Origin of the sequence: Kribbella qitaiheensis (assembly GCF_042657745.1) — a bacterium.
Taxonomy (GTDB): domain Bacteria; phylum Actinomycetota; class Actinomycetes; order Propionibacteriales; family Kribbellaceae; genus Kribbella; species Kribbella qitaiheensis.
Genome location: NZ_JBHSKE010000033.1, coordinates 1 through 53171 on the forward strand (window position 1 = coordinate 1; position 53171 = coordinate 53171).

47 protein-coding genes are annotated in these 53171 nt (G+C 68.4%); 18 read left to right on the forward strand and 29 right to left on the reverse strand.

Annotation, left to right across the window (positions count from 1 at the left end; translation table 11 throughout):
- Positions 1–595: 595 nt before the first annotated feature.
- Positions 596–1927 carry a serine hydrolase domain-containing protein gene (locus ACFPJ1_RS22275; RefSeq protein WP_380106635.1) on the reverse strand — a complete coding sequence of 444 codons (1332 nt, stop codon included), beginning with the start codon at positions 1925–1927 and terminating at the stop codon, positions 596–598.
- 105 nt (positions 1928–2032) lie between these two features.
- Positions 2033–2260: a hypothetical protein gene (locus ACFPJ1_RS22280; RefSeq protein ID WP_132191582.1), complete on the reverse strand. Its 228-nt coding sequence runs from the start codon at positions 2258–2260 to the stop codon at positions 2033–2035.
- A gap of 180 nt (positions 2261–2440) precedes the next feature.
- Between ACFPJ1_RS22280 and ACFPJ1_RS22285 the strand changes: the two genes are divergently transcribed.
- A complete protein-coding gene (locus ACFPJ1_RS22285) occupies positions 2441–2764 on the forward strand; it encodes a YciI family protein (RefSeq protein WP_380106637.1) in 324 nt (107 codons plus the stop codon).
- A 21-nt stretch (positions 2765–2785) separates the two neighbouring features.
- Here the strand turns inward: ACFPJ1_RS22285 and ACFPJ1_RS22290 are convergent, their stop codons facing one another.
- Positions 2786–2995: a KTSC domain-containing protein gene (locus ACFPJ1_RS22290; protein ID WP_380106640.1), complete on the reverse strand. Its 210-nt coding sequence runs from the start codon at positions 2993–2995 to the stop codon at positions 2786–2788.
- Between the two features lie 81 nt (positions 2996–3076).
- The gene (locus ACFPJ1_RS22295; RefSeq protein ID WP_380106642.1) at positions 3077–3466 is read right to left on the reverse strand and encodes a helix-turn-helix domain-containing protein; all 390 of its coding nucleotides are present in this window, start codon (positions 3464–3466) and stop codon (positions 3077–3079) included.
- A 137-nt stretch (positions 3467–3603) separates the two neighbouring features.
- On the opposite strand from ACFPJ1_RS22295, the gene ACFPJ1_RS22300 reads away from it, so the two are divergent.
- Entirely contained in the window at positions 3604–3891 is a 288-nt protein-coding gene (locus ACFPJ1_RS22300; RefSeq protein ID WP_199234926.1) for a hypothetical protein, read from the forward strand.
- Between the two features lie 53 nt (positions 3892–3944).
- On the opposite strand, the gene ACFPJ1_RS22305 is transcribed toward ACFPJ1_RS22300, so the two are convergent.
- Both ACFPJ1_RS22305 and ACFPJ1_RS22310 read right to left on the reverse strand, forming a co-directional pair.
- Positions 3945–4109, reverse strand: a complete 165-nt coding sequence (locus ACFPJ1_RS22305; protein ID WP_380106644.1) for a hypothetical protein — start codon at positions 4107–4109, stop codon at positions 3945–3947.
- Positions 4110–4145: 36 nt separating this feature from the next.
- Positions 4146–4775, reverse strand: coding sequence for a hypothetical protein (locus tag ACFPJ1_RS22310; protein WP_380106646.1), 630 nt, complete (start codon positions 4773–4775; stop codon positions 4146–4148).
- 130 nt (positions 4776–4905) lie between these two features.
- Between ACFPJ1_RS22310 and ACFPJ1_RS22315 the strand changes: the two genes are divergently transcribed.
- The gene (locus ACFPJ1_RS22315; RefSeq protein WP_380106647.1) at positions 4906–5739 is read left to right on the forward strand and encodes an aldo/keto reductase; all 834 of its coding nucleotides are present in this window, start codon (positions 4906–4908) and stop codon (positions 5737–5739) included.
- 18 nt (positions 5740–5757) lie between these two features.
- On the opposite strand, the gene ACFPJ1_RS22320 is transcribed toward ACFPJ1_RS22315, so the two are convergent.
- The 6 genes from ACFPJ1_RS22320 to ACFPJ1_RS22345 form a co-directional block, all read right to left on the reverse strand.
- Positions 5758–6864, reverse strand: a complete 1107-nt coding sequence (locus tag ACFPJ1_RS22320) for a class I SAM-dependent methyltransferase (protein ID WP_380106648.1) — start codon at positions 6862–6864, stop codon at positions 5758–5760.
- A gap of 79 nt (positions 6865–6943) precedes the next feature.
- Positions 6944–8617 (reverse strand): LuxR C-terminal-related transcriptional regulator, encoded by a 1674-nt coding sequence (locus ACFPJ1_RS22325; RefSeq protein ID WP_380106650.1) that lies wholly within the window; start codon positions 8615–8617, stop codon positions 6944–6946.
- A 156-nt stretch (positions 8618–8773) separates the two neighbouring features.
- Complete coding sequence (locus ACFPJ1_RS22330) at positions 8774–10798, reverse strand: glycoside hydrolase family 3 protein (RefSeq protein ID WP_380106652.1); 2025 nt, start codon at positions 10796–10798, stop codon at positions 8774–8776.
- A 268-nt stretch (positions 10799–11066) separates the two neighbouring features.
- A complete protein-coding gene (locus ACFPJ1_RS22335) occupies positions 11067–13958 on the reverse strand; it encodes a vitamin B12-dependent ribonucleotide reductase (RefSeq protein ID WP_380106654.1) in 2892 nt (963 codons plus the stop codon).
- 73 nt (positions 13959–14031) lie between these two features.
- Positions 14032–14529 carry a transcriptional regulator NrdR gene (gene nrdR / locus ACFPJ1_RS22340; protein WP_132191570.1) on the reverse strand — a complete coding sequence of 166 codons (498 nt, stop codon included), beginning with the start codon at positions 14527–14529 and terminating at the stop codon, positions 14032–14034.
- A 281-nt stretch (positions 14530–14810) separates the two neighbouring features.
- Positions 14811–16511, reverse strand: coding sequence for a dihydroxy-acid dehydratase (locus ACFPJ1_RS22345; RefSeq protein ID WP_380106656.1), 1701 nt, complete (start codon positions 16509–16511; stop codon positions 14811–14813).
- Positions 16512–16602: 91 nt separating this feature from the next.
- Between ACFPJ1_RS22345 and ACFPJ1_RS22350 the strand changes: the two genes are divergently transcribed.
- Both ACFPJ1_RS22350 and ACFPJ1_RS22355 read left to right on the forward strand, forming a co-directional pair.
- Complete coding sequence (locus ACFPJ1_RS22350; protein WP_380106658.1) at positions 16603–17553, forward strand: nucleoside hydrolase; 951 nt, start codon at positions 16603–16605, stop codon at positions 17551–17553.
- Positions 17554–17675: 122 nt separating this feature from the next.
- Entirely contained in the window at positions 17676–19001 is a 1326-nt protein-coding gene (locus ACFPJ1_RS22355; protein ID WP_380106659.1) for a Gfo/Idh/MocA family protein, read from the forward strand.
- Positions 19002–19028: 27 nt separating this feature from the next.
- On the opposite strand, the gene ACFPJ1_RS22360 is transcribed toward ACFPJ1_RS22355, so the two are convergent.
- The gene (locus ACFPJ1_RS22360; RefSeq protein ID WP_380106661.1) at positions 19029–19565 is read right to left on the reverse strand and encodes a LysM peptidoglycan-binding domain-containing protein; all 537 of its coding nucleotides are present in this window, start codon (positions 19563–19565) and stop codon (positions 19029–19031) included.
- A gap of 398 nt (positions 19566–19963) precedes the next feature.
- Here ACFPJ1_RS22360 and lexA point away from each other — a divergent pair, with 398 nt between their 5' ends.
- Positions 19964–20737: a transcriptional repressor LexA gene (lexA, locus tag ACFPJ1_RS22365; protein ID WP_380106663.1), complete on the forward strand. Its 774-nt coding sequence runs from the start codon at positions 19964–19966 to the stop codon at positions 20735–20737.
- Positions 20738–20785: 48 nt separating this feature from the next.
- Entirely contained in the window at positions 20786–21298 is a 513-nt protein-coding gene (locus ACFPJ1_RS22370; RefSeq protein WP_380106665.1) for a glutathione peroxidase, read from the forward strand.
- Positions 21299–21455: 157 nt separating this feature from the next.
- Here the strand turns inward: ACFPJ1_RS22370 and ligD are convergent, their stop codons facing one another.
- The 3 genes from ligD to secD all read right to left on the reverse strand — a co-directional run bounded on the left by ligD (position 21456) and on the right by secD (position 26825).
- A complete protein-coding gene (gene ligD, locus ACFPJ1_RS22375; protein ID WP_380106667.1) occupies positions 21456–22427 on the reverse strand; it encodes a non-homologous end-joining DNA ligase in 972 nt (323 codons plus the stop codon).
- A complete protein-coding gene (locus ACFPJ1_RS22380) occupies positions 22424–24403 on the reverse strand; it encodes an ATP-dependent DNA helicase (RefSeq protein WP_380106709.1) in 1980 nt (659 codons plus the stop codon). The genes ligD and ACFPJ1_RS22380 overlap by 4 nt, the downstream gene beginning before the upstream one ends.
- Positions 24404–24524: 121 nt before the next feature.
- A complete protein-coding gene (gene secD, locus ACFPJ1_RS22385) occupies positions 24525–26825 on the reverse strand; it encodes a protein translocase subunit SecD (protein ID WP_380106669.1) in 2301 nt (766 codons plus the stop codon).
- A 77-nt stretch (positions 26826–26902) separates the two neighbouring features.
- Here secD and ACFPJ1_RS22390 point away from each other — a divergent pair, with 77 nt between their 5' ends.
- Complete coding sequence (locus ACFPJ1_RS22390; protein WP_380106670.1) at positions 26903–27064, forward strand: hypothetical protein; 162 nt, start codon at positions 26903–26905, stop codon at positions 27062–27064.
- Here the strand turns inward: ACFPJ1_RS22390 and ACFPJ1_RS22395 are convergent, their stop codons facing one another.
- Positions 27065–27706, reverse strand: coding sequence for a response regulator (locus ACFPJ1_RS22395; protein WP_132298844.1), 642 nt, complete (start codon positions 27704–27706; stop codon positions 27065–27067).
- The gene (gene macS / locus ACFPJ1_RS22400) at positions 27703–28857 is read right to left on the reverse strand and encodes a MacS family sensor histidine kinase (RefSeq protein ID WP_380106672.1); all 1155 of its coding nucleotides are present in this window, start codon (positions 28855–28857) and stop codon (positions 27703–27705) included. Before macS ends, ACFPJ1_RS22395 begins: the two co-directional genes overlap by 4 nt.
- 240 nt (positions 28858–29097) lie before the next feature.
- Between macS and ACFPJ1_RS22405 the strand changes: the two genes are divergently transcribed.
- From ACFPJ1_RS22405 to ACFPJ1_RS22415, 3 genes are all read left to right on the forward strand, one after another.
- On the forward strand, positions 29098–31473 hold the full coding sequence (locus ACFPJ1_RS22405) for an immune inhibitor A domain-containing protein (RefSeq protein ID WP_380106674.1): 2376 nt from the start codon (positions 29098–29100) through the stop codon (positions 31471–31473).
- Positions 31474–31675: 202 nt separating this feature from the next.
- Positions 31676–33094: an MFS transporter gene (locus tag ACFPJ1_RS22410; RefSeq protein ID WP_380106676.1), complete on the forward strand. Its 1419-nt coding sequence runs from the start codon at positions 31676–31678 to the stop codon at positions 33092–33094.
- Positions 33095–33155: 61 nt separating this feature from the next.
- On the forward strand, positions 33156–34010 hold the full coding sequence (locus tag ACFPJ1_RS22415; protein ID WP_465261081.1) for a helix-turn-helix transcriptional regulator: 855 nt from the start codon (positions 33156–33158) through the stop codon (positions 34008–34010).
- Between the two features lie 66 nt (positions 34011–34076).
- Here ACFPJ1_RS22415 and hflX read toward each other — a convergent pair whose 3' ends face one another.
- Both hflX and dapF read right to left on the reverse strand, forming a co-directional pair.
- Positions 34077–35576 carry a GTPase HflX gene (gene hflX / locus ACFPJ1_RS22420; RefSeq protein ID WP_380106679.1) on the reverse strand — a complete coding sequence of 500 codons (1500 nt, stop codon included), beginning with the start codon at positions 35574–35576 and terminating at the stop codon, positions 34077–34079.
- An 82-nt stretch (positions 35577–35658) separates the two neighbouring features.
- Complete coding sequence (dapF, locus tag ACFPJ1_RS22425; protein WP_380106680.1) at positions 35659–36507, reverse strand: diaminopimelate epimerase; 849 nt, start codon at positions 36505–36507, stop codon at positions 35659–35661.
- Between the two features lie 23 nt (positions 36508–36530).
- Between dapF and ACFPJ1_RS22430 the strand changes: the two genes are divergently transcribed.
- Positions 36531–36800 (forward strand): hypothetical protein, encoded by a 270-nt coding sequence (locus tag ACFPJ1_RS22430; protein WP_380106682.1) that lies wholly within the window; start codon positions 36531–36533, stop codon positions 36798–36800.
- Position 36801: 1 nt separating this feature from the next.
- Here the strand turns inward: ACFPJ1_RS22430 and ACFPJ1_RS22435 are convergent, their stop codons facing one another.
- The 5 genes from ACFPJ1_RS22435 to ACFPJ1_RS22455 are packed head-to-tail and all read right to left on the reverse strand — an operon-like array spanning position 36802 to position 42472.
- Positions 36802–38370, reverse strand: a complete 1569-nt coding sequence (locus tag ACFPJ1_RS22435; protein ID WP_380106683.1) for an N-acyl-D-amino-acid deacylase family protein — start codon at positions 38368–38370, stop codon at positions 36802–36804.
- The gene (locus ACFPJ1_RS22440) at positions 38367–39851 is read right to left on the reverse strand and encodes a Na+/H+ antiporter NhaC family protein (RefSeq protein WP_380106686.1); all 1485 of its coding nucleotides are present in this window, start codon (positions 39849–39851) and stop codon (positions 38367–38369) included. The genes ACFPJ1_RS22435 and ACFPJ1_RS22440 overlap by 4 nt, the downstream gene beginning before the upstream one ends.
- A 51-nt stretch (positions 39852–39902) precedes the next feature.
- On the reverse strand, positions 39903–41024 hold the full coding sequence (gene menC / locus ACFPJ1_RS22445) for an o-succinylbenzoate synthase (protein WP_380106687.1): 1122 nt from the start codon (positions 41022–41024) through the stop codon (positions 39903–39905).
- A gap of 16 nt (positions 41025–41040) precedes the next feature.
- The gene (locus tag ACFPJ1_RS22450; RefSeq protein WP_380106689.1) at positions 41041–41700 is read right to left on the reverse strand and encodes a MurR/RpiR family transcriptional regulator; all 660 of its coding nucleotides are present in this window, start codon (positions 41698–41700) and stop codon (positions 41041–41043) included.
- Positions 41693–42472: a hypothetical protein gene (locus tag ACFPJ1_RS22455; protein WP_380106691.1), complete on the reverse strand. Its 780-nt coding sequence runs from the start codon at positions 42470–42472 to the stop codon at positions 41693–41695. Before ACFPJ1_RS22455 ends, ACFPJ1_RS22450 begins: the two co-directional genes overlap by 8 nt.
- Positions 42473–42613: 141 nt before the next feature.
- Between ACFPJ1_RS22455 and ACFPJ1_RS22460 the strand changes: the two genes are divergently transcribed.
- Complete coding sequence (locus ACFPJ1_RS22460) at positions 42614–43756, forward strand: M20/M25/M40 family metallo-hydrolase (RefSeq protein ID WP_380106693.1); 1143 nt, start codon at positions 42614–42616, stop codon at positions 43754–43756.
- Between the two features lie 54 nt (positions 43757–43810).
- On the opposite strand, the gene ggt is transcribed toward ACFPJ1_RS22460, so the two are convergent.
- The 4 genes from ggt to miaA all read right to left on the reverse strand — a co-directional run bounded on the left by ggt (position 43811) and on the right by miaA (position 47985).
- Positions 43811–45667 carry a gamma-glutamyltransferase gene (gene ggt, locus ACFPJ1_RS22465; protein WP_380106695.1) on the reverse strand — a complete coding sequence of 619 codons (1857 nt, stop codon included), beginning with the start codon at positions 45665–45667 and terminating at the stop codon, positions 43811–43813.
- 96 nt (positions 45668–45763) lie between these two features.
- Positions 45764–46465 (reverse strand): hypothetical protein, encoded by a 702-nt coding sequence (locus ACFPJ1_RS22470; protein WP_380106697.1) that lies wholly within the window; start codon positions 46463–46465, stop codon positions 45764–45766.
- Position 46466: 1 nt separating this feature from the next.
- Entirely contained in the window at positions 46467–46994 is a 528-nt protein-coding gene (locus ACFPJ1_RS22475; RefSeq protein WP_380106698.1) for a SigE family RNA polymerase sigma factor, read from the reverse strand.
- Positions 46981–47985, reverse strand: coding sequence for a tRNA (adenosine(37)-N6)-dimethylallyltransferase MiaA (miaA, locus tag ACFPJ1_RS22480; RefSeq protein WP_380106699.1), 1005 nt, complete (start codon positions 47983–47985; stop codon positions 46981–46983). Before miaA ends, ACFPJ1_RS22475 begins: the two co-directional genes overlap by 14 nt.
- Positions 47986–48189: 204 nt before the next feature.
- Between miaA and ACFPJ1_RS22485 the strand changes: the two genes are divergently transcribed.
- From ACFPJ1_RS22485 to ACFPJ1_RS22505, 5 genes are all read left to right on the forward strand, one after another.
- On the forward strand, positions 48190–48411 hold the full coding sequence (locus tag ACFPJ1_RS22485) for a hypothetical protein (protein WP_380106701.1): 222 nt from the start codon (positions 48190–48192) through the stop codon (positions 48409–48411).
- 89 nt (positions 48412–48500) lie between these two features.
- Positions 48501–48746, forward strand: coding sequence for an antitoxin (locus ACFPJ1_RS22490; RefSeq protein ID WP_380106702.1), 246 nt, complete (start codon positions 48501–48503; stop codon positions 48744–48746).
- Between the two features lie 97 nt (positions 48747–48843).
- Positions 48844–49296, forward strand: a complete 453-nt coding sequence (locus ACFPJ1_RS22495) for an NUDIX hydrolase (RefSeq protein WP_380106704.1) — start codon at positions 48844–48846, stop codon at positions 49294–49296.
- Positions 49297–49422: 126 nt separating this feature from the next.
- Entirely contained in the window at positions 49423–51285 is a 1863-nt protein-coding gene (locus ACFPJ1_RS22500; protein ID WP_380106706.1) for a laminin G domain-containing metallophosphoesterase family protein, read from the forward strand.
- A gap of 597 nt (positions 51286–51882) precedes the next feature.
- Positions 51883–53171, forward strand: a 1289-nt coding sequence (locus ACFPJ1_RS22505; protein ID WP_380106707.1) for a transposase, incomplete at its 3' end; no start/stop codon positions are given.

Here is a 53171-nt window from a genome sequence, read left to right on the forward strand (position 1 = left end):
GCGGAGAGTCAACACATCGAGTAGATCCTCTGGATATCTCAGAAACAATCAAACTGACTTGAATCATTTGTTATTCAAAGGAATCCGCCACAAACAAAAGACAACCCAACACCCAAAATCCCAGACAGGACCAGGGTGGACAAGATCATCCAATGCCGTGAACGGGGTTAATACTGTATTTCGGCATTGACTTTCGGCACGCTGTTGAGTTCTCAAGAATCGGACGCACACCGCATCCCCAGCCTTTCGGCCTGGACTCCGGGGCAACCCGCCAAACTTTACTATTTCGTCCGGGGCCGGTCAAATCGGCCTCTTTCGTCCTAGTCCCCTGCAAGACTCAGTGACCGAAACCCGCTCAGGGCGTGTTTCGGTAGTCAGGACCTTCAGGGAGTTCGGAGCGTCCGGCCGCTTTCGCGTCCCGCACTCGCTCCGACAAGGGGGAACATTACTGACGTTCGCGGCGAAGATGCAAATCGGGGTCTGGACCTTGTCCGAACCCTTGCAGAGCACCTCTCCGCGAGCTCACCGACCATGGTCCACCACAGCACAAGTCCCGCGTGATCGCGGCAGCGAGACCGAGCCCCGGAACCAGGATCTAGCTGAGCTTCGGGCAGCTGATCTCCTCGTCGTTCTGGACGAAGACGAGTGCCTTGCCCGACTCATCCGCACGCAGCACGGTGTCCGCCGTACGGCAGCCGAACGACCCGTGCGACCGCGGCGCGAACGTCATCGGCTCCTGCCCCGGGAAGGTCACCGACAGCCGGCCTTGGTCACGCACCACGGTGAACGTCGCGCCAGGACGCAACTCGTACGTGCCCTCGAGCGCCGCGAGCTCGTCGATCCCGGGCCACTCCGGCTCGTCCAGGTCCGCGGGATAGTCCTTCCACCCGTACGACGAGGCGATCGTGGCGAAGGCCCTCTGCACGACATACGAACCGTTGTCGCCATTGGTCATCACCGCGGCGCCTTGTCCCGTATCCCGGTAGGCCAGCAGGTGGCACTTGAAGCCGTGGTTGCCTCCACTGTGGCCGAAGGTGGTCCCATCGTTCCCCAAGAACAGCCCGAGTCCGAGCGCATCCAGCCCGCCGATCCGATCGGACGATGGCACCTGCTGAGTGAGCATCTCCCTCGCCAGCTCCGGAGACAGCAGCGCTCCGTCGGCGCCGGCGTACGCGCTTTGGACGGCTATAGCGAAGGTGCAGAGGTCGCTAGGGGTGGTCCAGAGGCCGGCGGCGGCCAACTCGGGGTACGTGTGCCAGCGGCCTTCGACCGCGCGTCCGAACTCGTCGTGCGCCGTGGCAGCACGCGCCTGCGATTCCTCGGGAAGAGGCTGTGAGTAGTCACTCGACGACATCCCGAGCGGATCCAGGACCAATTCGCGCAGGAGCTCGCGGAACGGCGTACCGGTGACGTCTTCCAGGAGCTGCTGCATAACCACGGTTCCGCCACCGGAGTACCGGAACTGGGTGCCGGGGACTGTGTCGACCCGTACTCCGAAGGTGTTCGTCGGGCGGACACCGTCGAGGACCTGCAGTGGTGTCGGTACTTCGGCATCGTGCGCGTAGCCGGGGAACCCGTGCACGGTCAGACCCGCACTGTGGCTCGCCAGGTGGCGCAAGGTGACCACAGGCTGCCAGTCGCCGGTGGGTGGTAGCTGCCAGGAGGTGAGCCGGCGGTTCACGTCCTCGTCGAGGTCGAGCAGACCTCTGTCGACCAGGCGGAGCATGGCGAAGACCGCGATCGGCTTGCTGATCGAGCAGGCCTGGAACAACGTGCCCGGCGCGACCGGATCCGTCCGGCCCGCGTCGACGACTCCCGCGCTCCCCCGGTCGACGATCTCGCCGCCCTCGATCAGCGCCCAACTGACCCCCGGCACCTTGAACTTCTCGAGCTCCGCCGCGATCCCGTCCCGCAGTACGTCGGTCAACTCCGTCGCCTCCCCAGGCTCAGTTGGTTCGGAGCCTAGTTGCGCCGCGGGGCAAGGAACGGCCGCGGGCGCCCGGGGTGCCGGGCGCCCGCGGCCGTCGACTCGTCACCGCGACGGCTGGGGTGCCTCGCAGTCGATCTTCGGGTTGGCGCCGATGTAGTTCAACGGCCCGGCGATGATGGTCACGAGGATCGTGCCCACCTTGGCGCAGGTGGCGTCCGAACCGGAGAAGTACTCCCGCTGCCCTGCGGCGGCGACACCGATCAACAACCACACGACGACGACGATCGTGACGATGCGAGAACCTGTCGTAGAAGCTCTACGAGTGCGCATGGCTACCTTTCTGACACTGGTCCACCCCCGTGGATCCACAATCTGGTGCCCGCCGAACACGCAGCGAAAACGTCGGGACCTCGCTGTCGATTCGCGGCCGGGTCGTTCGTCAGCTCTGTGAGCGCCCACCAGGGGCGATCCGCGGGCGTTTCGGCGGTCGCGGGACGGAAGGGAATCACCATGAGCAAGTACCTGTACCTGTACCGCGGGCCGGCCACCCCGATGGAGGACTTCACCCCCGAGCAGGGTGAGGCGCAGATGAAGGCCTGGACCGAGTGGATGGGCAAGGCCGCGTCCGCGATCGTGGACCAGGGGAACCCGTTGGTTCCGAAGGCGTCGGTGCGCGACGACGGATCGGCGACCAAGCCGAGTGACCAGAACGGCTACACCATCGTCGAGGCGACGGACCTCGAGGCCGCCCAGGCGTTGCTGGCCGGCCACCCGTTCCTGTCCGAGGGCAAGGGCCGCTTCGCGGTGGAGATCTTCGAGATCCAGCCGATGTAGGAACGCCCAGAGGTAGTGCGCTCAGACCTCGGCGAACTCGAAGTACGGCTTGATCTCGGCGTTGACAAAGGCGCCGATGCTCGGAGCCGCGAGGAGGCCGGCGTACGTCGGCTGGGGGACGTCGTAGTACTGGTAGACGCTGCCGTTGACGTATTCCAGCTCCAGCGTCCGCCTGGCGACGTCGTACCCGACCGACCTGACACTCGCCGACTCCACCAGCCGCCGCCTCATCGCGCGTCTCCTCACCGACATCACGTCCTCGACCTCGGACATGATGCCCGGCCCGGCGGGCCGAAACCTTCTCGACCGCGGTCATGTCTGTACTTCGTCGAGACGGGTTGCGGTGTCCGCCTGGGCCGGGGCCTTCGGGGGTTGCAGGGCGGCGAGCACGCGGGCCAGCTCGCCGATGACGGCGTGGAGCTGGCTGACCACAGAGGTGTCCAGGGTGATCGGGTCGTCGTCAGGCGGCGGGAGGTTGAGGTTCGAGGCGAAGCGGGTGCGGGTGTCCTCGGAGGCGAGGGTGAGGGACGTGTCCAGCGCCTCCTGGAGCTGGGGGCTGGGCACCATGCCGGGGCGCTCGCGCCACTTCGCGACCGTGCGTGGGGAGACGCCGAGGTGCTCGGCGAATGCCTCGTTGGTCAGGCGCATCGCCGCCTGCAGGGCGCGCGCATGCCTGCCGGTCCACTGATCGATGACTGTCATCGGCTCACTCCCCAGCTCGACTACTCTATGCAATCAGATTACGACGATCGGGTGAGCGTTTGGGTGCTTGATCAGTGCCCTGTGGATACAGCGCCGGTTCGTGGTTCCGCGCCTCCGGCGGGCGTTGACTGTCGGCCATGGACGAGACCAGCGGAAGACCCGCGACGATGCTCCGGCCGCGGCGGCGTCACCTGAAGATCGCCGTACCGACGGGCCCACGGCGGTTCCAGCTCGTGCGGCACGTCGACATCTCCGGAGTCAGCGGTACTGGGGTGGTCGCGGAGGGCGTCGAGTGGACCGACGGCTCGGTCACCCTGCACTGGGGCGGCCGTTACCCGACGACAACCGTCTGGCAGGACGGGGTCGACGCACTGCTGTCGGTGCACGGCCACAACGGCGCGACCACGATCCAATGGCTCGACTGAACTCGGTAGGGCCGGCGCGGCAACCCCCTGCAAAAGGTCGCCGGCCCTACCGACTACTCCGAGAGCATCAGCTGAGCGTGTCCGTTGTCGTCGGCTCGGCCGTCCTCGATCGCCTCGACAGGCAGATCGTTGGCGGCCGCCGACAGCCGGGTGAGCGTGCCGAGCAGGTCGACGCACTTCGCAACCTCACCCGGATTGTTGGCAAGCCACCAGACCATGCCCCGTACTGCGACGGCCGGCCGCCGCGTCAGCGGTCAGCCGGCCAGGGAGCGAAGGGCCCTACGGGAGGGAGCCAGCAGGACCGGCTTGTACGGGCAGCGGGAGTCGGTGAGCGTCTCGTAGGCGCGGATCGCCCGGTCCGCGGCGTCCCAGCCTTGCTCGGCAGGGCTCTTCCCGAGGCCGCGGTTGCGGACCAGTGCGCCGTAGAAGGCCGAGCAGAAGACGGTCGCCTCGTACCAGCCGATCACCGTGCTGGTCCCGATATAGGTGATCTCGTCCTGCAGGCAGTCGCGGATCGCCCGCTGCCACTTGCCGATTCCGGTCTTGCAGCCGTCGGCGATCACCACGCCGCTGGCGATACCCCACGACCGGTCCAGAAACCAGTCCGCGAGAGCGGTGAGGGACACCTGGGTCTGCCCGTCCGTGGACAGGAACGACGGCTCCTCGCTGTGGTCACCGTGCGCCATCACGTGCAGCACGGTCGAGGGCGTGGTCAGCGCGGAGAAGGCCGTTTCGTGGTCGCGGGTGCGGACGAAGTTCACGTCGATCACCGGGCTGTTCCAGCCGGCGTTGATGTTGCTGGTGATCCCCTGGACGAAGGTCATCGAGGCGTCGAAGGAACTGTCCAGGCCGAGGTCCACCAGCGTGATCAATCGGTTCTTCATCGCCCACCCCTCGAACGAGTCCCGGTCCCCGCCTCTGAGGTCCCGACCCATCATGACCCAGGCCGCCGACAGTTTCGCGTCGGCGTCCACGGATACGGTGACGGGAGCGGCTACCACTGGAGGATGTCCGATGAGCGAACTCGCACCGACCGTCACGCTGAGCAACGGAGCCGGTCTGCCCCGGCTCGGCCTCGGTACCTCGCCGATGAACGACGAGGAGGTCGAGCGCGCCGTAGTACAGGCGCTGGAGGTCGGGTACCGCCTGGTCGACACCGCGGAGGCCTACCGGAACGAGGTGGGCGTCGGGCGGGCGTTGAAGGCGTCCGGAGTACCGCGGGACGAGGTGTTCGTGACCTCGAAGTTCAACAAGCACCGGCACAGCGTCGAGGGAGCGCGGGCGGCGTTCGAGGTGAGCGCCGAGAAGCTCGGCGTCGAGTACCTGGACCTACTGCTGATCCATTGGCCGAACCCGGACCACGGCCAGTACGTCGAGGCGTGGCGCGGCCTGATCGAGCTCCGCGAAGCGGGCCTGGTCCGGGCGATCGGCACCTCCAACTTCAAGCCGTCGCACCTGCAGAAGCTGATCGACGAGACCGGCGTCGCGCCCGAGGTCAACCAGATCCAGCTGAGCCCAATCTGGACCAAGCAGGCCGAACGCGACTTCAACACCGCCCACGGCATCGTCACCGAGTCCTGGAGCCCTCTCGGCAAGGGCAGCGACCTCCTGGACCACCCCACCGTCACAGCAGCCGCCAAGGCCCACGACAAGACCCCAGGCCAGGTCGTACTCCGCTGGCACATCCAGCAGGACCTGGTGCCGATCCCCAAGTCCTCCAACCGCGAGCGCCTCGAGCAGAACCTCGCGGTCTTTGACTTCGAGCTGACAGCCGACGAGCTCGCCGCGCTGTCAGCCCTGAACGGGACCGGTCGAGCCCCAGCCGACTCGGACAAGACCGGCCACTGAGTACCGCGGTACGGGCTTCTAGCCCTTGGTGGCGATGTAGTAGGCGTTGAAGACGTCCTCGTCGACATGGGCGACCTCCACCGTGGAGAATCCCGCGTCGGCGAGCATCTGCTCTGCCTTCTGCTGTCCCCAAACGGTCCCGAGACCGTCGCCGTCGAGGGACAACGACACGGTCATGCAGTGCATCGTGGAGACGCCGTAGAGGAAGGTGGCAAAGGGGTTGTCGAGATTGTCCTCGAGATTGCTCGACGCCTGGACGTCCACCATCAAGAACACGCCGCCCGGTCGGAGCGACGCCGCGATACCGGCGAGCACCTGGGCGGGGTGGGCCTGGTCGTGGATGGCGTCGAACGCCGTGACCAGATCGAACCGTGCTGTCTCCCCCAGGTCGGACACATCGCGTACTACGAACTCGGCGTTCGGCAGGCCGAGCCTGGCTGCCTCCTCGCGTCCGGCGGCGATTCCCTCGTCGGAGAAGTCGTAGCCGACGCAGTTGGAGCTGGGATAGGCCTGGGCGATCAGGTTGATGGCGTGCCCACTGCCGCAGCCGATGTCGGCGACGTCGATCCCGGCGCGGAGACGCTCCGGAAGGCCTGGGAGAAGTGGAAGGATGCCGTCGATCAGCGCGACGTCGAAGACAGCGCCGCTGTCCTCGGCCATCAGGCGATGAAACTCCGCGTACTCCGAATACGGCACGCCGCCGCCGTTGCGGAAGCACTCCGCAAGGTGCGACTCGACTCCCGCGAGGAGTGAGATGAACTGGGTCGTGCTTGCGAGGTTGCCCGGGCCGGCGGCTCGGGTGAGCGACGCGGCGTGCTCGGGAGGTAGCCGATAGGTGCGGTCGGCCGGCTCGTATTCGACTATTCGCGCGGTGGTCATCGCCCCCAGCCACTCGCGGACGTAGCGCTCCTGGAGGTCGGCCGCACCAGCGATCTCGTGGCTGGTCGCGGGCGGGAGGTCGGCCAGCGCCTCGTAGAGACCCACCTGGTGGCCGATGCTGACGAGCAGCGCGAGCGTGGCGTTGTTGAGTACGCCGACCATCTGCTCGCCGAAGGCCTCGGCGCGACCCTGGTCGAAGGCTGGAGAGGTTGGGGCGTCGGAGGCTGGGGTGAGTGTGTCGGTCATGGTGCGCTCCTTCGGTCGGTGCTTCGAGCATCGACCGGTGGATGGACACCGAGCATCGGTGAACTCGCCTAGTTCTCGCCTACTCCCGGCCTAGCTCCTGCATGGCGAAGGCCGCGGCCTCTGTGCGGTTCCGGAGGCCGAGCTTCGACAGGAGGCTGGCTACGTGGTGCTCTACCGTCCGGCGGCTGATGTAGAGGCGAGCGGCGATCTCTGGGTTCGGCAGACCTTCAGCAAGCAGGTCGAGGACGTCTCGCTCGCGTTTCGTCAGTACGCCAAGGCCTCTGGGGCCTATGCGCGCCGCAGCAGCACCGGCCGAGCGCAACCAGGCGGCGGCTGCATCAGCGTCCCTGGCCGCGCCCAAATCCTCGAAGATCGCCAAAGCCATCCGTGCCTCCGCTACTGCCGGCCCCGACGGTCGGAGCTGCCCTGCCTCTGTCACCGGCTCTGCCCGATCTTGCTGCTCCCCTGCGAGGGCGGTTGCCAGGGCCATTCGGGTGCGCGCCGATTCGAGCGGCATCTCCAGACGGCTGAACCTGGCCTGTGCCGAGGTCAGGAGTCCGACAGCCTCGTCCGGCAGCGCTCGTCCCAGGAGGCGTTCACTCCGCGCTGTGATGAGTACGCTCCCTGCGCTCTCACCCAGTGCTGCCAGCCGCCTACCTTCGATTACCGCTGCCTCGCGATCACCCGTGGCGAGACAGGCCTCGCCGAGTACCTCACGAAGCCGAGCTTCCTCCAGGTGACGACCCGCGGTGGTGTCGAGCTGCCGTCGTACATAGGAGACCGCAGTCGCCGGCTCCTCGCCTGCCAGGTAAGCGGCAGCCAGTACAGGCCGCACTGCGAGGTGGTCCTCGTACCCCTCCAGTAGTTGCCTGGCCTCCCTAACTCTCCCCTGCCCCAATCGCAGGTCAGCCAGGTAGGCGGCGGCCTCGGCCTGGACCGCAGGCAACGACTCCTTCGCCAATTCCGCTGCGGCGGCCAGTTCCACCTCGGCTCTGGTCCAATCACCAGTCGACACCAGTACTGCGCCGTACGACGCACGGCAGACCGCGTTTAGGTACGGGCATCCGTAGCGCGCGATGAAGCCGTCGAGCGAGCGGGTCCACTGCACGACCCGGCTGAAGTCGGCTCCTCGAACACAGCACCGCATCAACAGGCAACTGGTGAACACCACCGTGTCCAGGCTCGAACCCTCGCCGCCCAGCGCTCCCGCCAGAGCCTCGTCGAGCAGCGCAGTACCGGCGTCGACCCGGCCGAGATCTATCAGAACCGAACCACGCATGCTGAGCGCGCAGAGTTCCAGATCGTGGTCCTTGGTCTCGAGGGCGATCCGGTGTGCCTCCTCCGCGGCGAGGGCAGCGCGAGCCGAATCGTCGTCAGTGTCGGCCTTCGCCAACAAAGCCCAAGCCGTCAGAACCGGCACATCCAAAGGCTCAGCAAATCGAACTGCCCGTGCGGCCCAACCCCTTGCCACAGCAAGGTTTCCGGCGTTCGCGACGTAGAGGAGGCTCAACCCCACAGCCAGTTGAACTGCCTCCGCCGGATCGGTGCGGCTGAACTCGGCATACGCCCGCTCCCAGCAGGTAAAGGCCTCCCGGATGTCGCCCAGCCACCAGTGCGCGGTACCCAGGCCGGCAAGGCCCTCGGCGGTCTCGCCCCTCCCGACCAACTCGCCGAACGCATCCCGCGCCGCCACCCAGTCCCCCGCCGCCAGCGCAACTCCGCCAGCCACCAGGAGACCCCCAGCCTCCACCACCCTCCCGACGGTACTGGACCCGCGCCCTCACACGGGACCGGCCCTGACTGCCCGTAACACTCGGGAACAGTCAGGTACGGGTGAGGTGACGACCATTGATCCCGGCGTACAGGCGGTATGCGCGGGTACGCCGGGATCAACTGGGTCAGAACCCTGTCAGTGTGTGCGGGTTCGGAGTCCCCAGCCGAAGGGGTAGAGCGGGTGGTAGTTGCGGTCGCCGATGTTGATGGGCTCCTGGTCGGCGCTCCGGGGCCAGGTGTGTGACAGCTTGCCCGTGAAGGGCTTCTTGCCGAACAGCACGTCCGCCACACCTTCGCCCTGGGAGCCGGGCAGCCACGACGCCACCAAGGCATCGATCTTGCCCAACTGCTCGGCGGGGATCACCTGTGGGCGTCCGGATACGACCAGTACTGCGCACTTCGCGACCGCGCCGCAGACCTTGTCCACAACGGCCTTGTCCCCCGGCTGCAAGTCGAGGCTCTTCGGTTCGCGCAGTACTCCGCCGTCCTCCGGGTCGAAGCCCCACCTGGGACCGCCGACGTCGCCGAAGCCCTCGGAGTACGGGGTCTCGCCGATCACGACCACGGCGACGTCGCTGCCTGTCGTCGGTGCCGAGCCGTCTTTGCTGTAGGTGACCTGCGCACCAGGTGCGACCTGCCGGATGCCGTCGAGGATCGTGTTGCCGGGGATCCGGTGCTGACCGGACGCGCCCTGCCAGCTGAGGGTCCAGCCGCCGGCCTGGTTGCCGATGTCATCCGCGTTGCGACCCGCGACGTACACCTTCGCGTTCTTCTTCAACGGCAGCAGGCCGCCCGCGTTCTTCAACAGCACCTGCGACTTGGCGACTGCCTCGCGGGCCAGCGCCCGGTGCTGCGGTGATCCCACCTGAGCAAGGTGCGTGCGGTCGGTGTACGGCTTCTCGAACAGCCCGAGCTCGAACTTCTTGGTCAGGATCCGCCGGACGGCGTCGTCGATCCGCGCCTGCGAGACCCGGCCGGCCCGTACCTCGGCGAGCAACGTGGTCTCGAAAGCCTGGTAGGAGAACGGCTCCATGAACATGTCGGTACCTGCGTTGACACCGGTCCGAACCTGATTCGCATAATCGCCGGGGAGCTGGTGGATGCCTTCCCAGTCGGAGATCACGAAACCGTCGAAGCCGAGCTTGCCCTTGAGCACGCCGGTGATGAGCTCACGGTTCGCGTGCATCTTGATCGGATTGCCGATCCCGTCCTCGGTCCAGTCGATGCTGGAGAAGGAAGGCATCACGGTGCCGGCGTCATACCGACGTACCGCGTCAAGGTACGGCGCGAGGTCGAACCGCGCGAAGTCGCGGCGGTTCGTGATGGTCACGCCCTGGTCGATCGTGTAGTCACCGGCGGCGGAACCGAACTCGGTGTCACCGTCACCCGCGTAGTGCTTGGCACTCGCCAGCACCCGGTCGGCGGACTTCAGGTCCCGGGTGTTTTTGCCCTGGAACCCTTCGATGGCGGAGGCGAACCGAGTGACCAGCTCGGGGCTTTCCGAGAAGCTCTCGTAGGTCCGTCCCCACCTGGTGTCGCGGGCCACGCAGATACACGGCGCGAACGCCCATTGGGGCCCGGTCGCACGAGTCTCCTCGGCGACCACGTGCTCGATTCGCTCGACCAGCTTCGGATCCCAGGTCGAACCGAGCCCGATGTTGTGCGGGAAAACCGTTGCCCCTAGCAAGTTCCCGTGGCCGTGCACCGAGTCGACGCCGTACAGGATCGGGATCTGCAGCCGGGTCTGAAGCGCCTGCGCTTGGAAGGCGTCGACCATGTCCGCCCAGGCCTGCGGCGTGTTGGGTGTCGGGACCGAACCACCTCCCGACAGGACGGACCCCAGTCTCGAGGTCGTGACGAGCAACGGGTCGTTGGCCGCAGCGCCACGTTCGGCCTGCGTCATCTGCCCGACCTTCTCCTCGAGCGTCATCCGGCCGAGCAGGTCTTTGACCCGCTTCCAGAACGGCTGCTTCGCATCGAGGTAGGCCTGACCGTGGTTGCGGATCTGTGGCCGGGCTGACTGATCAGCCGCGTACGACGTGGTCGTGGGCGCGACGCCGACGGACGAGGTCGGCGCAAGCGCCAGGACAAGGGCGATCGGCACGACGGCGAAGGTCGTACGGCGCACCCAGCTGCGACGAGGTGATTCGCTCAAACGCATGACTTGCTCCTCGGCGGGTAGGAGATAGAGCGCTCTCCTCGCCACACTCTGGCGATCCCCCGCCCGGGTCAACCTCTCGCACCCCCTCATGCGCCCAACGGCAGTCGCTGCGGCCGCCGAGTCGTGGATCGCGGTGGCGGGCAAACGATTGCCGGCAACCGGAATCCACGAATGAGCGCCGACTCAGCTCCACGGCCGGACGTGGGCGCGCTGCGGCCCCCGGGGGATGTGGGAAGTTCCCGGGGGCCGTGGCGCTATCAACTAGGGGTCAGCTGCAGCCTGAGGTGCTGCCGCAGCCTTCGCAGACGTAGCAGGAACCGGAGGGGCGCATCTTGGTGCCGCAGGTGAAGCAGAGCGGCGCGTCCACCGAGGTGCCGGTGATGAGTTCGAACATCTCGGCGGTGGTGCGGACCTCGGCGGAGGTGATCGGCTTGGCTGCCGCGGCGTCGACCGAGGCGTCCTCGATCTCGACCTTCTCCGCGACCGGCTCGATCGACTTCAGCGACTCGGCCTCGGACACCTCGACCGGGGCCGGCTCGTAGGAGCCGGTGTCGAGCTGCCGGGAACGCTCGTCCGCCGAGTAGATGCCCAGGGCGGACCGCTCGTCGAAGGACAAGTGGTCCAGCGCCAGGCGGCGGAAGATGTAGTCCATGATCGACTGCGCCATCCGGACGTCCGGGTCGTCGGTCAGACCGGCCGGCTCGAACTTCAGGTTGGTGAACTTCTGGACGTAGGTCTCCAGCGGCACACCGTGCTGCAGCGCGATCGAGATCGCGATCGAGAAGGCGTCCATCACCCCGGCCAGGGTCGAACCCTGCTTGCCCATCTTCAGAAAGACCTCGCCCAGCCCGTCATCGGGGTAGGAGCCGGCTGTCATGTAGCCCTCGGCGCCACCGACGCTGAACGAGGTGGTGCGGGACGGACGCGACTTCGGCAGGCGCTTGCGGGTCGGCCGGTACTCGATGATCTTCTCGACGACCGGCTCGGCCTCCGTCGCGGCCGCGCTGGCCTTCGCGGACTTGGAGTCCGACAGCGGCTGGCCGACCTTGCAGTTGTCGCGGTAGACGGCGAGCGCCTTCAGGCCGAGCTTCCAGCCCTGGAAGTAGACGTCGGCGATCTCCTCGACCGTCGCGGTCTCCGGCAGGTTGACCGTCTTCGAGATGGCGCCGGACAGGAACGGCTGGGCCGCCGCCATCATCCGGACGTGGCCCATCGGCTTGATGGCCCGCTCGCCCATCGCGGTGTCGAAGATCTCGTAGTGCTCGGTCTTCAGGCCCGGGGCGTCGACCACGTGGCCGTGCTCCGCGATGTACTCGACGATCGCCTCGATCGTCTCCTCGGTGTAGCCGTACTGACGCAGTGCCCGCGGCACCGTCTGGTTGACGATCTGCATCGAGCCGCCGCCGACCAGCTTCTTGAACTTGACCAGCGAGAAGTCCGGCTCGATGCCGGTCGTGTCGCAGTCCATCATGAAGCCGATGGTGCCGGTCGGCGCGAGCACCGAGGCCTGCGCGTTGCGCCAGCCGTTCTTGGCGCCGATCTTCAGCACGCCGTCCCAGGCGGCCGTGGCGTGCTTCTGCACGTCCTTGTCGATCGCGTGCACGGTCCGGATCGCGTCGTTGGCCGCGGCGTGCTTGCGCATCACCCGGGTGTGCGCGTCCTTGTTCCGCTCGAAGCCGTCGTACGCGCCGACGATGCCGGCCAGCTCAGCGGACCGCTTGTACGACGTACCGGTCATCAGGGAGGTGATAGCGCCCGCCAGTGCGCGACCACCGTCCGAGTCGTACGCGTGTCCGGTCGCCATCAGCAGCGCGCCGAGGTTGGCGTAGCCGATCCCCAGCTGCCGGTAGGCCCGGGTGGTGTCGCCGATCGCCTCGGTCGGGAAGTCGGCGAAGCAGATCGAGATGTCCATCGCGGTGATGATCAGCTCGACGGCCTTGACGAAGTTCTCCGAGTCGAAGGAGTCGTCGTCGGTCAGGAACTTCATCAGGTTCAGCGAGGCGAGGTTGCAGGACGAGTTGTCCAGGTGCATGTACTCCGAGCACGGGTTGGACGCGGTGATCCGGCCCGTCTCCGGGGTGGTGTGCCAGTCGTTGATGGTGTCGTCGTACTGGATGCCCGGGTCGGCGCAGGCCCACGCCGCGTGGCTGATCTTGTCGAACAGCTCACGGGCGTCGACGGTCTCGATGATCGAGTTGTCGATCCGCGCCCGCAGGCCGAACTCGCCCTTCTCCTCGACCGCGCGCATGAACTCGTCGGTGACCCGCACCGAGTTGTTCGCGTTCTGGTACTGCACCGAGGTGATGTCGCGGCCGCCGAGGTCCATGTCGTACCCGGCGTCGCGCAGGACGCGGATCTTGTCCTCCTCGCGCATCTTGGTCTCGACGAACTCCTCGATGTCCGGGTGGTCGACGTCCAGCACGACCATCTTGGCCGCGCGCCGGGTGGCGCCACCGGACTTGATCGTGCCGGCCGAGGCGTCGGCACCGCGCATGAAGCTGACCGGGCCGGACGCGGTACCGCCGGAGGACTGCAGCAGTTCCTTGGAGGAACGGATCCGGGACAGGTTCAGACCGGCACCGGAGCCGCCCTTGAAGATCAGGCCCTCCTCCTTGTACCAGTTCAGGATCGAGTCCATCGAGTCGTCGACGGCGAGGATGAAGCAGGCCGACACCTGCTGCGGGGACGAGGTCCCGACGTTGAACCAGACCGGCGAGTTGAAGCTGAAGTACTGGTGCAGCAGCATCCAGGTGAGCTCGTGCTCGAACACCTCGGCGTCGGCCGGGGCGGCGAAGTAGCCGTAGTCCTCACCGGCCTTGCGGTAGGTCTTCACGACCCGGTCCAGCAACTGCTTGAGGCTCCACTCGCGGTTGTCGTGACCGACCGCGCCGCGGAAGTACTTGGTGGTGACGATGGTAGAGGCGTTCACGCTCCAGTAGTCGGGGAACTCGACCCCGCGCTGCTCGAAGACGGTCTCACCCGTCTTCCAGTTCTGCTGCACGACGTCGCGACGCTCCCACGTCACCTCGTCGTAGGGGTGAACACCCTCGGTGGTGAAGATGCGCTCGATGGTGAGTCCCGCGGGGGCGTTCTTCCGCCCACGGAACCCGGCCGCCGACCTCTTGGTCGACCCCGAGTGGCCGGTCACCGTCTCTGTCATAGTTGCTCCTCGCCCTGTGTCTGCGGTCTGTCGGGACCGCCCCGTTGAGTTGCTGCTGGTAACGCCGGTACTGCTATTTCCCCGTTGATGTCTGTGTCGGTACTGCGGGCTCGGTGCCGACCGGCTCCTTCTCGGCCCGCAGCAGCGCGATCTCGGTCTCGAAGTCGTCGGCCGACTCGAACTGCCGGTAGACGCTCGCGAACCGCAGGTACGCGACCTCGTCGAGCTCGCGCAGCGGTCCGAGGATCGCCAGGCCCACCTCGTGCGCGGGCACCTCCGGCGAGCCGCCGCCCTTCAGCGCGTCCTCGACCTGCTGGCCCAGCCGGGCCAGGGCGTCCACGTCGACGGGCCGGCCCTTGCAGGCCTTGCCGACTCCGCTGATGACCTTCTCCCGGCTGAACGGCTCGGTGGCGCCGGAGCGCTTCACGACCGTGAGCTGCATCTGCTCGACGGTGGTGAACCGCTTCTCGCAGACCGGGCACTGCCGCCGGCGGCGGATCGCTCCGCCGTCCTCGGCGACCCGGCTGTCGACGACCCGGGAGTCCACGTGCCTGCAGTAAGGACAGTGCATGGCAAACCACTCCTCCCGTGAGCGACCGCCCCCTGCCTGGGGACGAATCTGTGGATCAGCTGGGGACAACCTGTGCATGACCTGTGAGTAACTAACCACTACCTGTGGATGACTTACAGGCTTGTAACTACTACATCTAGGGATGCTACGTCCGGCCTCCGACAGTTTGCAAGAACGGCCGAATCTCGCGCGCGTCTCTTTGTTCCAACACCCGCGCGGCCCCGCGTACTCCCGCGTGGCGCCCGCCGAACGACCCTTTCGAGGAGCAGAATGCGCCCCGGTCAGTCCCCCGCGAGCGGCACGCAGAAGTCGAGATCGCAGCCCCGGTCGGCACCCAGCACGTGCTCGTGGAAAAGCCGCCGGTACCCCGTCGCCGGGGCCGGCGCGGGTGCCGGAAGAGCCGCCCGGCGGACCTCCAGCTCCTCGTCGGGCACCAGCAGATCCAGCGTCCCCGAAGCCACCGAAAGCCGGATCGGATCATCCGTCCGCACCAGCGCGAGCGGTCCGCCCAGCGCCGCCTCCGGAGTCACGTGCAGCACGATCGTCCCGTACGCCGTACCGCTCATCCGGGCGTCGGAGATCCGGACCATGTCCCGTACTCCGGCCCGGGCCAGCTTCCCCGGGATCGGCAGATAGCCGGCCTCGGGCATCCCGGCACCCAGTGGACCCGCGTTCTGCAGTACCAGGACGTCAGACGCCTCCACGTCCAGCTCCGGGTCGTCGATCCGCGCCGAGAGGTCTTCCAGCGAACTGAACACCACAGCTCGCCCAGTGGTCTCGAAGAGCGCCGGGTCCGCCGCAGACCGCTTGATGAGAGCACCGGACGGCGCCAGCGAGCCCCGCAACCACACCAGCCCGCCCTTCTCCCGGCTGGGCGAGGTCAGCGACCGGACCACTTCGCGGTCGACCCACACCGGCCCGGCGCCCAACCTCTCCCCCAGGGTCTCGCCAGTCACTGTGAGTACCGAAAGGTCCAGCAGATCGCGGAGCTCATGCAGTACTGCGGGAAGTCCGCCCGAGGCATGGAGATCCTCCATGTAGTGCTCCCCGGTCGGCTTGAGCTCCACCAGCACCGGCGTCGTCTCGCTCAGCTCGTTCAGCTCGTCGGGGTCGATCCGGAGCCCGAGCCGGCCCGCGATCGCGGTGAGGTGGATCAAGGCGTTGGTGGAGCCGCCGATCGCCAGTAGCACGCGCAAGGCGTTCCGCACGGAGGCAGCCGTCACCACCTGATCCGGAGTACGGCCGGCAGCGGCGATCTCGACAGCCGCCGCGCCGGTCGCTTCGCCGATCCTCAACCGGTCGGCGTGAACCGCGGGGGCGGCCGCGCTGTCGGGCAGCGCCATCCCCAGCGCCTCCACCAGGCAGGCCATCGTGCTGGCCGTGCCCATCACGGCGCAGGTGCCTGTCGTGGTCGCGAGGTTGCGCTCGACCCGGCCGATCTCGGCGGCGTCCACTTCACCGGCGCGGTACCGGGCCCAGAAGCGGCGGCAGTCGGTGCACGCGCCGAGCCGCTCGCCCTGGTAGCGGCCGGTCGACATCGGACCGGTGACGAGCTGGATCGCGGGCCGCCCGGCCGAGAACGCGCCCATCAGCTGGGCCGGGACGGTCTTGTCGCAGCCGCCGACCAGAACCACTGCGTCCATCGGCTGCGCCCGGACCAGTTCCTCGACGTCCATCGCCATCAGGTTGCGGTAGACCATCGCGGTCGGCTCCAGGAAGCTCTCCCCCAGCGAGATGGTCGGGAACTCCATCGGCAGCCCGCCGGCCGCGAGGACGCCGCGGACGACGGACTTCACCAGTTCCGGCTGTTGCCGGTGACAGGGGTTGAAGTCGCTGGCGGACGTAGCGATGCCGATCACCGGCCGGTCCAGCGACTCTGGCGACCGCCCGCTGGCATGCAGGAAGGTCCTGCGCAGGTAGCGGGAGAAATCCTTGTCGCCGTAACTGACCAGACCGCGGTAGATCCCTGCCTCGTCGCTCATCCGGCCAGCACATCATCCGCGAGCACCACGCCGGGCGTCCGTCTCAGATGCTCGGCCAGGGTGGCTCCCCCGATAGGTGAGGATGTGGGGCATGAAGCCGGTCATCCTGGACGTCGACACCGGGCTCGACGACGCCTGCGCCCTGTTGCTAGCCGCCCGCCACCCCGAACTCGACCTCCGGGCGGTGACCTGTGTGGGCGGCAACGTCGGCATCGACCAGGTCGTCCTCAACACCCTCACCGTGCTCGAGGCAGCCGGACGTCCGGACGTCCCCGTCGCGCGCGGCGCCGCCCTGCCGCTGCTGCAGCCGGTGCGAACCGCCCCGCACGTGCACGGCGCGGACGGCCTCGGCGACCTGGACTGGCCTCGCTCCAACCGCATCGCGGACGAGCGGCACGCCGTCGAACTGCTCCGCGATGTGCTGCTGGAGGCGGCCGGCAAGGGCGAGCGGGTCACGCTGATCCCGCTGGCGCCGATGACAAACATCGCCCTGTTGCTGCGGACGTACCCCGAAGCCGCGGACGGACTTCGCGAGATCGTCTTCATGGGCGGCGCGGCCGGGATCGGCAACGCGACCGCCTCGGCAGAGTTCAACATCTGGACCGACCCGGAGGCCGCCGCGATCGTGCTCAGCGCGGCGGGCGCCCTCGGGGTACCGCTGACCATGTACGGGCTGGACGTGTTCTACGACGTGGTGATCTCACTCGAGGAAGCGCGGGCGCTGGGTGGTTCACCGTCGGCGGACCTGGCTCGGGCGTTGATCGAGAAGCGGAGCCTGCTCTACAAGTCGGACGGCGCGAGCATCGGTGACGGTGGCGCGGTGTGTGCCGTGATCGACCCGGACGGGCTGACCACGTCGCCCTCCCCGCTGCGGGTCGAGCTGTCCGGCAGTTGGTCGCGCGGGCGCACGATCGTGGACACCCGCAACTGGTCGAGCGACCTGTCCAGCGACCCGTACGGACCGGCGCCGACCGTCGTCCAGGTGTCCACCGCGGTCGACGGACGCCGGTACGCCGATCTTTGGCTGAACACCGTCAGCTGAGGCCTCTGGAGGGACACGGTCGGCTGAGGCGACCGGATCCGGACAGCACCTTGTTCGCACAAGACGGCTCGTGATTGCATTGCAAACGTTTGCAGTCTTCCGCCCGAGCTAGGAGCCACGCCTTGTCCGGTACTCCCATCAGTCGTCGCCGCTATGCCGTGGTCGGGCTCGGAGCCCGCGCAGAGACCTTCGTCGGCGCCCTTGCCTGCCCGTACTCCGATCGCGCCGAGCTGGTCGGGTTCTGCGACACCAACCCGACCCGGATGAGCGTGCACAACCGTTGGCTGGCCGAACGTCACGGGTACCCGGCGGTTCCGCAGTACGCCGCGGCCGACTTCGCCAAGATGCTCCACGAGCAGCGGCCGGACGTGCTGGTGGTGACGTCGATGGACCGCACCCACGACGACTACATCGTGGCCGCGCTCGAGGCTGGGCTCGACGTGATCACCGAGAAGCCGATGACGATGGACCCGGTGCGCTGCCGGCGGATCCTGGACGCCGCGGAGAAGGCGTCGGGATCAGTCCGGGTCGCCTTCAACTACCGCTACAACCCGGTGCACGAGAAGGTCCGCGAGGTGCTCGCCTCGGGCGCGATCGGCGAGATCGGCTCGGTGCACTTCGAGTGGCTGCTCGACGTCCGGCACGGCGCCGACTACTTCCGCCGCTGGCACCGGGACAAGGCGAACGCCGGCGGGCTGATGGTGCACAAGGCGACCCACCACTTCGATCTGGTCAACTGGTGGATCGCGGCGGAGCCGGAGACCGTGTTCGCCGACGGGAAGCTCTTCTTCTACGGCGATGAGAACGGCAAGCGCCGCGGACTCGCCCGCGCCTACGACCGGGCCGACAGTTCGCCGGAGGCTGCGGACGACCCGTTCGCGATCAAGCTCGCCGCGAACGACAAGTTGCGCGAGCTCTACCTGGAGGCCGAGCAGGACGACGGCTACCACCGGGACCAGAACGTGTTCGGCCCAGGCATCACCATCGAGGACGACATGGCCGTGCTCGTGCGCTACTCCTCGGGCGCCTCGCTGAGCTACCACCTCACGGCGTACTCGCCCTGGGAGGGCTACCGGATCGGCTTCAACGGCAGCGCCGGGCGGCTCGAACTGCTCGTCCGGGAGAACACCTTCGCGACTCCGCCCGCGGACCAGCAGCACGCGACCGCGGTACAGCACGGTGATGCGAAGCCGGGTGAGACCGAGGCGCTGCTGACGCTTCACCCGCTCTGGGAGCCGCCGCAGACGCTGCTGCACGGCGAGCTCGGCCAGGGCCACGGTGGCGGCGACGCGCGGCTGCTCGAGTCGCTGTTCGGCGACCCGGGCGACGACCCGCTCGGCCGCAGCGCGAACCACGAGGACGGCGCCCGCTCCCTCCTGATCGGCCTCGCCGCCAACCAGTCCTTCGAGACAGGCCAGGTCGTCAAGGTCTCTTCTCTGCTGAGCTAGTCGTCAGCTGAAGGCAGGCAAGCCGGGCTAGCGGACCGGGACCTCGAGGGTGCGGCCGGGGATGACGTCGGCGGCGTTGCGGAGGTTGTTGAGGTCCGCGATCTGCTCGACGACGACGGCGGGGTTCTCGTCGGGGCTGGTTTCCTGGGCGATGGACCAGAGGGTCTGGCCGGCGCCGACCTCCACCTGGATCGTGTGGTCGAACTGGGGCTGGCCGTCGAGCACCCCGGCGATCCGCAGGCCCAGGACGGCGATCGCGGCGCCGAAGACGAGCACCGAGACCGCGGTGAGGACCATCCGGCCCCGGCGGGTCAGCTGCAGTGCCGACGGCTCGATCTCGGCGGTGCTCCGACGGCTCGCGGCGCTCCGGGTCTGGACGTGGCGCCCGAGCTCGGCACCGGAGCACGCCCGCACCGGGAGCGGCTCGGTCGTCGTCCCGGCGATCCTCGGCCGGCGGCGTTGACGCGTGCCGTCGACGTCGGGCGACGGGGCCGCCTTCGCCGACGCACCTGATGTCAGAGCCCCTGACGCCAGAGCCGCTGTGCTCAGAGCCGCTGTGCTCATCGGATCCTCCAGACCCTCGTTCAGACCTCGTCCTGCGCTGTCGTTCGCTGTCGATCTCTGTCTACCGGCCGCCTCCGACAGTTTCCGGCGAGCACCACCGGGCACCTCGCCGGGACTTCCGGACGGCCGGCCGTTCGACCGGCCCGAACACCTGTTCGATCGAACGCCTGTACGAATGATTAACCGACAGGCGCCCGCGATGCAACCATTTCCAACCAGGACACGCCGTGGAAATTCCCGGTCGGCGGGGCTCTATAACCTGACACGCGAACAAACGTGCGAACCGACACGCCTTCGAACAGATGTTTGAAGAATCTCAGGATTCGGTCTACGGTCTTCTCAGTCGACAAAGCAAGGCCGGTGCCCGACCGCCGGCCCGACCCGAGGAGTTGCCACCGATGGCCAGGACGCCGAGCGGTTCCAGCAAGGACGATCGCACCACTGCGAAGGTCTCCGACAAGACCGTGTCCGAGCTACCCGACGGCCCGGCTGACGCGACCGGCCTGACGCCTCGCCAGCGGCGCGTCCTCGACGTCATCCGCGATTCGGTCGACAGCCGCGGCTACCCGCCCTCGATGCGGGAGATCGGCGAGCGGGTCGGCCTGACGAGTTCCTCCTCGGTGTCGCACCAGTTGCGCGTGCTCGAGCAGAAGGGCCTGCTGCGCCGCGACCCGAACCGCCCGCGCGCCATCGAGGTCCGCTACCCCAGCGAGGTCGCGGACGCGGCCCGGCGCAGTTCCCTCGGCGCCGTCCGGCAGACGTCGTACGACGAGACGGGTGCGGGTGACGCGCACCCTGCCGCGGCCTACGTTCCGGTTGTCGGCCGGATCGCCGCCGGTGGCCCGATCCTTGCGGAGCAGGACATCGAGGAGGTCTTCCCGTTGCCCAGGGCAATGGTTGGCGAAGGCACCTTGTTCATGCTGAAGGTCAAGGGCGAGTCGATGATCGAGGCCGCGATCTGCGACGGCGACTGGGTCGTGGTGCGCCAGCAGCAGACGGCGGACAACGGTGACATCGTCGCTGCCATGATCGACGGTGAGGCCACCGTGAAGACGTTCAAGAAGACCTCGAACCAGATTCTGCTGCTGCCGCACAACCCCGCTTTCGAGCCGATCGACGGCAAGGACGCGACAATTCTCGGGAAGGTCGTAACAGTTCTGCGGCGTGTCTGACATCGCAGACAGCGAGCAGACTCGGGCGTGTCATGTCAGGATTGAGATATGACGACTGTCTATGACTTCAGCGCCACCCGGATCGAAGGCAATGAACAGTCTCTTGCCGACTTCCGCGACCAGGTGCTCCTGGTGGTGAACACGGCCTCGCAGTGCAGCCAGACACCGCAGTACACCGGGCTCCAGAAGCTGCACAAGACGTACCGCAAACAGGGCTTCGCGGTGCTCGGCTTTCCCTGCGACCAGTTCGGCCACCAGGAGCCAGGCGACGAGAACGAGATCGCGAACTTCTGTTCGACGATCTACCACGTGACGTTCCCGATGTTCGCCAAGATCGACGTCAACGGCTCCAGGACGCTTCCGCTGTTCAACTGGCTGAAGCGGGAGCAGGGCGGCCTTCTCGGCGGGCGGATCAAGTGGAACTTCACCAAGTTCCTGATCGCTCGCGACGGCAGTGTGATCGCGCGGTATGCGCCGACACACACGCCGGAGAAACTCGCGGACAAGATCGAGGCTGCTCTCGCGGTTCCAGCGCCCAGCCGGCGGGAATCGAACGATTGACCCTTCTGCCCACGGCAGGTGGAATCGTTGCCCGATTTACTGAGACACACCGTGAATCACTGTCTCAGTCAGCCAGCAGTAGATCTCGTCATGGGCACATGAGTAAGAATTTCTCTCTGGGTTGGTCTTTGCCGTTTGGTCGTGACTGAGGTGCAGCTCAGAGAACTACTGATTCCGGGTCGATGTCCAGGCGGAGTCCTCGCCAGACCGGGTGGCGGAGGCGGCCGTCGCCGGCCCAACCGGAGAAGGCGACTTCGGCGACCAGGAGTGGGTCGAGCCAGTGAGCGGCGCGACGGTCCGGGGTGGGGACCGAGGAAGCGTCGAAGGGTGGCCGGTCGATCTCGAGGGCGGCCAGTTCCGCGCTGAGCACCTCGAGCATCGCGAAGTCCAGACCCGAGCCGACCTTGCCGATCAGAATGAGCTCGCCGCCGGGCTCGGCGTAGGCGCCGCAGTACAGCGAACCGATCCGTCCGGCCCGGTTCCCCTCCCCCGGATGCCAGCCACACAGAATCACGTCACGCGTCTGGATGGGCTTCACCTTCACCCAGTCGTGGCTACGTTTCCCTGGCAGATAGCGGGATCTGCGTCGCTTCGCCACCACGCCTTCGAGACCGGTCGCCGCCGACAGTTCGAGCGCCTCGTCGCCGTCCGCGTACGCCGGTGGCACCTCCCAGAACGGATCCCCGATGTCGAGCGAGTCCAGCAGTCCCCGCCGATCGTCGTACGTTGCGTCCAGCAACGACTTCCCGTCGAAGGTGAGCACGTCGAAGACCCGCACAGACACAGGCACCTGACTGATCAACTGCGCGAGATGTCGCGGATCGCGCACGTGCATCCGCCGCTGCAGCAGCCCGAACGACGGTGCCCCGTTCTCGCCCAGCGTGACGATCTCCCCGTCCAGTACCGCGGGCAGGGTCAGCCCCGGCTCGTTCGCCAGCCCGAGCAGTTCGGGATAACCGCCGGACACGTCGCGGCTGTTCCTCGACCAGAGCCGGCAGACGCCTTCCTCCACCTCGGCGATCACCCGGATGCCGTCCCACTTCATCTCGTACGACCAGTCCGCCCCGGACGGCATCGGTCCGACCGCCGCCATCATCGGCAGGACCGGGGGGCCGGACGCGGGGCTCACGAGTCCTGGAGTCTCTTCAGGGCGCCGAGCACCTTCTCACGATCGGCCGTCGGCCACATGGGTGGCAAGGAGGCGCGCAAGTAGCCGCCGTACCGGGCGGTGACGATGCGCGGGTCGAGGATCGCCACCACGCCGCGATCGGTGGTCCGGCGGATCAGCCGGCCGGTCCCCTGCGCGAGCAGCAACGCCGCGTGGGTCGCGGCGACGGCCATGAAGCCGTTCCCGCCCGCCTCGTCCACGGCTCGTTGCCGGGCGGCCATCAGCGGCTCGTCCGGCCGCGGGAACGGAACCCGGTCGATGATCACCAGATTGCAGGTCGAACCCGGTACGTCGATGCCCTGCCAGAGCGACAGCGTCCCGAACAGCGAGGTCTCCGGGTCCTCCACGAACTCGCGCGACAACTCCCCCAGTTGCGCGTCGCCCTGGCACAGCACTTTCAGGTCGGTCGCCTCGCGGACGGCAGCCGTCGCCGCCTCGGCCGCCCGGCGGGACGAGAACAACCCGAGTGTGCGGCCACCCGCGGCCGTGATCAGGTCGACGATCTCCTCGAACTGCTTCTTGCCGAGCCCGTCGCGATGCGGCGGCGGCAGGTGCTTCGCGACGTACAGGATGCCTTGTTTCTCGTACTCGAAGGGCGAGCCGACGTCGAGCCCGCGCCACGGCAGCGGGCCGGTCTCGGACTCGTCGTCCACCTCGGGCATCTCGTCGTCGCCGTCGAGCTTGTCCGCTGGGCGCAGGCCGACCTGCCGTGCGATCGCGTCGAAGTCGCCGCCGAGCGTGAGCGTCGCCGAGGTGAGCACGACGGTCCGGTCCTTCAGCACCAGTTCGCGGAGCAGGCCGGCGACGGTGAGCGGCGCGATCCGCAGTTCGCGGCCGAACCGGTCCCGGTCGACCATCCAGACCACGTCGAGGTCGCTCAGCGCGGCCACCCGCTCGGCGACGTCGAAGATCTCCTTGACCGCGCCCTTCGACTGCCGCTTGGCGCCGTCCGGGTCGTCGTCCTTGTCGTCGGACTTCTTGTTCAGGTCGGAGTAGATCCCGCGGGCGGCGTCCCGGACCAGGGCGGCCGCCTCGAGCACGACGCCGTTGGACGCCTCGATCCGGCCCTCGCGGGTCTCGTCCAGAGCGGCGCGCAACGCGTCGGAGGCGTCGATCAGGTCGTCGGCCTTGTCGTCGTCGACGAACCGGCGGGCCCGCTTGGCGGCGCGTTCGACCATCTGCGGCGAGAGCTCGTCGCCGGCCGCGCCGGTGACGCGGGCCGGGAGCTCGTGCGCCTCGTCGACGATGACCACGTCGTGCTCGGGCAGCACCGTGCGGTTCTCGAAGGCGTCGATCGACAGCAGCGCGTGGTTGGTGATGACGATGTCGGCCTTGCGCGCCTGCTCCTTGGCCTTCTCGGCGAAGCACTCCTCGCCGTACGGGCACTTCTGCGCGCCGAGGCACTCCCGCGCGGCGATCGCCACCTGCTGCCAGGCCTGGTACTGGTGGGTCGGCGCGTGGTCACGGTCGCCCGCCTCGCCGTCGAGCAGTTGCTGCTCGGCCCAGTCGCGCAGCTCGAGCACCTGCTGGCCGATCGGGCCGGCCGGCGGCACGTCGATGAGCATGCCGTCGTCGTCCGGCGCGCCCTCGCGGATCCGGTGCAGGCAGGCGTAGTTGTTCCGGCCCTTCTGGATCGCGTACGACGGACGCCGGGGCAGCAGCTTCTCCGTGGCGTCGAGCAGGGCCGGTACGTCGCGGTCGACCAACTGCGACTGCAGCGTCAACGTGGCGGTGGAGACGATGACCCGGCGCTCCTCGACCGCGTGGATCAACGCCGGCACCAGGTAGGCGAGCGACTTCCCCGTGCCGGTGCCGGCCTGGACCAGGAGGTGGGATCCGTCGTGCATGGACCCGTTCACCGCCTCGGCCATCTCGACCTGACCCGGACGCGTCTGACCACCGATCCCGGAGACCGCGGCCTCCAGCAGTTCCCGCACCTCGACACCCACCGCATCACCCTAGCCGGATCCGCGGACAGTTTCCGGCCACCGCCCCCGACCCTGTGGACAAGCCGCTTCTGGTACTACGCGCGCCCCTGCCGGACGCCGGCGAGGCGGGTCAGACGACGGCGCCACGGTCGGGTTCGGCGTCCCGGTCTCGTTGCTTGACTTTCGGGCGCGGCGGCGGGGCCGGGTAGCGCTTCTCCAGCTCGACCAGCAGCGGGGCCGCGGTCAGGTTGGAGGAGTAGGTGCCGACCAGGATGCCGAGCAGCAGCGCCAGGGCGAAGTCGCCCAGCGAGTCACCGCCGAGCAACAGCAGCGCGGCGAGGATGAAGAGCGTGCTGATACCGGTGTTGATGGTCCGAGGCAGCACGTTCACGATCGCGGTGTCGACCACCGGCCCGAGCGCCTCGGTGGACCGGGCGTTCCGGGTCTCGCGGATCCGGTCGAACACCACCACCGAGTCGTTCACCGTGTAACCGATGATCGTCAGCAACGCCGCGAGGAAGATGCCGTCGATCGGTTTGCCGGTCCAGGCGAACACGCCGACCACGACCGCGACGTTCTGCAGCAGCGCCAGCACGGCGCCCGCGCCGAAGGTCCAGCGGAAGCGCACCGCGAGGTACGCCAACTGAGCCAGCAGCGCGACTCCGAGCGCGATCAGCGCCTTGTCGCGCAGTTCGCTGCCGAGCGACGGGCCGATGCTCTCGTTGCGGACCAGTTCGGTGCCGCCGCCGATCCGGGAGATCGACTCGCGGATCTTCTCGGCCTCGTCGTCGCTGATCGTGCCGGTCCGGACGGTGATGTCGTCGGTCCCGGACGCCTGCACGACCGCGTTCGGGTACCCCGCCTCGGCGACCGCCGCGCGGGCCTGGTCCGGGGTGATCTGCTGCGCCGTGCTCACCTCGAGCAGCCGCCCGCCGGTGAACTCGATGCCGAGGTTGAGACCGCGGATCCCGACCCCGGCGAGGCTGACGACGATCGCGACGGCGGTGATGATCAGCCAGCGTCGGCTGTGCTTCATCAACGCCGGCCGCTTGGCCTCCAGCCAGGTCCGGACCCGGCCGTGACCGGCGATCCCGCTGATGCCCGGATGGTTCAGCACGAACTTCCGGGAGACGGCGAACTCGGCCAGTACCCGGGTGACGACCAGCGCCGACAGCATCGAGGCGAGCACACCGATGCTCAACGTGACGCCGAAGCCCCGGACCGGACCGGCCGCCAGGAAGAACAGGAGTCCGGCCGCGAGGAGGGTGGTCACGTTGGAGTCGGCGATCGCGGACAGCGCGTTCTGGAACCCGCTGCGCAGGGAACGGCGCAATCCGTCGGTCCGGCCGCCGATGTAGTCCTCACGTGCTCGTTCGAAGACCAGCACATTGGCGTCCACCGCCATACCGATCGCGAGCACGAAACCGGCCAGGCCCGGCAGGGTCAGGGTGGCCCCGAGCGCGGTCAGCGCGGCGTACGACAGACCCGCGTAGGCGATCAGGCCGAAGACAGCCATCAGGCCGACGAGGCGGTACACGATGGTGATGAACAGGGCGGTCAGCGCGACGCCGATGATGCCGGCCAGCGCGCTCGCCTGGATCGCGTCCTTGCCCAGCGACGGCCCGACCACCCGCTGGTCGATGACCTGGACCGGGACCGGCAGCGAGCCGCCCTCGATCAGCGCGGCCAGATCCTTGGCCTCCTCCTCGGTGAAGGAGCCGGTGATCGTGCTGGTGCCGCCGCCGATGCCGACGTTGCAGAGCTGGCTGCCGCCGTTCGGGTCGACCTGCGGTGCGGTGATCACCTCGTTGTCGAGCACGATCGCGACCCGCCGCTGCGGCGACCCGACCGGCTCACACGCGGCCTTGCCGGTGATGTCCGCCCAGATCTTGCCGCCGTCGTCCTTGAAGTCCATCTGGACGAACCAGCCCTGCGCGGCCTGCGCGGGGTCGATCAGCCCGTCGGCACCGCTGACCTTCTCACCGGTCATCGCGGGCTTGGCCAGCCGCAGCAGGCCGGCGCCGTCGTCGCTGGGCAGGTACAGCTCCCCCGCGGCCGGCTTGGCGGGCTTCTGCGCGACCTGGTCGAGCACCTGGTGGAAGGTCAGCTGGGCGGTCTTGCCGATCACTTTCGCCGCCTCGCGCGGGTCCTGCACGCCCGGCAGCTCGACGATGATCCGGCGCTCGCCCTGACGGGTCACGCTCGGCTCGCTGACCCCGAGCGCGTCGATCCGGCGGCGCAGTACCTCGAGCGCCTTGTCGGTGGTCTCCTGGTTCGCCTTCACGGTCGGCGAGTCGCTCGCCTCGAGCACGATCTGGGTGCCACCGCGCAGGTCCAGGCCCAGCTCGGGCTTGGCGGTCAGCACGGTGTACGTCGACGCTGCGAGGATCAGGAACGCGAACAACGCGCGGACCAAGGACGACCGGTTCACTGACTTCCTCCGGAAGGTGGGCACCCGCTGTGCGGATGTCGTGACACAGAGCAGGCCACTGGAAGTGGAAAGGCTCAGTGTACGAACGAACACAAGCCCCGGATCATCCCCGCGAGCAGCAGCAGCGGACCCGTCACACGGGCCCGCCGCGCATCGAGACCAACGCGACCCCGAACGTGGTCAGCGGCGGCACCACCGGCGGCACGGTGAACCGCCTGCTCTTCAGCAACGGCCTCTGACTACTGCTCGCTCGTATCGATCCCGTGCTCGATGGCGTAGCGGACGAGTTCCGCACGGTTGTGGAGCTGTAGTTTCCGCAGCGTGTTCTGCACGTGGTTCTCGACGGTCCGGTGGGACAACACCAACCGGGTGGCGATCTGCCGGGCCGTCAGACCACGAGCCACGAGCCGCAGTACCTCTGTCTCCCGCTCGGTGAGCTGCGGCACCTCCGGCCCGGCTCCGAGCCGCCTGTACTCCCCCAGCAGCAACCCGGCCAGCCCTGCGCTGAACACGGCGTCGCCTTCCGCAGTACGCCGTACTGCGTCGTCGAACTCGTCCAGGGACGCCGATTTCACCAGGTAGCCGGAGGCACCGTTCTTCACGGCGGCCAGTACGTCGGCCTGCTCTGCGCTGGCCGACAACACCAGGACCCGGGTGTCCGGCAGCGCGGCGGTGATCTCGCGGGTGGCGTCGACGCCCGAGCCGTCGCCGAGCTGGAGGTCCATCACCACCACGTCCGGCCTGGTCGCCTTGGCGATCCGGATGCCGCCGGCAACGTCCGCCGCGGTCGCGCAGACGTCGTACCCGCGACTGCCGAGGTCTCGCGCGACGCCCTCGCGCCACATCGGATGGTCGTCGACGATCATCACCCGTGTCGTCATGCGGTGGTCACCTTCATCTCCCACTCGGTACCTTCGCCCGGGGCGGTCCGGACCGTGACGCTGCCGCCGAGATCGGTGATCCGGCCGCGGATCGACTGGCTGACCCCGAGGTGCCCGTCGGATCCCGCCCGCAGCAGCTGGTCGAGCGTCGTACCGGAGCCGTCGTCGCGGACGGACAGCAGCACCTCGCCACCGAGATCCTCGACCACCACCCAGCAACGGGCCTCCGGGCCGGCGTGCTTGTCCACGTTACTCAACGCTTCCTTGACCGCGGCAACCAGTTCGGTCGCCGTCGCGGTCGGCAGCAGCACTTGCTCGGCCGGCACCACCACGTCCACCCGAGGGGTTGCCAGCGGCAACAACAGCATGCACAGGTCGATCCGGCCGCGGTCGCCGCTGACCGGGCGGGAGGCCATCAGGGTGCGCAGGGCAACCTCCTGCTCGGCGGCCAGGGCGGCGAGCTCCACCGCCTCGCCACCGATCGCGGTCCCCCGCCGCTGCACCTGCGCGAGCACCTGCAGTACTCCGTCGTGGATCGACCGGCTGAGGCGGAGTCGCTCGGCCGTCGCGCTCTCGGCAGCGATCGCCTCGCGCAACCTGGCGTTGGCGCGCCGCATCGTGGTCGCGGCGTACCCGACCACCAGGCCCGCTACCAGCAGCAGTTGAACGTTGCTCAGGACCTTTCCCACGTTGTCGAAGCCGCGGAGGGAGAGCAGCGCGAGACTGACGGCCGCGGCGCCGAGCAGTCCCCCGTCGCGGCCGCGGGAGATCGCCAGCGCGAGCACCGGCCCGGCAGCCCAGACCGAGGTGAGAACGGAGGCGCCGCCACGGATGTCGACCAACGGCTGAGCCAGCAGGGTCAGGTACATGCAGCCGATGGTGACGATCAGGTCGGCGAAGGCCAGCCGGGTGTTGCGGCGTCCCCAGTGCCGGCTGTACCCGATGGAGGCGATCACCGTCCACACGCCCATCACGACCAGTTGGATCACCGCGCCGGATTGGTTGCGGATATCGTCCCAGCGGGTCCACACCCCGAAGACGGCGAAGCCGTAGGTGATCACCCGGAAGACCACCAGAGCCCGCCACAACGGCAGCAGCAGGTCGGCCGAGTCACCCCGGTCCCGGCCTGCTTCCTGCCGCGCAGCGTTCATGTCGCACAGTGTGCCAATTCCCCGGGCCGCGACGCTGCGTCGTCGTACTCCAGTGCCCTGAGTGGTCTTACTCAGATCGTGAGTGCATGATTCCCCGCTGTTGCGGAACTTTTTGGCGCGAACCACTTCAGCACGGCCGATTTTCCCCGTACTGTCGCGGCAATCGACACGCTCGGGGGAGCCATGAACACGCCGCGTCACCACGCGCAGGCGTGCTTTTGAGGAGCAGGGAGAAAAAACGTGCGCAAAGTATCTGCCGGGCTGTTCAGCCTGGCTCTCGCGGCGACGTTCGGACTGAGCATGAGCTCGGCCGGCAACGCCGCACCGCCCAGGGACGTCGGTACGGCGCCGGCCGCGAGTGAGGCCTCGGCTCCGGACGAACTGCCCAACCCGCAGGAGGACAAGCGGCGCGAGCTGCGTGAGGAAGCCCTCACGAAGGTCCTCAACGGCACCGCCACGGCGGAGAAGCGCGGCACCAGCACCGTGGTCAAGCTGGGCAAGAAGACGGCCGGGGCCAAGGGCCAGAGCAGTGCCAAGGCGGCCAAGGTCGACCAGTACGTCGAGCTGAGCCGGGAGAAGACCGACCGGATCTTCGTGGTGCTCGCCGAGTTCGGCAACGAGCGGCACCCGAGCTACCCCGACCAGGACACCGCACCTGGCACCCCCGGCCCCACGACCTTCGAGGGCCCGCTGCACAACGCCATCCCGGAGCCCGACCGCGCGGTGGACAACTCCACTGTCTGGCAGGCCAACTACAGCCCCGAGCACTTCCGGCAGCTGTACTTCGGCGCCGGCGCGAACGTCAACTCGGTGAAGAACTACTACGAGAAGCAGTCGTCCGGGCGCTACAGCGTGGACGGCACCGTCACCGACTGGGTGAAGGTGCAGTACAACGAGGCCCGCTACGGCCGGTCCAACGGCTTCCCGTGCACCGGCAACGTCTGCAACAACACCTGGGCGCTGGTCCGCGACTCGGTGAACCAGTGGGTCGCCGACCAGAAGGCGGCCGGCCGCACCACCGCGCAGATCACCGCCGAGCTGAAGACGTTCGACCAGTGGGACCGCTACGACTTCGACGGTGACGGCAACTTCAACGAGCCCGACGGCTACATCGACCACTTCCAGGTCGTGCACGCCGGCGGCGACCAGGCCGACGGTGACCCGCACCAGGGCGAGGACGCGATCTGGTCGCACCGCTGGTACGTCGGTCTCGCGGGCGGCCCGGCCAACAACCCGGCCGGCGGCACCCAGCTCGGCGACACCGGCCTGTGGGTCGGCGACTACACGATCCAGCCGGAGAACGGTGGCATCAGCGTCTTCGCGCACGAGTACGCGCACGACCTCGGCCTGCCGGACGAGTACGACACCTCCGGTGCGGCGGTCGAGAACGGCGTCAACTGGTGGACCCTGATGGCGCAGAGCCGGGTGGGCGCACCGACCGACGGCGGCATCGGCGAGCGCGCGGCCGACCTGAACGCCTGGGACAAGCTGCAGCTCGGCTGGCTGGACTACGAGATCGTCAAGGCCGGTCAGACCAAGTCCCTCGACCTCGGCCCGCACGAGTACAACTCCGCCAAGGCCCAGGCCGCGGTGGTCACGCTGCCGAAGAAGAGTGTCACCACCGCGCTCCAGACGCCGCCGGTCGGCAGCAAGTCGTGGTGGAGCGGCCGTGGTGACGAGTTCACCCACACGATGAACCGCCAGGTGACCCTGCCGGCCGGCGCGGCGACGCTGACCATGCAGGCGAACTGGGAGATCGAGGACTGCGACACCACGGCCTGTGACTACGCCTACGTCGAGGTCAACGACGGCACCGGCTACAAGCCGATCGCGGGCGACATCACCAACCCGGCCGAGGGCAACGGCATCGACGGCGAGAGCAACGGCTGGGTTCCGGCCACATTCGACCTGTCCGCCTATGCCGGCAAGACGATCGGCCTGCAACTGCGCTACACCACGGACGCGAACACGGGTGGCTTCGGCTTCTTCGCGGACGCGATCAAGGTGACCTCGGGCACGTCCACGCTGGTCGACTCGGGCGCGGAGGCCTCCCCGGAGGGCTGGACGCTGAACGGCTTCAGCTCGCAGGGAGCGACCATCACCACCCTGTACGACAACTACTACATCGCCTCGCACCTCAACTACGTCTCGTACGACCAGTACCTGAAGACCGGCCCGTACAACTTCGGCTTCGGTGCGGCCCTGCCGGACAAGGTGGAGCACTTCCCGTACCAGGACGGCCTGCTGGTCTGGTACTGGGACACCTCGCAGGCGAACAACAACACCAACCAGCACCCGGGTGAGGGCCTGATCCTCCCGATCGACTCGCACCCGGACCCGATCAACCGTCTCGACGGTCAGATCTGGCGCCCGCGGGTGGCCGGCTACGACGCCCCCTTCGGGCTCGAGAAGGCCGACAGCTTCAACCTGCACGTGAACGGCCAGCCCAGCTACATCCGTGGCCAGGACGGCGTCTCAACGTTCAACGACAGCAAGTCGTACTGGAACCCGCTGCAGCCGCAGAACGGCGTCAAGGTGCCGAACAACGGCGTCAACATCAAGGTCCAGTCGCGCACCGACACCTCGATGAAGATCAAGATCTCCAGCCGTGACTGATGCCCTGAAGATCTGCTGCCCTGATCTGATGCACTGAGCAACTAACAGCGGCCGGTGGTTCCCCCGAGGGGAGCCACCGGCCGTCTGCCTGTCACTGGCAGTGCTAGGCAGAACAGAGTGAGGTACGCCGACCCGGACGACGCGACAGTGGAGAGGTCCGGAGAACACGCTCCGGAAGGACCCCTTGGAAGGGACTTCTCCGATGACAGTCGTCGAGCTGACCGCGGCCGACCCGCAACGGATGACCGGCCCGCGGCAACGGCTCACCCTGCTCGTCCTGCTGACCGCCGGCTTCACTCTGGCGGTCGACTTCTCCATCCTGAACGTCGCACTGCCCGTGGTCGGCCAGGATGTCGGCTTCTCGCTGGCGAACCTGCAGTGGATCGCCACCGCGTTCGCCCTCTGCGCCGCCGGATTCACGCTGCTGTTCGGCCGGGTCGCGGACCTGTTCGGCCGCAAGCGGATCTTCCTGGCCGGGATGGCGTTGCTCGGCATCGCCTCGCTCGTCGGCGGCATCGCCACCGCGCCACCGGTGCTGATCGCCGCCCGCATCGCCCAGGGTCTGGCCACCGCCGCGGTCACCCCGGCCGCGCTCTCCCTGCTGACCACGTCGTTCCCCGAGGGACGGCTGCGGGAACGAGCTCTGAGCTTCAACGGCGCGCTGATGGCCGCCGGATTCACCACCGGCGCGATCCTTGGTGGCCTGCTGACCGATCTGCTCAGCTGGCGTTGGGCCTTCTTCGTCAACGTCCCGGTCGCGGCGATGGTGCTGATGGTCGCACCCAGGGTGCTGGTCGAGACCCGGCTGGACCGGCGGCCCCGCCTGGATCTCTGGGGCGCTCTGGCGGTCACGGGTGGTCTGCTCGCTCTCGTCTACGGCTTGACCCGGGCCGGCGAGGAATCCTGGGCGGATGCCCGCGCCCTGATCGCCCTGACCGCAGGCGTCCTGTTACTCGCCCTTTTCCTGCTGATCGAGCGCCGCGTCGACGCCCCGCTCGTACCGCTCCGGGTCCTGCGCCGGCCCACGGTCCGCTGGGGCAATCTGGCCGGTCTGCTCGCCTTTGTCACCGAGACCTCGCTGGTCTTCCTACTCACCCTCTACCTGCAGCGGGTTCTCGGCTACTGCCCGCTGATGGCCGGGCTCTCGTTCGCCGTACTCGGCGTCGGCACTGTGGTCGGTGGGACGATCGCCCCGAAGGTGCTCGGCAGGCTGGGCACGCGCAGGACGATCGTGGCGGGCTTCCTGCTCCAGGCCGCGGCGACCCTGCCGCTCGTGCTGCTCGGCCGGTCCGACGGCTGGATGGCGCTGCTCCTGATCGCCACCTTCATCGGGGGTGTGGCCAACCTGGTGGCCATCGTCGGCTTCATGGTCACCGCGACGTCCGACCTGCCCAACGAGGAGCAAGGCTTGGCGACCGGGCTCACGACGATGAGCCAGCAGGTCGGCATCACGATGGGCATCCCAGTCATGAGCGCCATCGCCACAGCCGCGATGAGCGGCGGCGACGGCCCGGCCCAGGTGCTCGCCGGGGTGACGACGGCGATCTGGGTGAACGCGGGCCTGTGCGTACTGGCCGCGCTCCTCACCTTCGTGTTCCTCCGGCCAGCAAAGGCGGTCTGACATGTGCTGCCACGAGAAAATCACCAGCTGGGCCGGATCGGCGCCAACTACGATGAAGATCGTGGAGACGGAGCTCGGACACTTCCTGCGCACCCGGCGTGGCCGGCTGCAGCCGGAGGACGTCGGCCTGGTCTCGTACGGCGCCCGCCGGGTGCCGGGGCTCCGGCGCGAGGAGCTCGCCCAGCTGGCCGGGATCAGCATGACCTACTACACCCGGCTCGAGCAGGGCCACAGTCAGCAGGCCTCCGACGAGATCCTGCTCGCGATCGCGCGGGCGCTGCGGCTGGACGAGGACGAGACGGCCCACCTGCGCGATCTTGCCCGCCCGGCCGACCACCGCATGCCGCGAGCCCAGGAGCCACAACCGGCCCGGGAAGGAGCCCGCCGCCTGGTCGGGGCGATGAGCGGGGTGGCCGCGATCGCGATGGACCGGCGCAGCGACGTGCTCGCCTGGAACTCGACCGCCCACCGGCTGCTGGCCGGGCACTACGACGAGCACAGTCCCTGCTCCGTCGACACCCGCCCGAACCTGACCCGGATGCTGTTCCTCGATCCGCACACGCGAGAGCTGTACGCGCAGTGGGAGCTGGAGGCCGAGCGATCGGTCGCCTCGCTGCGGCTGGTCGCCGGGCGGCACCCCGACGACCGGTACCTCGCCGAGCTGATCGGCGAGCTGTCCATGAAGAGCCCCGACTTCGCCCGGCTGTGGTCGGCCCACCCGGTACTGAACTGCTCTTTCGGGACGAAGATCTTCCAGCACCCGGTGGTCGGCCGCTTGGAGCTCGGCTATGAGGTCGTCCAATTCCCGGACAACTCGGCCCATCGCCTGCTGATGTACACCGCGGAGACCGGCTCTCCCTCGGCCGTCGCCCTCGAGCTCCTCGAGCGCGGTACTGCCGACCTCAAGATCTCCTGACCCCAAGCCGGCCGGGACAGCAGAACGGCCGGGCTGGGTGAGTCCAGCCCGGCCGTTCGTGTGCCGTCAGTGTGCAGCGACGCCGTACTGCGCGAGGTCGCCGGCCAGGTCCGCGTGGACCCGGGCGGTGAGGCGGGTGCCGTCGGCAGTGTGCTCCAACTGGTCCACCGCGCCCTCGGAGTGGATCCGGGAGACCAGGTCGCCGCGGTCGTACGGGAGGAGCAGGTCGACCGGGACGTCCGGGCTGGGCAGCGACGCCTCGACCAGGGACCTCAGCTTGTCGATGCCCTCACCCGTGCGAGCGGACACGACGATCGCGCCGGTCTCCCGGTGCAGGATCGGCGCGAGCGCCATCGGGTCGGCCAGGTCGCCCTTGTTGATCACGATGATCTCCGGGACGTCCGAGGCGCCGATCTCGTTGAGCACCTCGCGGACCGCCTGGATCTGCGCCATCGGGTCCGGGTGCGAACCGTCCACCACGTGCAGCAGCAGATCCGCGTCCGCGACCTCCTCCAGCGTCGAGCGGAACGCCTCGACGATGTCGTGCGGCAGGTGCCGCACGAACCCGACGGTGTCGGTGAACGTGTAGACCCGGCCGTCGGACGTGGTGGTCCGGCGGGTGGTCGGGTCCAGGGTCGCGAACAGCGCGTTCTCGACCAGGACGCCGGCGCCGGTCATCTGGTTCAGCAGCGAGGACTTGCCCGCGTTCGTGTAGCCCGCGATCGCCACGGAGGGGATCGAGTGCCGGCGGCGTTCCTGCCGCATGGTCGAACGGGTGCCCTTCATGTCCTTCAGCTCGCGGCGCAGCTTGGAGATCTTGGTGTTGATCCGGCGCCGGTCGGTCTCGATCTTGGTTTCACCAGGACCACGACCACCGATACCGCCACCAGCCGCACCGACCCGGCCACCGGCCTGGCGGGACAGGTTCCCACCCCAACCACGCAGCCGCTGCTTCATGTACTGCAGCTGAGCCAGCTCGACCTGGGCCTTGCCTTCCTTGCTCTTCGCGTGCTGGGCGAAGATGTCCAGGATCAGCGCGGTCCGGTCGACGACCTTGACCTTCAGCTTGTCTTCCAGGTTGCGGAGCTGGGCCGGAGCCAGCTCGCCGTCCGCGATCACCGTGTCGGCGCCGAGCGACGCGACCAGGTTGCGCAGGTCGTGCACCTTGCCGCTACCGATGAAGGTCGCGGGGTCCGGCTTCTTGCGCCGCTGGATGACGCCGTCGAGCACCTCGGAACCCGCGGTCTCGGCGAGCAGTTTCAGCTCGGCGAGCGAGTTCTCGGCGTCCTCGGCGCTGCCGTCGGTCCACACGCCGACCAGCAGCACACGCTCCAGCAGAAGTTTGCGGTACTCGACCTCGCTGATGTCCGTCAGCTCGGTCGACATCCCCACCACGCGCCGTAGCGCCTGGCGTTCCTCGAGTTCCAGCCCTTCGGTGCCCAGGGTTTCGGAACTCAGAGTGTCGTTGTCATAACCCGACGAAGTGTCCTCGTCGTCGAGCACGTCGTCCTGGAGCAGGTCGAGGTCGACGTCGGTCTCTTCGTATGCGTTCGAATGGGTCGTCATATACCTTCCATCGTGGCACGCGCCACCCACACGGGCGACCCGTTTTCACTTTCAACGCCCGGGCCTACCCCCGGATTCCCGTTCAGAGTGGTAGCCAGGCTCGGTCGAAGTCGCCGCGCGCGTGCACGACAGCCGGTCCGGTGAGCTCGAGGTGGTTGTCCTCACGCCACGTGACCGTGACGGATCCACCCGGTACTCCGACGCGGTACGTGACGGGGGTTTCCTGCCGTGCGGCCCGGGCTGAGGCGACTGCTACGGCGCAGGTGCCCGTGCCGCAGGAGCGGGTCTCCCCCGAGCCGCGTTCGTGGACGCGCATCTCCACCTCGTTCGGGCCCTTGCGGACGACGAACTCCACGTTCACGCCGTGGGGGAATGCCTCGGCCGGGGTCCAGCCGGGCTGTTCGATCAGCCAGCCGGGCTCGCGCAGATCGTCGACGAAGGCCACGGCGTGCGGATTCCCCATGTCCACGTGCAACGCGGGCCACTGGTGACCGTTGGCCTCGACAACGATCCCGGCCGGTCCGGGGAAGACCGGTTCGCCCATGTCGACGGTGATCGTGCCGTCGTCGTTCAGCGCGATCTCCTTGACCCCGGCCCGAGTTCCCACCCGTACGGGCTTGCCGTCGGTCAGGCCGGCCTCCGCGAGGTACCGGGCGAAGACGCGGATGCCGTTGCCGCACATCTCGGCGATCGACCCGTCCGTGTTGCGGTAGTCCATGAACCACTCGCCACCGTCTTCGACGTACGACTGCTTCGATCCCTCGATCACCCGCAGTACGCCATCCGCCCCGATCCCGGCGTACCGGTCGCAGAGGAACCGCACCACCGCGGGATCGAGATCCCCGTGCACGGACCCGTCGGGGTCGGGCAGCAGCACGAAGTCGTTCTCCGTGCCGTGCCCCTTCAGCCAGGGGAAGGTACCGGTGCTCATAGGGAGATCGTACGGTTTGACCCATGGCAGACGAGCACGTCGCGTACTTCTGGGAACGCGAGGACGCCGACGCCGTGGCCGAACTGCTGGGCGGACAGGTCCGGCGGGGCCGGTTCCACGGGGAGGACGACGACGAGGATCACCCGTGGGTCGTGGTGACGGCCACCGATCGCGCAGTACTGGAGCAGGTGGCGGGTGAGCACGACGGCTGGCTGGAGGCGCCTGCCGACGAGCGGGCTCCCGCCACCCCGCCCCCGCTGCCGACCGAGCCACGCAGGCTGAAGAACCGCTGACTCAGCCCTTCCGCAGGACTCGCCCGGGCCGGTTGGCGGTCGGTACGCCGTCGCGCAGTACGGGCTCCCCGGCGACCAGCACATGCTCGATCCCGACGGACAACTGCCACGGCTCGTCGTAGGTCGACCGGTCCGCGACGCGCTCCGGATCCAGTACTACGAGGTCCGCGACGGCGCCGGGTTTCACGACGCCCCGGTCGTCCAGACCGAGCCGGGACGCGGGCAGCGAGGTCATCCGGCGGACAGCCTCCGCCAGGGTCAGCACTGCCTCGTCGCGCGCATATCGCCCGAGCACCCGCGGGAAGGTCCCGAAGCTGCGCGGGTGCGGGTGACCCTCACCCGTCGCGCGCAGGATCCAGCCGTCGCTCGCGACACTCGTCCACGGATGACGCAGTACCGCGACCACGTCGTCCTCGCACATCCCGTGGTTGACGACGCTCACCGCGGCCTGGTGGTTCTCCAGCACGCGCAGGGCCGCCTCCGCGCCGTCGACACCGTCGCGCCGGCCGATCTCGGCGAGGCTCAGCCCGCGACAATCGTGATAGCGCCCGGGCGGAAGCGACGCGATCACGACGTTGTCCGGGTCGAGGATCGCCTGCTCTCGTACTGCGTCGAGGACCTTCGTGCGCTCGGTGGCGTCGCCGAGGCGCGCGAGCAGACCTGCAGTACCGCCTTCCATCGTCCAAGTTGGGAGGCGGGCTGTGAGGGTGGTGCTGGAGGCGGTGTACGGATAGACGTCGCAGGCAACATCCACCCCATCCGCACGGGCCTCGTCCATGCGTTCGAGGGCGGCGTGAACTTTCCCGTGGTTGGCCGGGCCCATCGCCTTGAGGTGAGACACCTGCAGCCTGGCGCCACCGGCCCGCGCTGCCTCGATCGCCTCGTCGAGAGCCTCCAGCAGGCGGACACCTTCGTTGCGGATGTGCGTGGAGTACAACAGCCCGTACTCCGCTGCGGTGGCAACCAGTGCGGCTACCTCGGACGGCTCCGCGAAGGTGCCGGGCGCGTAGATCAGGCCCGTCGAGAATCCCACCGCACCCTGTTCGGCGGCGTCCCGCAGCAGCGCCTTCATCTGCTCGAGCTCCGCCTCGGACGGCGCGCGTTCGGCACCACCGAGGACGGCCAGCCGGAGCGCCGAATGGCCGACCTGCAAGGCGATGTTGATCGCCAGACCGGCACCGTCCAGGACGTCCGCGAATCCCCCGCTGTCCTGCCAGGACCAACTGTTCTCCGGAGCCAGGAACGCCGTACCGGCTCGCATCTGGTCCAGATCGGTGATCGGGAACGGCGACCAGCCGCAGTTCCCGGTGACCAGGGTGGTGACGCCCTGGTGCAGCTGCGTGACGGCCTCCGGGCTGGCCTCCATCGAGAAGTCCGCGTGCGAGTGCAGGTCGATGAAGCCGGGTGCCACGATGTTGCCCCCGGCATCGATCAGTTCGAGGCCGGGTGGCAGCTCGGCGTCAGCGGGCAGCAACTCCGTGATCCGGCCGTCGTCGATCAGGACGGTCGCGGCCACCGCCTCGGCCCCAGTCCCGTCCAGGACGAGGCCGCCGGTGATCGCGTCGATCATGTCGTCACCAGCAGGATGCCGGCGTACATCACGCAGGCCGGGACCAGCAGCAGCCAGCCGGTGATCATCATGTTCTTCAGGTTGGACGACCGGGCCAGCCCCATCGCGCCGACCATGTTCGCGTTCGGGAACGGCCCGTAGGTGTCGGCCTTCGAGGCGAACAGCAGCACCACGACCCAGGCGGCCGGTCCCACCCCGGCGCTGGCCGCCAGAGTCCCGAACACCTTGTCGAGCAGGACGACCTGAGCCGCCGTCGCCCCCGGCACCCCGACCCAGCCCAGTAGTGCGATCGCGATCGCCACGCCGAAGCCGGACACCGTCGCCAGTTCCGGGCCGATCGCGTCCAGGATGACCTGGAACGGCGCCAGCTTGTCGATCAGCGCGAAGAGGGCCGCGAGCAACCAGAACAGCAGCAGGATGCTGATCAGCTTGGCGCCACCGCGGTACATGTGCTCGGCGATGTCGCGTGCCGGCAACCGCCCGGCGATGCCGGTGACGACACCGAGCAGCGGCAACGCCAGCAGCGGGAAGTTGGTGCCGGCCTCGGTGATGGTCGCGTAGACGACGCTGACCAGCAGCGCGATGATGAAGGCGATCGTCGCCGCCCGTGGCGCCCGAGCGGTGTAGGCGCTGTCGTCGGTGACGAGCTCGCTCAGGTCGTACTCGTCGCCGGTGCGGACCGTGCGGCGCTGGATGTAGGCGACCACGAACGGCCCGAGCAGCAGGGAGAGCACCGCCAGCGGACCGGCGCCGTACCCGAGGTAGGTGAGGTAGCTGACGTCCGCCGCGGTCATGATCGCCACGTTCGAACCGGCGAACGGTGCCACGGTCAGCCCGGCGCAGCCGCCGATGAACAGCATCGAGGCGGTGGCCGAGCGGGTGTAGCCGAGACGAGCCGTGATCGGCAGCACGATCGGCGCGGCGATCGCCAGCGCACCCGCCAGCGTGCCGAGGCTCGCGACCAGCAGCAGGCAGGCGATCATCACGCCGAGCACGACCGCCGTACGGCTGCGGTCTCCGACCATCCGCATCACGCCGTGCACGATCGTCGACGCGACACCGGTGACCCGGAGCACCTCGCCGACGCCGGCGCCCAGCACGATGATCAAGCCGATCGCGGTGACCGAATCGGCCAGCGACTCCCCCAGCAGGGTGCCGGTCTCGAGCGGACTGAGGCCGACGATCAGAACACCCGACAGCACCGCGAGCACGGTGCCGACCACGATGTCCATGCCGAGCAGGCAGAGCACGGCGTACATCACGATCGGCAGCAGGCCCCACAGCGTCGGGCCGTCGGTCGCCAGGCCGGCCACGATCGAGGCCACCAGGCCGACGGCCGCGAGGAGGTTCACCAACCGGCGGCGACCGGGCGGCAGTTCGACGTCATAGGCGTTCGCACCCTGCTCCGGCGCGGTCTTCTGCGAGACGGCCTCGTCGGGGGCGGTCTGCGGCGGTCCGGTGGTGCTCTTGTCTTGGCTCATCAGAGTCCTGTTCTGTCGTGGCCGGGGGCGGTCAGTGCGCGGCAGAGCGCGTCAGATTGTGGTGGTGGCGGTGATGGAGGCAACGGTATTTGCGGCGATCAGGTCGGTGTCGACGCCGTGGCCGAGACCGGCCGACTCCGGCACCTGGACGACACCCCGGCGCGCTACGACTGGTGGGGTCACCACGTCGCGCGCGTAGTACTTCTCCGAGGCTGAGACGTCGGATGGGAGGGTGAAGCCGGGCAGGCTGGACAGGGCGACGTTCGCCGCGCGGCCGATGCCGAACTCGTGCATGCCACCGCACCAGACCGCGATCCCCGACTCCCGGGCCAGGTCGTGTGCGGCGCGTGCCGCGGTCAGCCCGCCCATCCGCGACACCTTGATGTTGAGCACCCGCAGCGCCCCGAGCGACAAGGCCGTCTCCAGGTCGTCCAGCGTCTCCACGCTCTCGTCCAGGCAGACCGGCGTCTCCACCGCACGCTGCAGCCGGGTGTGCGCGAGCAGGTTTCGCGGCGCGAAGGGCTGCTCGATCATCGTCAGGCCGAACTCGTCGAGCGCCAGCAGGGCGGCCAGGTGCTCGGCGGACTCCGAATAGATGCCGTTGGCATCGACATGCAGATCGAGGTCCGGGTACTCCGCGCGGACCGCGCGCACCGGTTCGACGTCCCAGCCGGGCGCGATCTTCAGCTTCACCCGCGGATAGCCGGCGTCCACCTGGCGTCGTACCTCGGTGAGCAGGTCGTCGATGGTCGGCTCGATCCCGAGGGAGACGCCCGCGGTGACCTCAGAGCGGGTCCCGCCGAGCGCCTTGGCCAGCGGTACTCGGCGCAGAGTGGACCAGAGCACCCAGGCGGCGACGTCGACGCCGGCCTTGGCGAACTGGTTACCCCGCACCTTCGCCCAGAACCGCGGTACCTGCTCGGGCTCGTCCCACTCCTGCCCGAGCACGGCCGGGAGCAGGTAGCGCTCGGCGATGTGCCAGCACGACTCCACCGTCTCCGACGCGTAGTACGGGTCAGACGGCGAGGCGATCTCGCCCCAGCCGACAGCGCCGGAGGCGTCCTCCAGCTCGACCAGGATGTGGTCCAGCTCGGCCTTGCGGTGCGAGCTGGTCGCGAAGGCGTGGACCAGCGGCAGCCGGACCCGATGCAGCCGGGCTGCGGTGACGTGCACAGGAGTTCCCTTCGGTTCAGTCGACGACATACAGCCCCAGTTCGGTGTTCAACCGGTCCCGTTCTCCGAGCCGGCGGCGGGCACCCTTGGCGCTCGCGGTGGTCAGGGTCGCCAGCACATGCAGGACGGCGGCGACCACGGTCGGCGAGTCCACGTACGACGCGCTGCCGGTCGCCACGTAGATGCACTGGTCCGCGATATCGGCCAGTGGGGCGTCGTCGTAGTCGGTGATCGCGACGAGTTCGCCACCGGCCTCGACGAACCGGCGCGCGATCTCGACGGTGTCCCGCCGGTAGCGGCGCAGCGAGAACGCCACCATCAGATCGCTGGAGCGGACGTCGGAGAGCACGTCGACGCTGCGGACCACCGTGCCGTCGATCAGCGTCACGTGCGAGAGCCCGGCACTGAGGTCGAAGGCGAGCAGGGACGCGTACGAGAAGGACTTGCTCGAGCCGACGATGAACCGGCGGCGAGCGGCGACGATCCGTGCCGCGGCCCGGGCGATCGAGTCGTCGGCGAGGATCAGGTCGAGCGCTTCGGCGATCGAGGCCCGCTCCTGCTCGACCACCCGCTGCTGCAGCAGAGTGGAGGACCTGCGCTGCAGGCGGGCGTCGTACCGCTCGTGGGGGCTGGCCAGCTCACGGTTGAGAGCGCGCCGCTCGTCGGCCTCAGACATCGGTCGCCTCCTGGGCCGGCCCGAAGAAGTAGACCGCGGTCTCGGCGTCGACCCGCTGGCAGGAGATCGCGACCAGGCCCTTGCCGAGCAGGTCTGCGAAGGCGGAGCGCACGTCGTGGCGGACCTGGTCGGCGACGTCCGGGCGGGTTGCACTGAGAGCTGCGAAGTCGGCCGGAAGTGCCAGCCACAGTTCGTCACCGTCGCCTGCCGCAATGCCCCAATCCGCCTCGGTTGGTTCCACCGGCGACGTCCGCGACGGGTTCGACTGGTCACCCTCGCGCAGGTCCCACTCGACGACCACGCGGTCGGTGCCGGGTTCGCCGTACAGGTCCGGCTTGAACCAGCGGCCGCGGGCGCCGAGGACGTCGAGGTTGAAGTGCGCGTTGCGGGTCTGGAACGGGTCGTAGGTCCAGCGCATCGAGGTCATCCCGTTGGCCAGGGCGATCTCGCGCTGTGCTCGCTTGAGGAGCCGGCCGAGGCCGAGGCCCTGCTGGTCGGCGGCGACCACTGCGGTCTGCGAGTAGTGGTAGAGGTTCACGCCGTCCGTGCCGCAGAAGCCGTAGGCGAGGGCGACCAGCCTGTCCGCGGCGTCCAGCACTCCCACGACGGAGCCGCCGTTGGCCACCAGGGCACCGAGGAGACGCGGGTTGAGCGCGTAGTCGGGGTGCTGATAACCGAATACAGCGCGATAGAGCGCGGCCGCTTCCGCGAACTGCGCCGGGGTGCTGAGAGTGACGGTACGGAACCCGCCGGGCGTGCGCTGCGCTGTCATCGATCTCCTGCAACCAAAGATACGTAACGGATCTTGCTTCGTGGCTGAGTTAACCCGTTGAGAAATCTCAGGTCAATGCCTGTCCAACAGGCGAAATTCACGAGGCAACGCCGGACAGGAAGTGATGATACGTTCACTATCATGGAGAACAGATGGCAGCAGGCGGCAGCCGGACAGGGCGCGCGGATGCTCGAGAGGTTGCACGAGTACGTCGCGCACGAGACCCCGACGGGTGATGCGGACGCGCTGAACGCGTTCGCCGACCGCCTCGTCGCCCGGTACGCCGACCTCGGTGGCACCGCCCGGCGGGTGCCTGCGGCAACAGGTGACCACGTGGTCGCGAACCTGCCCGGCCGGGGTCCGCGAGCGGATGAGCCACCGCTGCTCTTCCTGGCCCACCACGACACGGTGTGGCCGGTGGGCCAACTCGACGGCCCGATGCCCTGGCGTGAGGAGGACGGCATTGTCCACGGGCCGGGCGTCTTCGACATGAAGGGCGGCCTGGTCGTCCTCGAGACCGCGCTGCGACTGATCGCGGAGCAAGGTGCCGACCATCGACCGGTGCGGATCGTGGTCGCCGCCGACGAGGAGGTCGGTTCACCCTCCGCCCGTGAACTCGTCATCGCCGAGTCGGAAGGGGTGGTCGCCGCCCTCGGGCTCGAACCTCCGCACCAGAACGGTGACCTGAAGACCGCCCGTCGCGGTAGCAGCCGGGTCCGGATCGAGATCACCGGGCGGGAGGCGCACGCCGCGCTGGATCCGGAGTCCGGCGTCTCCGCGATCGACGAACTGGTCGACCAGTTGGCCGCCGTACGCTCGCTCGTCGGGTCCTTCGACGACGTGCTGTGCAACGTCGGCACCATCACCGGCGGCGGGCGGACGAACGTCGTACCGGGGACTGCTTCGGCGGACATCGGCTTCCGGTTCATCGACCCCGACACCGAGCGCGCTGTGCTCGACTCGATCGGCAAGTTGGAGCCGGTGCGGGCGGGTGCTCGAGTGCAGGTGTCGGTGATCTCGAATCGGCCTGCCTGGCAGCCTTCTGTTGAAGGCGATGAACTGCTGGCTAAGGTCGCGGCTGCGGGTCGTTCGGTCGGCCAGGAGGTCGGGGGCGCTGTCGCGGCCGGTGCTGCCGACACGAACCTGACGGGCTGGCTCGGAGTGCCCAGCCTGGACGGCTTCGGTCCGGTGGGTAAGGGTGCTCACGCGACGCACGAGCAGATCGTCGCGGCCAGCCTTCCTGAGCGCGCTGCTCTGATCGCCGCGATCATCACCACCCTCTGAAGAAGGCAGCACCCCGCCGCCAGTGGCGACGGGGTGTTGCCTTGATGGTGTGAGTCAGCGCGGCCAGAGTTGGTGGACCGTGCCGGCGGCGCCGCCACCGCGGCGTTTCGGTTCCGCTGCGGCCAGATAGCCGCCGCCGGGAAGGAACTCCAGGGCCGCCACCGCGCCGATCTCGGCCGCCGAGGTGAGGGCGTCACCCGAGGGGACGAGAACGTGCCCGTAAGGCTTCAACGCGGTCCCGTACGCGTCGATGAACGGCGGTTCGGCGGTGACCGTCGCCGTGTTCCGCTGGGAGGCTCGCGGCGCGGCGACTGCCTCGGGCAGCGTCATACCGCGGTCCAAACGGTTGGTGAGCGTCTGCAGGACCGTGGTGATGATGGTCGACCCACCCGGCGAACCGAGCGCGAGGAACGGCTTGCCGTTGCGCAGCACGATCGTCGGCGACATCGACGAGCGCGGCCGCTTGCCCGGCTGGATGCGGTTCGGGTCGGCCTCGTCGTAGACCGCCGAGAAGTCCGTGAGCTCGTTGTTCAGCAGGAATCCGCGGCCCGGGACGGTGATGCCGCTGCCGCCGGTCTGCTCGATCGTCAGCGTGTACGACACCACGTTGCCCCACTTGTCGGCGGCAACGAGATGCGTGGTCGACAGGCCCTCGGTGTCCGGCCGTTCCGTCGTCGCGACACCCGCGGCGCACGGCGCGTACGAACCATCCGGCGAACCGGCCTTCAACGGCTTGATCGACGCCTTCGCCGGGTCGATCAGGCAGGACCGCTCGGCCCCGAACCCGGGCGACAGGAGTTCCTTGGTCGGCACGTTCACGTAGGCCGGGTCACCGACATACGCACCCCGATCCGCGAACGACAGCGCCGACGCCTCGAGGTACGTGTGCAGTGCCTGCGGGGTCGACAGCGTCGACAACTTCTTCGGCGCGAGGATGTTCAGCGCCTCCCCCACCGTCGTCCCGCCCGAGGAAGAGGGTGCCATCCCGTACACGTCCAGTCCGTCATACCGGACCTTCGTCGGATCTCGCTTGATCACCTTGTACTTCGCGAGGTCCGCCGTCGTCAGCTTCCCCGCCTTTACCGGCAGAGTGGTCCCGGCGACCTTCGGCGGCGTCTGCACCACCGTGGCGATCTCCTGCGCGAGCGGTCCGCTGTAGAAGGCCGCCGGACCCTTCTTGCCCAGCAATTCGTAGGTCCGGGCGAGCTCCTTGTTCTTGAACACCGAGCCGACCTGCGGGGCGTCGCCGCCGGGCAGGAACAGCTTGGCCGTCGGCACGATCGCGGAGAACCGGGCCTTGTTGTCCAGCGTCTGGCTGCGGAACGTCGCATCGACGACGAAGCCGCGATCGGCCAGTTCCGCGGCAGGCTTCAACGCCTTGCCCAGAGACAGCGATCCCCACTGGTGCAGGGCGGAGTCCCAGGTGGCCAGCGTGCCGGGAACCCCGACGGAGACGCCGGAGGTGACCAGCTCGGGGAAGAAGTTGTACGGCTTGCCCGTCGCCGGGTCGATGAACGCGTCGGTCCGCATCTCCGCGGGCGCGGTCTCCCGGCCGTCGATCGTGGACACCTTGCGGCTCTTCGCGTTGTAGTAGACGAAGTACCCGCCACCACCGACGCCGGCGGAGTACGGCTCGGTGACTCCGAGCGCGGCGGCGGTCGCGACGGCCGCGTCGACCGCGTTGCCGCCGCGCCGCAGTACGGACAGGCCGATGTTCGTGGCGTCGGCGTCGACCGAGGCGACAGCGCCGCCGAAGCCGATCGCGGTCGCGTTCTTCACGGGTGGCGGCGGCGCGTGATGGCCGGCGTCCTTCGTGGGGGCGGTGCCTGTTGCCGTGGCCATGCTCGCGGTCAGGCCGGTCAGGACGAGCGCGCCGGCCGTCAGGGTCGCGGCGAAGCTTTTCGGTCTCACTAGGTCCTCGCAGGGATCGGCGTACAGGGACACGCCCTGCCTACCGCGTCCGCACGGTGCGCGCCACTTCTGGCGAGTCCAGTTCCGGTGGTCGGGTCAGGAGACCGTGCAGGACCCCATGAAGCGGCGGAGGATCTCGTCGTTCCAGTCCTTGTCCCCGACCGGCAACTGGACGAGCAGCCACCGCTCGCCGAGCTTCACCTGTCCGGCCGCGCGGCCGGCCTCGGTGCCGACGTGGAAGACCTTGCCGTCGGCTTCGGTCACCCGGACAGCCTGGAGACTGCGGGCCTCCGTTGCTGACTGCAACACCAGCTTGGCGGCAGCGTCCGACGTCCGCACCAGCGGCGGCGTCAAGACGACCCGGTCGGTGGTCACGGGTGCCTCCGGCGTCCAGCCCTGTGGCGCAAGCGAACAGTCGATGTTGCTCCAGGCCTTGCTGTTCGCCGTCAGTTCGATCATCGCGCCGGCGAAGACCGACGCCGACTCGCCGGCCTGGTCCGCACCGGTCGCCGCCGGCGTCGCCGTCCCGGCCGCCTCGGTGCCGGCGCTGGCACCGGCCTCGTCCGAGCCGGTGGCGACCTCCGTCCCGCCACCGCCCCACCACTTCACCTGGTTGCCGATCGCGAGCACCGCGGTCGTCACGGCGGCGGCACACAGCACACCGGCGACCCGGCGACGAGTCCTGATCCGGCGCAGCGCGCGACGCCCGCGCGCCACGTCGGCCTCCACGTCGGCCGCGGGGAGGCCGTCGACCGTACGGTCGGCGAACCCTTCCAGCAACCTCTTCACGTCGTCCACGTCAACTACTCCCGGTCGCGGGATCCGTGGCGGGATCGGGTTCCTCGGCCATCAGATCCTTCAGTCTTTTCAGCGCTTTCGCGGTCTGGCTCTTCACGGTCCCCTCGGTGCACTCCAGGATCCGCGCGCAGGTCGCCACGTCGAGATCCTCGAAGTACCGCAGCACCAGGACGGCTCGCTGCCGCGGCGCGAGGTCCAGCAGTGCGCGCCGGACGGCGAGGGTGTCCACCTGGTCCGGTTCCTCGCTCAGTCTCGGCTCGAACGTCTCGGCGGTCACCACCTCGGGATGGCGGCCGGCCCGGCGGCGCTCGTCCAGGAAGGCGTTGACCAGGATGCGGTGCGCATATGGTCCGGCGCCCTCGTGCCGGATCCGGTGCCAGTGCACGTACACCCTGGTGCAGGCGGTCTGGACCAGATCCTCGGCGGTGTGCACATCCCCCGCGGTGAGCAGCATCGCCGTTCTCATCAGTCTGGTGCGATCCGCGATCAGGTACTCGCGGAACTCGGCCTCACGGTCACCCCCTCGCATCGACAGCCCCCAGGCCCTCTTCCACCTCGACTACGCCGACGGCCTCACTCGGGTTGCCTTGCACTACGGACAGAGCGCGTTCCACCAGGTCCGGGTCGTCGTAGGTCAGCCAGGTGATGCGGGGATCCTTGCGGAACCAGGAGTCCTGCCTGCGAGCGAATCTCCTGGTCGCCTGGGCGGTTCGCTCGCGCGCCTCCTCCTCGGAGATCTCGCCGCGCAGCAAGGCGATCACCTGGGAGTACCCGAGCGCGCGGTTCGCAGTACGGCCTTCTAGCAGACCCTTGCTCAGCAGGTCGCGGACCTCGTCGACGAAGCCCTGCTCGAACATCCGGTCCACCCGGCGGCCGATCCGCTCGTCGAGCACCGGCCGCGGTACGTCGAGGCCGATCTGGACGGCGCCTTCGTAGATGTACTTGTGCTCCGGAAGCGTCGCGACGTACGGGCCCGCGGTGATCTCGATGACCTCGAGCGCGCGGACGATCCGGCGGCCGTTGCTCGGCAGGATCTGCTGCGCGGCGGCGGCGTCGACCTCGGCAAGGCGGCGGTGCAGCGCGCCGGAACCGTGCTGCTCGAGCTCGGCCTCCAACCGCTCCCGTACCGCGGGATCCGTGCCGGGGAAGACGAAGTCGTCGAGGATGGCGCGGACGTAGAGGGCCGAACCGCCGGCCAGGACGGGGACGCGTTGACGGCTCAGACAGTCGTCGATCGCGGTGCGGGCGAGTTGCTGGAACTCCGCGACAGTTGCGGTTTCGGTCACATCGAGGATGTCGAGCAGGTGGTGCGGGACGCCCTGTTGTTCGGCGTCGGCGATCTTCGCGGTACCGATGTCCATGCCGCGGTAGACCTGCATGGCGTCGGCGTTCACCACCTCACCCGCGGGCTGTCCGGCGAGGTTTTCGCGGCCGTGGATTCCCTTGCACAGGGCAACCGCGAGGTCGGACTTGCCGGCCGCCGTGGGACCGACGACCGCGACGACGAGGGACTCGACCATCAGACCAGTGTGACAGTGCCGCCGCCGGTCCGGCCGGTCGGGCGTGAACAATCGGACAAGACCAGCGGAAAGGGTTGTGGTCTGCTGACGAGTTCGATAGGAACAAGCCAAGGAGTTCTGGTCCGGACCGCACAGTGCCGATTTGATTCGGGCGCGATCGGGGGGCCGAACACAATCGCAGCACCGACCGGGAGGAATTACCCAGTGACGAATCCGTTCGAAGAGGGATCAGACGAGGCCAAGGAGGCCCTGGACCTGGACGGCGCGTTCGACGCCGCGAAGCGCAGCGGTGGCGATGTGGAGTTGAAGAAGAGCGGCGGTGACGTCGAGTTCAGCGGTGGTGACGTCGAGGCCGGTGGCGATGGCGAAGAAGGCAGCGACAGCGGTGGCGACGTCGAGACCGAACCCGGTACCGGCGGAAGCTGAGCGCGTCCCACACCTCGGGGCCCGTTGGTGGAAGGATCACCGCTAGCTGTCTGTAAGTAGTTCACTACGCTAGGAATGGGAGCCCCGAGATGGGCATCTTCGACAAGTTCAAGGGCAAGGCCGCGGGTCTCAAGGAGAAGGCCGGCGAGGTGGTCGACTCGCATGGCGACAAGGTCGGCGAGGGTCTGGACAAGGCCGGCCAGTTCGTCGACGAGAAGACCGGCGGCAAGTACGGCGACAAGATCGACCAGGGTGTCGACCAGGCCAAGACCCGTCTCGACGGTCTGGACGGCCAGGACGACGACATCCCCAACAAGCCGGACAACCCTGCCTGAGCTTCGGCGCGAGGGCCGCAAGGGATCTTCCCTTGCGGCCCTTCGTCGTTGTCGGGGCTGGGGCGGTTTGTCGGTGGGGTTCTCTAGGGTGGCGGGTATGGATTGGTTTCAGGTGATTCCCGCGGCCTATGTGGCTCTTCGCCGGGGCGACGAGGTGCTGTTGTTGCTCAGGGCCAACACCGGCTACATGGACGGCTACTGGGCGATGCCCGCCGGCCACGTCGAGCGCGGTGAGTCGGTGCTGGCGGCGGCCCGACGCGAGGTCCGCGAGGAGATCGGGGTGGAGATCGACCCGGCCGACCTGGTGCCCGTCACCGCGATGCATCGCACCGGCGCGACCGGCGAGCCGATCGACGAGCGGGTCGACTTCTTCTTCACCACCTCCCGCTGGACCGGTGAGCCGCGGCTGATGGAGCCCGGCAAGGCGGCCGGCCTCGAGTGGTACTCGCTGGACAAACTCCCCGACCCCGTCGTCCCGCACGAGGCCCGGGTCCTGGCCGGACTCCGCACCGGCACCATCCCCGCGGTGATCGCCGAAGGCTTCGAGTAGCGCCGAGGGATCTCTCACCCGGGGCACTACGTTCTTCTCGCGTTCACCATCGTTGGTGGCGGCTCGTTCTAGGGTGCTCTCGACCCGTGGGGCGTGAGGCACCTGCGGCGGAGCGCGGAGGCGACGATGGACCAGCAGCAGGACGGGACGAGCAGGCGGCGGATTCTCCAGGTAGGTGCACTCGGTGCGGGCGCTGCGCTGACCGGCGGACTTCCGGCGGCCGCTGCCACGACGGGGATCACCTCGACTTCCGCGGCAGACTCCAGCTCGGCTGCTGCTGCACTGGCCGGCTCGGGGCGGCCCGACCCGGACAACCCGCGCTTCACACTGGCCGTCGTACCGGACACGCAGTACCTGTTCGATCTGGATCGGGGCGACCCGGCGCCGCTGACCGCGACGTTCAAGTATCTGGTCGAGCAGCGGGCCGCGGAGAACCTCGTGTTCACCGCGCACCTGGGCGATGTGGTGGAGAACGCGCAGGCGAGCGAGTTCGCGCAGGCGGACCCGGTGTTCGGCGTGATGGACCGGGCCCGGATGCCGTACAGCGTGCTCGCCGGGAACCACGACATCGACTCCAGCAAGGACGACCAGCGCGGCGACTCGGCGTACCTGCACACCTTCGGGCCGGGCCGCTTCCGGCGGATGAGCACGTACGGCGGATCGACGCCCGACGGGTACAACTCGTACCACGTGTTCCGCGCGGCCGGACGCCAGTGGTTGCTGCTGGCAATGGACTGGCGACCCTCGGACGCCGGGTTCGCCTGGGCCCGGAAGGTGATCGCGGAGCACCCGAAGCTGCCGGTGATCCTGACCATCCACGAGCTCGTGTACGCCGACGCGGGTGATCCCGTCGCGAAGTTCTCCGAGCACGGCGACCGGGTCTGGGAACAGCTTGTCGAGGGCAATGACCAGATCTTCCTCACCCTGAACGGGCACTACTGGCCGTCCGGCCGGGTGGTCCGGAAGAACGCCGCCGGCAACGACGTGCACCTGCACATCACCAACTACCAGGACCGGTACTACGGCGGCAGCGCGATGGTCCGGCTGTACCACTTCGACCTGGCCCGCGACACGATCGACGTCGAGACGATCTCGCCGTGGATCCTGACGGAGAAGCCCGACCGGCGCAGCGAGCTCGCCGAGGGTGAGATCGAGCTGACCGACCCCACGAACCGCTTGAGCATCCCGATCGACTTCACCGCCCGCTTCGCCGGGTTCGACCCTGAACCGGTGCGGCCCGCCCGTCCCGCCCGCGATCTGGTGATCCCTGGCACGGTGGCCTACTGGCGGCTCGATGGCCCGGTGGGCTCGCGGGTCGTGGACCACTCGGGCCGCGGCAACGACCTCACCGCAGTACTGCTGCCCGGTAGTCCGGCCGACAGCCTGAAGGCGTCGACCGAGCACCACGCGGACCAGCCTGCCCACGCGAGCTGGATCTTTGCCGGACGCAAGAACCCGGCCCGCGGCGGGTACCTGCGTACGGCCGACGACGCCCCGCTGAACCGCCTGACCTTCCGCAACGGCTACACGATCGAGGCCTTCGTCAAACTCGCCGACGACGGACTCGACCACTCGTGGGAGGGCCTGCTCAGCCGAATGGGCACCGGCGCCGACGCAGGCAAGACCGGCAGCGACCCATCGGAGCCGGTCGTCAACCTGGCGTTCTCGGGTGGTCGTCAACTGCAGTGGGCCGTCTACCCCCTGGACAAGAACGACACCTTCACCAACTGGGGCCACGAGGAGATCGCCGGCCGCTGGTTCCACCTCGCGGTAGTCAACGACGGCCGCCACACCACTTTGTACATCGACTCATCGGAGCTCCTGCGCAACCCGGCAACACCATCGAACGGCCTGAGCACAACCGGCGCCCCCTGGCTCCTAGGCGCCAACCACTACGCCAACACCATCGAACAATCCTTCGCCGGCCACATAGGCGAACTCCGAATCGTCGACCGCCCCCTATCCCCCAAGCTTTTCCTCACCACCTGAGCCGAGGTGCTGCCCCGGCACGGACAAAGCTGCTGCCACCGGCACAGGCGGAGGTGCTGCCGCCTGCATCGGCTGGGTGGTTCCACCGGCATGGGCGGAGGTGCTGCCGCCGGCATCAGTGCGGGTGGTTGCGTCACCGGGCTGCGTGATGGTGCTAGTCGGGCCGGTGTGCGTCAAGAGCGCTTCGCGTCCCTTCGGGATCGGAACAAGTTCCGACTCTTGACTCACACCACCCCGACCAGGGAAGGAACGCAGCTATCCCGGAGCCGCTGGGGAGTGTGGCGACAAGGTCCAGGAAGCTCCTCCGCCCAACCTTCGGGACTTCCTCTGCCCGGAAGCCCCGGCGAGTCGCCTTGCCTGGACCTTCGGGGAGTTGCCCCGGCCGGAAGGGCAGCGGGACTCCCCGAAACCGGCACCATGTGCACCACCTGAGCAAATCCCGGCGACCCGGACGCTCAACTGGCGCACAAGGTGGGGCTTCGGACACCACGTCGGGACCTCGGACAGGAAATCACCTGTCCCAGAGCCTGTTGCTTTTTGGGTGACGCGCCTGGGTAGGTCCTGGCTGGGGTCGGGTGGTGTTGGAAAGATCTGGGGATGGCGAAGACGTACCGGCCGGTGGATCGTGCGCAGGAGTTTTTGCTGCCGCCGTCGATGGTGGACTGGCTTGGGGATGATCATCTGGTGTGGTTCGTGATCGCGGCGGTGGAGCGGTTGGACACGGCGCGGTTTCATGCGCGGGCGAGGCTGGGTGGGGTCGGCCGGAAGGGTTACGACCCGGACATGCTGCTTCAGTTGTTTGTGTATGCGATGGCGCATGGGGAGTCGTCGTCGCGGCAGATCGAGCGGTTGTGTCACACCGATGTGGCGTTCCGGATCATCTGTGCCTCCGATGTGCCTGATCACACGGTGCTGGCACGGTTCCGCAAGAACCACGAGCAGGCGTTGACCGACCTGTTGACCGAGTCGCTGGTGCTGGCCGCAGAGTTGGGGATGGTGTCGCTGGGGGTGGTGGCCTTCGACGGCACCAAGATCGCAGCCAATGCCAGCAAGGACGCGAACCGGACCGAGGCGCGCCTGCGCGAACTGGCCGAGGAGTTCGTGGCCACGGTCGCTTCGACCGACCAGGCCGAGGATGTGTTGTTCGGGCAGGAGGTTCGCGGTGACGAACTGCCGCCGGTGGTGCGGGACCGCACCGGTCGGGGTGAGCGGATCACGGCCGCGCTGGAACAGATCGCGGCGCGCCGGCGTGCCGCGGAGCAGGCCCGGCGGAAGCGATCCGAGCGGGACCGGAGCAGTGGGCAGGCCTACGAACGCGCGATCCAGCAGGCCGCTGACAGTGCAACACCCCCGCCGCTGGGTCCCGCGCCCAAGACCGCGGACCCGGTCGTGGTGACCAGGGCCCGTCTGGCCCGGGCCCGGGCCAAGGCCGAGGCCCGCCAGCGGGCCAGGCTCGAACGGATCCGCGCCAAGCCCCGCACGTCGGGCAGGGGACGCGAACCGGTGCCGATCGAGGACCAGGAGTTGGTGCGCCGCGCCCGCGTCGCCTACGAGGCCGCCCTCGCTCACACCGTCGACAACCACGCCACCGAGGACCAGGCCGCTGAGACCGTCGGCGATGACGGCAATGACGGCAATGACGGCAAGGACGGCAAGGACGGCAATGGTTGCGGCCAGGCGACCAGCGAGCAGGGCGCCACGCCGGACCAGCCGGCCGAGCAGGTCAAGGCGAATGTGACCGATCCGGAGTCGCGGCTGCTCAAGACCCGCAACGGCTGGATCCAGGGCTACAACTGCCAGACCGCGGTCAGCGACGATGAGTTCTTCGTCTCCGCGCGCGCAACCCAAGACACCAACGACATGGCCCAGTTCGAGCCGACCGTGCA

Bases quoted from the DNA above. Each gene is read 5' to 3' on its own strand.
- ACFPJ1_RS22280 (WP_132191582.1), bottom strand. From the start codon at position 2,260: ATGCGCACTCGTAGAGCTTCTACGACAGGTTCTCGCATCGTCACGATC.
- ACFPJ1_RS22285 (WP_380106637.1), top strand. From the start codon at position 2,441: ATGAGCAAGTACCTGTACCTGTACCGCGGGCCGGCCACCCCGATGGAG.
- ACFPJ1_RS22290 (WP_380106640.1), bottom strand. From the start codon at position 2,995: ATGAGGCGGCGGCTGGTGGAGTCGGCGAGTGTCAGGTCGGTCGGGTAC.
- ACFPJ1_RS22295 (WP_380106642.1), bottom strand. From the start codon at position 3,466: ATGACAGTCATCGATCAGTGGACCGGCAGGCATGCGCGCGCCCTGCAG.
- ACFPJ1_RS22300 (WP_199234926.1), top strand. From the start codon at position 3,604: ATGGACGAGACCAGCGGAAGACCCGCGACGATGCTCCGGCCGCGGCGG.
- ACFPJ1_RS22305 (WP_380106644.1), bottom strand. From the start codon at position 4,109: ATGGTCTGGTGGCTTGCCAACAATCCGGGTGAGGTTGCGAAGTGCGTC.
- ACFPJ1_RS22310 (WP_380106646.1), bottom strand. From the start codon at position 4,775: ATGAAGAACCGATTGATCACGCTGGTGGACCTCGGCCTGGACAGTTCC.
- ACFPJ1_RS22315 (WP_380106647.1), top strand. From the start codon at position 4,906: ATGAGCGAACTCGCACCGACCGTCACGCTGAGCAACGGAGCCGGTCTG.
- ACFPJ1_RS22320 (WP_380106648.1), bottom strand. From the start codon at position 6,864: ATGACCGACACACTCACCCCAGCCTCCGACGCCCCAACCTCTCCAGCC.
- ACFPJ1_RS22330 (WP_380106652.1), bottom strand. From the start codon at position 10,798: ATGCGTTTGAGCGAATCACCTCGTCGCAGCTGGGTGCGCCGTACGACC.
- ACFPJ1_RS22335 (WP_380106654.1), bottom strand. From the start codon at position 13,958: ATGACAGAGACGGTGACCGGCCACTCGGGGTCGACCAAGAGGTCGGCG.
- nrdR (WP_132191570.1), bottom strand. From the start codon at position 14,529: ATGCACTGTCCTTACTGCAGGCACGTGGACTCCCGGGTCGTCGACAGC.
- ACFPJ1_RS22345 (WP_380106656.1), bottom strand. From the start codon at position 16,511: ATGAGCGACGAGGCAGGGATCTACCGCGGTCTGGTCAGTTACGGCGAC.
- ACFPJ1_RS22350 (WP_380106658.1), top strand. From the start codon at position 16,603: ATGAAGCCGGTCATCCTGGACGTCGACACCGGGCTCGACGACGCCTGC.
- ACFPJ1_RS22360 (WP_380106661.1), bottom strand. From the start codon at position 19,565: ATGAGCACAGCGGCTCTGAGCACAGCGGCTCTGGCGTCAGGGGCTCTG.
- lexA (WP_380106663.1), top strand. From the start codon at position 19,964: ATGGCCAGGACGCCGAGCGGTTCCAGCAAGGACGATCGCACCACTGCG.
- ACFPJ1_RS22370 (WP_380106665.1), top strand. From the start codon at position 20,786: ATGACGACTGTCTATGACTTCAGCGCCACCCGGATCGAAGGCAATGAA.
- ACFPJ1_RS22395 (WP_132298844.1), bottom strand. From the start codon at position 27,706: ATGACGACACGGGTGATGATCGTCGACGACCATCCGATGTGGCGCGAG.
- macS (WP_380106672.1), bottom strand. From the start codon at position 28,857: ATGAACGCTGCGCGGCAGGAAGCAGGCCGGGACCGGGGTGACTCGGCC.
- ACFPJ1_RS22410 (WP_380106676.1), top strand. From the start codon at position 31,676: ATGACAGTCGTCGAGCTGACCGCGGCCGACCCGCAACGGATGACCGGC.
- hflX (WP_380106679.1), bottom strand. From the start codon at position 35,576: ATGACGACCCATTCGAACGCATACGAAGAGACCGACGTCGACCTCGAC.
- dapF (WP_380106680.1), bottom strand. From the start codon at position 36,507: ATGAGCACCGGTACCTTCCCCTGGCTGAAGGGGCACGGCACGGAGAAC.
- ACFPJ1_RS22430 (WP_380106682.1), top strand. From the start codon at position 36,531: ATGGCAGACGAGCACGTCGCGTACTTCTGGGAACGCGAGGACGCCGAC.
- ACFPJ1_RS22435 (WP_380106683.1), bottom strand. From the start codon at position 38,370: ATGATCGACGCGATCACCGGCGGCCTCGTCCTGGACGGGACTGGGGCC.
- ACFPJ1_RS22440 (WP_380106686.1), bottom strand. From the start codon at position 39,851: ATGAGCCAAGACAAGAGCACCACCGGACCGCCGCAGACCGCCCCCGAC.
- ACFPJ1_RS22450 (WP_380106689.1), bottom strand. From the start codon at position 41,700: ATGTCTGAGGCCGACGAGCGGCGCGCTCTCAACCGTGAGCTGGCCAGC.
- ACFPJ1_RS22455 (WP_380106691.1), bottom strand. From the start codon at position 42,472: ATGACAGCGCAGCGCACGCCCGGCGGGTTCCGTACCGTCACTCTCAGC.
- ACFPJ1_RS22460 (WP_380106693.1), top strand. From the start codon at position 42,614: ATGGAGAACAGATGGCAGCAGGCGGCAGCCGGACAGGGCGCGCGGATG.
- ACFPJ1_RS22475 (WP_380106698.1), bottom strand. From the start codon at position 46,994: ATGCGAGGGGGTGACCGTGAGGCCGAGTTCCGCGAGTACCTGATCGCG.
- miaA (WP_380106699.1), bottom strand. From the start codon at position 47,985: ATGGTCGAGTCCCTCGTCGTCGCGGTCGTCGGTCCCACGGCGGCCGGC.
- ACFPJ1_RS22490 (WP_380106702.1), top strand. From the start codon at position 48,501: ATGGGCATCTTCGACAAGTTCAAGGGCAAGGCCGCGGGTCTCAAGGAG.
- ACFPJ1_RS22495 (WP_380106704.1), top strand. From the start codon at position 48,844: ATGGATTGGTTTCAGGTGATTCCCGCGGCCTATGTGGCTCTTCGCCGG.
- ACFPJ1_RS22500 (WP_380106706.1), top strand. From the start codon at position 49,423: ATGGACCAGCAGCAGGACGGGACGAGCAGGCGGCGGATTCTCCAGGTA.